The 57,671-nt window shown below is 67.4% G+C and carries 46 protein-coding genes (2 of these 46 only partly in view); 22 read left to right on the top strand and 24 right to left on the bottom strand.

The window, feature by feature from the left end; all coding sequences use genetic code 11:
* A protein-coding gene (locus tag RBT42_RS07325) for a bifunctional diguanylate cyclase/phosphodiesterase (protein ID WP_320363622.1) crosses the window boundary here: on the bottom strand, positions 1–1,819 show its 5' portion. It extends 449 nt beyond the left edge of the window; only the first 1,819 of its 2,268 coding nucleotides appear in the window; its start codon is at positions 1,817–1,819; its stop codon lies beyond the left edge, outside the window.
* Between the two features lie 138 nt (positions 1,820–1,957).
* Positions 1,958–3,436, bottom strand: coding sequence for an anthranilate synthase component I (gene trpE, locus RBT42_RS07330; protein WP_320363623.1), 1,479 nt, complete (start codon positions 3,434–3,436; stop codon positions 1,958–1,960).
* Positions 3,437–3,772: 336 nt separating this feature from the next.
* Here trpE and RBT42_RS07335 point away from each other — a divergent pair, with 336 nt between their 5' ends.
* The gene (locus tag RBT42_RS07335; protein ID WP_320363625.1) at positions 3,773–4,426 is read left to right on the top strand and encodes a chalcone isomerase family protein; all 654 of its coding nucleotides are present in this window, start codon (positions 3,773–3,775) and stop codon (positions 4,424–4,426) included.
* 33 nt (positions 4,427–4,459) lie between these two features.
* Here RBT42_RS07335 and RBT42_RS07340 read toward each other — a convergent pair whose 3' ends face one another.
* From RBT42_RS07340 to RBT42_RS07350, 3 genes are read right to left on the bottom strand one after another with little or no spacing between them, the layout of a single operon-like run.
* The gene (locus RBT42_RS07340; RefSeq protein WP_320363627.1) at positions 4,460–5,170 is read right to left on the bottom strand and encodes an HAD-IA family hydrolase; all 711 of its coding nucleotides are present in this window, start codon (positions 5,168–5,170) and stop codon (positions 4,460–4,462) included.
* The gene (locus tag RBT42_RS07345; protein ID WP_320363628.1) at positions 5,167–5,985 is read right to left on the bottom strand and encodes an OmpA family protein; all 819 of its coding nucleotides are present in this window, start codon (positions 5,983–5,985) and stop codon (positions 5,167–5,169) included. Before RBT42_RS07345 ends, RBT42_RS07340 begins: the two co-directional genes overlap by 4 nt.
* A 47-nt stretch (positions 5,986–6,032) precedes the next feature.
* Entirely contained in the window at positions 6,033–6,836 is an 804-nt protein-coding gene (locus RBT42_RS07350; protein ID WP_320363630.1) for a motility protein A, read from the bottom strand.
* A 103-nt stretch (positions 6,837–6,939) separates the two neighbouring features.
* On the opposite strand from RBT42_RS07350, the gene RBT42_RS07355 reads away from it, so the two are divergent.
* Positions 6,940–7,860 carry an MBL fold metallo-hydrolase gene (locus RBT42_RS07355; RefSeq protein WP_320363632.1) on the top strand — a complete coding sequence of 307 codons (921 nt, stop codon included), beginning with the start codon at positions 6,940–6,942 and terminating at the stop codon, positions 7,858–7,860.
* Between the two features lie 18 nt (positions 7,861–7,878).
* On the opposite strand, the gene RBT42_RS07360 is transcribed toward RBT42_RS07355, so the two are convergent.
* On the bottom strand, positions 7,879–10,848 hold the full coding sequence (locus RBT42_RS07360) for an EAL domain-containing protein (RefSeq protein WP_320363634.1): 2,970 nt from the start codon (positions 10,846–10,848) through the stop codon (positions 7,879–7,881).
* Between the two features lie 112 nt (positions 10,849–10,960).
* On the opposite strand from RBT42_RS07360, the gene RBT42_RS07365 reads away from it, so the two are divergent.
* Both RBT42_RS07365 and yegQ read left to right on the top strand, forming a co-directional pair.
* Positions 10,961–13,123 (top strand): putative bifunctional diguanylate cyclase/phosphodiesterase, encoded by a 2,163-nt coding sequence (locus tag RBT42_RS07365; RefSeq protein ID WP_320363636.1) that lies wholly within the window; start codon positions 10,961–10,963, stop codon positions 13,121–13,123.
* A gap of 60 nt (positions 13,124–13,183) precedes the next feature.
* Positions 13,184–14,557: a tRNA 5-hydroxyuridine modification protein YegQ gene (gene yegQ / locus RBT42_RS07370; protein WP_320363638.1), complete on the top strand. Its 1,374-nt coding sequence runs from the start codon at positions 13,184–13,186 to the stop codon at positions 14,555–14,557.
* A gap of 6 nt (positions 14,558–14,563) precedes the next feature.
* On the opposite strand, the gene RBT42_RS07375 is transcribed toward yegQ, so the two are convergent.
* On the bottom strand, positions 14,564–15,493 hold the full coding sequence (locus RBT42_RS07375) for an alpha/beta hydrolase fold domain-containing protein (RefSeq protein WP_320363640.1): 930 nt from the start codon (positions 15,491–15,493) through the stop codon (positions 14,564–14,566).
* A gap of 193 nt (positions 15,494–15,686) precedes the next feature.
* Between RBT42_RS07375 and RBT42_RS07380 the strand changes: the two genes are divergently transcribed.
* From RBT42_RS07380 to RBT42_RS07390, 3 genes are read left to right on the top strand one after another with little or no spacing between them, the layout of a single operon-like run.
* Positions 15,687–16,601 (top strand): ProQ/FinO family protein, encoded by a 915-nt coding sequence (locus RBT42_RS07380; protein ID WP_320363642.1) that lies wholly within the window; start codon positions 15,687–15,689, stop codon positions 16,599–16,601.
* 11 nt (positions 16,602–16,612) lie between these two features.
* Positions 16,613–17,926, top strand: coding sequence for an SAM-dependent methyltransferase (locus RBT42_RS07385; protein ID WP_320363644.1), 1,314 nt, complete (start codon positions 16,613–16,615; stop codon positions 17,924–17,926).
* 46 nt (positions 17,927–17,972) lie between these two features.
* Positions 17,973–18,518 carry an SET domain-containing protein gene (locus RBT42_RS07390; protein ID WP_320363646.1) on the top strand — a complete coding sequence of 182 codons (546 nt, stop codon included), beginning with the start codon at positions 17,973–17,975 and terminating at the stop codon, positions 18,516–18,518.
* Between the two features lie 53 nt (positions 18,519–18,571).
* Here RBT42_RS07390 and RBT42_RS07395 read toward each other — a convergent pair whose 3' ends face one another.
* Together RBT42_RS07395 and RBT42_RS07400 are read right to left on the bottom strand one after the other, a co-directional pair.
* Positions 18,572–19,600 (bottom strand): PHB depolymerase family esterase, encoded by a 1,029-nt coding sequence (locus tag RBT42_RS07395; protein ID WP_320363648.1) that lies wholly within the window; start codon positions 19,598–19,600, stop codon positions 18,572–18,574.
* Positions 19,601–19,701: 101 nt separating this feature from the next.
* Positions 19,702–19,914: a hypothetical protein gene (locus RBT42_RS07400; protein ID WP_320363649.1), complete on the bottom strand. Its 213-nt coding sequence runs from the start codon at positions 19,912–19,914 to the stop codon at positions 19,702–19,704.
* 928 nt (positions 19,915–20,842) lie between these two features.
* Between RBT42_RS07400 and RBT42_RS07405 the strand changes: the two genes are divergently transcribed.
* Positions 20,843–23,071 (top strand): primosomal protein N', encoded by a 2,229-nt coding sequence (locus tag RBT42_RS07405; protein ID WP_320363651.1) that lies wholly within the window; start codon positions 20,843–20,845, stop codon positions 23,069–23,071.
* A gap of 62 nt (positions 23,072–23,133) precedes the next feature.
* On the opposite strand, the gene RBT42_RS07410 is transcribed toward RBT42_RS07405, so the two are convergent.
* Positions 23,134–23,961, bottom strand: coding sequence for an HDOD domain-containing protein (locus RBT42_RS07410; RefSeq protein ID WP_320363652.1), 828 nt, complete (start codon positions 23,959–23,961; stop codon positions 23,134–23,136).
* Between the two features lie 156 nt (positions 23,962–24,117).
* Between RBT42_RS07410 and RBT42_RS07415 the strand changes: the two genes are divergently transcribed.
* Positions 24,118–24,870, top strand: a complete 753-nt coding sequence (locus tag RBT42_RS07415) for a hypothetical protein (protein ID WP_320363654.1) — start codon at positions 24,118–24,120, stop codon at positions 24,868–24,870.
* Positions 24,871–24,935: 65 nt separating this feature from the next.
* Positions 24,936–25,883, top strand: a complete 948-nt coding sequence (locus RBT42_RS07420; protein ID WP_320363655.1) for an alpha/beta hydrolase — start codon at positions 24,936–24,938, stop codon at positions 25,881–25,883.
* Between the two features lie 27 nt (positions 25,884–25,910).
* Here RBT42_RS07420 and RBT42_RS07425 read toward each other — a convergent pair whose 3' ends face one another.
* Positions 25,911–27,137: a murein transglycosylase A gene (locus RBT42_RS07425; protein WP_320363656.1), complete on the bottom strand. Its 1,227-nt coding sequence runs from the start codon at positions 27,135–27,137 to the stop codon at positions 25,911–25,913.
* Between RBT42_RS07425 and RBT42_RS07430 the strand changes: the two genes are divergently transcribed.
* Positions 27,136–27,303, top strand: coding sequence for a hypothetical protein (locus RBT42_RS07430; RefSeq protein WP_320363658.1), 168 nt, complete (start codon positions 27,136–27,138; stop codon positions 27,301–27,303). The two genes, RBT42_RS07425 and RBT42_RS07430, sit on opposite strands and share 2 nt — an antisense overlap.
* On the opposite strand, the gene RBT42_RS07435 is transcribed toward RBT42_RS07430, so the two are convergent.
* Together RBT42_RS07435 and apaG are read right to left on the bottom strand one after the other, a co-directional pair.
* Positions 27,261–29,384 carry a site-specific recombinase gene (locus tag RBT42_RS07435; RefSeq protein WP_320363660.1) on the bottom strand — a complete coding sequence of 708 codons (2,124 nt, stop codon included), beginning with the start codon at positions 29,382–29,384 and terminating at the stop codon, positions 27,261–27,263. The two genes, RBT42_RS07430 and RBT42_RS07435, sit on opposite strands and share 43 nt — an antisense overlap.
* A gap of 3 nt (positions 29,385–29,387) precedes the next feature.
* Positions 29,388–29,762: a Co2+/Mg2+ efflux protein ApaG gene (apaG, locus tag RBT42_RS07440; protein WP_320363662.1), complete on the bottom strand. Its 375-nt coding sequence runs from the start codon at positions 29,760–29,762 to the stop codon at positions 29,388–29,390.
* 108 nt (positions 29,763–29,870) lie between these two features.
* Between apaG and rpe the strand changes: the two genes are divergently transcribed.
* The 4 genes from rpe (at position 29,871) to RBT42_RS07460 (ending at position 34,062) form a co-directional block, all read left to right on the top strand.
* Positions 29,871–30,554 (top strand): ribulose-phosphate 3-epimerase, encoded by a 684-nt coding sequence (gene rpe / locus RBT42_RS07445; RefSeq protein ID WP_320363664.1) that lies wholly within the window; start codon positions 29,871–29,873, stop codon positions 30,552–30,554.
* A gap of 39 nt (positions 30,555–30,593) precedes the next feature.
* Complete coding sequence (locus tag RBT42_RS07450) at positions 30,594–31,751, top strand: pyridoxal phosphate-dependent aminotransferase (RefSeq protein WP_320363666.1); 1,158 nt, start codon at positions 30,594–30,596, stop codon at positions 31,749–31,751.
* A gap of 200 nt (positions 31,752–31,951) precedes the next feature.
* Positions 31,952–33,433: a PhoX family protein gene (locus tag RBT42_RS07455; protein WP_320363668.1), complete on the top strand. Its 1,482-nt coding sequence runs from the start codon at positions 31,952–31,954 to the stop codon at positions 33,431–33,433.
* Between the two features lie 44 nt (positions 33,434–33,477).
* On the top strand, positions 33,478–34,062 hold the full coding sequence (locus RBT42_RS07460; RefSeq protein ID WP_320363670.1) for a PEP-CTERM sorting domain-containing protein: 585 nt from the start codon (positions 33,478–33,480) through the stop codon (positions 34,060–34,062).
* A gap of 72 nt (positions 34,063–34,134) precedes the next feature.
* On the opposite strand, the gene RBT42_RS07465 is transcribed toward RBT42_RS07460, so the two are convergent.
* On the bottom strand, positions 34,135–35,463 hold the full coding sequence (locus RBT42_RS07465; RefSeq protein WP_320363672.1) for an Hsp70 family protein: 1,329 nt from the start codon (positions 35,461–35,463) through the stop codon (positions 34,135–34,137).
* Positions 35,464–35,656: 193 nt separating this feature from the next.
* Here RBT42_RS07465 and RBT42_RS07470 point away from each other — a divergent pair, with 193 nt between their 5' ends.
* The 4 genes from RBT42_RS07470 (at position 35,657) to upp (ending at position 42,310) form a co-directional block, all read left to right on the top strand.
* Entirely contained in the window at positions 35,657–38,725 is a 3,069-nt protein-coding gene (locus RBT42_RS07470; RefSeq protein WP_320363674.1) for a type VI secretion system Vgr family protein, read from the top strand.
* Positions 38,722–40,341 (top strand): hypothetical protein, encoded by a 1,620-nt coding sequence (locus RBT42_RS07475; protein WP_320363676.1) that lies wholly within the window; start codon positions 38,722–38,724, stop codon positions 40,339–40,341. Before RBT42_RS07470 ends, RBT42_RS07475 begins: the two co-directional genes overlap by 4 nt.
* On the top strand, positions 40,341–41,525 hold the full coding sequence (locus RBT42_RS07480) for an Imm72 family immunity protein (protein ID WP_320363678.1): 1,185 nt from the start codon (positions 40,341–40,343) through the stop codon (positions 41,523–41,525). Before RBT42_RS07475 ends, RBT42_RS07480 begins: the two co-directional genes overlap by 1 nt.
* Positions 41,526–41,680: 155 nt before the next feature.
* Positions 41,681–42,310, top strand: coding sequence for a uracil phosphoribosyltransferase (upp, locus tag RBT42_RS07485; protein WP_320363681.1), 630 nt, complete (start codon positions 41,681–41,683; stop codon positions 42,308–42,310).
* A gap of 122 nt (positions 42,311–42,432) precedes the next feature.
* On the opposite strand, the gene trpB is transcribed toward upp, so the two are convergent.
* Positions 42,433–43,641 (bottom strand): tryptophan synthase subunit beta, encoded by a 1,209-nt coding sequence (gene trpB / locus RBT42_RS07490; RefSeq protein ID WP_320363683.1) that lies wholly within the window; start codon positions 43,639–43,641, stop codon positions 42,433–42,435.
* Positions 43,642–43,813: 172 nt separating this feature from the next.
* On the bottom strand, positions 43,814–44,815 hold the full coding sequence (locus RBT42_RS07495) for an AraC family transcriptional regulator (RefSeq protein WP_320363685.1): 1,002 nt from the start codon (positions 44,813–44,815) through the stop codon (positions 43,814–43,816).
* 176 nt (positions 44,816–44,991) lie between these two features.
* On the opposite strand from RBT42_RS07495, the gene RBT42_RS07500 reads away from it, so the two are divergent.
* From RBT42_RS07500 to RBT42_RS07510, 3 genes are all read left to right on the top strand, one after another.
* A complete protein-coding gene (locus tag RBT42_RS07500) occupies positions 44,992–46,551 on the top strand; it encodes an NAD(P)/FAD-dependent oxidoreductase (protein WP_320363687.1) in 1,560 nt (519 codons plus the stop codon).
* A gap of 114 nt (positions 46,552–46,665) precedes the next feature.
* Entirely contained in the window at positions 46,666–48,576 is a 1,911-nt protein-coding gene (locus tag RBT42_RS07505) for a GspE/PulE family protein (RefSeq protein ID WP_320363689.1), read from the top strand.
* Position 48,577: 1 nt separating this feature from the next.
* Complete coding sequence (locus RBT42_RS07510; RefSeq protein ID WP_320363691.1) at positions 48,578–49,813, top strand: voltage-gated chloride channel family protein; 1,236 nt, start codon at positions 48,578–48,580, stop codon at positions 49,811–49,813.
* Positions 49,814–49,836: 23 nt separating this feature from the next.
* Here the strand turns inward: RBT42_RS07510 and RBT42_RS07515 are convergent, their stop codons facing one another.
* The 8 genes from RBT42_RS07515 to RBT42_RS07550 form a co-directional block, all read right to left on the bottom strand.
* The gene (locus RBT42_RS07515) at positions 49,837–50,694 is read right to left on the bottom strand and encodes a sulfurtransferase (protein ID WP_320363693.1); all 858 of its coding nucleotides are present in this window, start codon (positions 50,692–50,694) and stop codon (positions 49,837–49,839) included.
* A 107-nt stretch (positions 50,695–50,801) separates the two neighbouring features.
* Positions 50,802–51,803: a HEAT repeat domain-containing protein gene (locus RBT42_RS07520; RefSeq protein ID WP_320363695.1), complete on the bottom strand. Its 1,002-nt coding sequence runs from the start codon at positions 51,801–51,803 to the stop codon at positions 50,802–50,804.
* Between the two features lie 17 nt (positions 51,804–51,820).
* Positions 51,821–52,699 (bottom strand): ABC transporter ATP-binding protein, encoded by an 879-nt coding sequence (locus RBT42_RS07525; RefSeq protein WP_320363696.1) that lies wholly within the window; start codon positions 52,697–52,699, stop codon positions 51,821–51,823.
* Positions 52,696–53,490: an ABC transporter permease gene (locus RBT42_RS07530; RefSeq protein ID WP_320363698.1), complete on the bottom strand. Its 795-nt coding sequence runs from the start codon at positions 53,488–53,490 to the stop codon at positions 52,696–52,698. Before RBT42_RS07530 ends, RBT42_RS07525 begins: the two co-directional genes overlap by 4 nt.
* A 2-nt stretch (positions 53,491–53,492) precedes the next feature.
* Positions 53,493–54,917, bottom strand: a complete 1,425-nt coding sequence (locus tag RBT42_RS07535) for an ABC transporter substrate-binding protein (protein WP_320363700.1) — start codon at positions 54,915–54,917, stop codon at positions 53,493–53,495.
* A 43-nt stretch (positions 54,918–54,960) separates the two neighbouring features.
* A complete protein-coding gene (locus tag RBT42_RS07540) occupies positions 54,961–55,206 on the bottom strand; it encodes a ferredoxin family protein (RefSeq protein ID WP_320363702.1) in 246 nt (81 codons plus the stop codon).
* A 19-nt stretch (positions 55,207–55,225) separates the two neighbouring features.
* A complete protein-coding gene (locus tag RBT42_RS07545; protein WP_320363704.1) occupies positions 55,226–56,995 on the bottom strand; it encodes a fumarate reductase/succinate dehydrogenase flavoprotein subunit in 1,770 nt (589 codons plus the stop codon).
* 4 nt (positions 56,996–56,999) lie between these two features.
* Positions 57,000–57,671: the 3' portion of a GntR family transcriptional regulator gene (locus tag RBT42_RS07550; RefSeq protein ID WP_320363706.1), read on the bottom strand. Its footprint extends 84 nt past the window's final position; the window shows 672 of its 756 coding nt (coding positions 85–756); its start codon lies off the right edge, out of view; it ends in the stop codon at positions 57,000–57,002.

Here is a 57,671-nt window from a genome sequence, read left to right on the forward strand (position 1 = left end):
ACTCGGCGTCGAGCAGCTGCAGGGGCGAGACGTTGACGGCCACGGGCACCAGCGGCAGGCCCTGCTCACGCCACTGCGCCATCTGGCGACAGGCCTGGGTGAGGATGAGCGCGCCCAGCGGCACGATGAGGCCGTTGCGCTCGGCCGCGGGGATGAAGTCGAGCGGGCTGATGCGCCCGACGCCGGGACGGTCCCAGCGCACCAGGGCCTCGAAGCCGACGAGGCGGTGGCCGTCGGCGGCCACCTTGGGCTGATAGACCAGGATGAATTCGTCGTTCTCGAAACCGGCACGCAGGGCCTGCTCGGCCTCGAAGAAGGCGGCCAGACCATTGCGCGGCACCTCGGTGGCCCACTGCACCGAGGTGCCGGGCAGGCGCTTGGCGTCGAGCATGGCAGCGTTGGCCGCCTGCAGCAGGGCGTAGGGGCTGGTGGCGGGGCCGGGGTGCAGCGCGCCGCCCATGGACACGTCGAGGAAGAAGCGGTGCGCGCTGAGCGTGAGCGGCTGGGTCAGCAGGGCCTGAATGTCGGCGGTGAGCTGGTGCGCGGCGGCCTCGGTGTCGGGCGCCACCAGCAGGATCGCGAATTCGTCTTCACCCAGGCGCATCAGGTCGGCGCGCTCGCCCAGGGTCTGCAGCAGCTGGGCCGACAGGGCCTTGAGCACCTCGTCGCCCACCGCCGGGCCATGGGCGTCGTTGAAGAGCTTGAAGCGGTCGACGTCCAGCAGGATGAGGGCGAAGGCGGGCTGCTGCGGGTCGTCGAACAGCTCGCGCAGACGCTGCAGCAGGGCGCTGCGGTTGTGCAGGCCGGTGAGCTCGTCGTGGGTGGCGTGCCACATGAGGGCACGCGCCGCCTCGTGCTGGGCGGTGTCGTCGGAGACCACGATCTGCAGGGAGGGCTCGCCATCCCATTCCACATTCCAGGCCTTGTAGCGCAGGTAGAGCTGGCGGCCGTCAAGCGAGGTGCGCTCGCCCTCCCACTCGGCCAGCGGCAGGGAGCCGTTGTGCACCTGTGCAAGCAGTTGCTGGATGGGCTTGCGTGCAGCGAGGGGCGTGGTGAGGTTCAGCCACTCGGGCGAGAACACCCGCGGGGCCTGCTCCACCCGGTTCATGCCGTAAATGCTCTGGAAGGCCGGGTTGATGTAGACGACATGGTCGGCCCGGACCACGGCCACGCCTTGCGGAGACCGGTCGGTGAGCTGGAAGAAGCGGTCGCGCACCCGCCGGCCGGCTTCAGCGGAACGGGTCAGGGCCGCGTACATCAGGGACATGGCCAGCATCAGCCGCAGCACGGTGGCGACAGCCGTCTGGGTCATGGCACCGACATCGCCCGGCTGGATGACGAAGTTGAACTGGTTGATGCCCGCCAGCACCAGCAGGATGCCGGTGAAGCGCTCGCCGGCGCCCTGTTTGCGCAGCCAGCTGGCCACAATGAGGCTGATGGTGATGTTGATGGTGGCCGAGCCCGCCTGGGCCAGCCTCATGTCGTGTCCCATGAGGGCGCCGTGGGCCAGCAGCAGCACCACGAACAGGACCTGCATGTGGCGACGCGACACGTGGCGCCCCGAGAACAGGCCGATGCCCTTGACCATCAGGATCAGGCACAGGGAGGGCACGACCGACAGGCCCATCAGGCCGATGATCTGCCACGTGAGATCGGGCTGACGGGCAGCCAGGTAGGACAGCGGGTAGGCTGTCCAGATCAGGTGGGACAGGCCCAGCAGCGCGGTGAACGATTGTTTGCGGTCGTGACGCCACACCAGCAGCAAAGCCAGGCCGGTGGCCACGGTGACAGCGATGTAGACGAAAAAGACGTGAAGCACGACCGAAGCGGTGCGCGGCCCGACAGGGCCGCCCACAGGGATAGAGATCCCTATCGTGCCAGACGCCGGGGGCCACCGCCCCCCCGACTTTCACTGAGGCCGGATGACCACACAGCGTCCGGAATCAGGACATTGTGCTCACAAACCCTGCTCGACCATCTCGGCCGCACGGATCACGGCGCGGGCTTTGGCCTCGGTTTCCTTCCATTCGAGCTCGGGCACGGAATCGGCGACGACGCCGGCGCCCGCGGCCACGTACAAGGTCTGGTCCTTGACGACGCCGGTGCGGATCGCGATGGCGACGTCCATGTCACCGGCAAAGCTGAGGTAGCCCACGGCGCCGCCGTAGACGCCGCGCTGCACGGGCTCGAGCTCGTCGATGATCTCCATGGCGCGGATCTTGGGGGCACCGCTGAGGGTGCCCGCCGGGAAGCTGGCACGCAGCACGTCCAAGCCGGTCATGCCGTCTTTGAGCGTGCCTTCGACGTTGCTGACGATGTGCATGACGTGCGAGTAGCGCTCGATGCCAAAGGCCTCGGTGACCTTGACCGTGCCGGTTTGGGCGATGCGGCCGATGTCGTTGCGGGCCAGGTCGATCAGCATGACGTGCTCGGCACGCTCTTTCGGATCGGCCAGCAGCTCCGTTTCATTGGCCACGTCCTGCTCGGGCGTGGCGCCGCGCGGGCGGGTGCCGGCGATGGGGCGGATGGTGACGGTCTGGCTGCCGTCCTTGTTCTTTTCCTGGCGCACCAGGATCTCGGGGCTGGAGCCAACGACGTGGTGGTCCCCCATGTCGTAGTAGTACATGTAAGGACTGGGGTTGAGCGAGCGCAGCGCACGGTAGAGCGTCAGTGGCGAGGCGGTGAAGCGCTTTTGCAGGCGCTGGCCGATGACGACCTGCATGCAGTCGCCGGCGGCGATGTACTCCTTGCACTTGAGGACAGCGGCCTCGAAGTCGTCTTTGGCGAAGTGGCGCTCGACCGGGAAGGACTCGGTGGGCATGACCGGCGGCACGGGGACCACGGTTTGCAGGCGGGCTTGCAGCTCGCTCAGGCGGGCCTGGGCGCGGGCATAGGCATCGGGCTGGCTGGGGTCGGCGTAGACGATGAGGAAGAGGCGGTCAGCGAGGTTGTCGATGACGGCGAGTTCTTCGCACTGCAGCAGCAGGATGTCGGGCGTGCCGATGCCGGGGGTCTGCGGGCGCTGGGCCAGACGCGGCTCGATCAGGCGCACGGTGTCGTAGCCGAAGTAGCCGGCGAGGCCGCCGCAAAAGCGCGGCAGGCCCTGGGGCACGGCGACCTTGAAACGCTGCTGGTAGGCAGCGATGAAGTCGAGCGGGTTGCCCTGGCAGGTTTCGACCACCTGGCCGTCGGTGACGACTTCGACCTGTTGATCGGTGGCGCGTACCAGGGTGCGAGCCGGCAGGCCCACGAAGGAGTAGCGCCCGAAGCGCTCGCCGCCCACCACGGATTCGAGCAGGAAGCTCAGGGGCTGGCCCTGGGTGAGCTTGAGGTAGAGCGACAGCGGGGTGTCGAGGTCGGCCAGGGCCTGGGCGACCAGAGGGATGCGGTTGTGGCCTTGGGCCGCCAGGGCGTGGAAGTCGTGTTCGGTCAGCATGGGTGTGATCTCGGTGAGGTCCTCGTCGGCGCGATGCGCGATGGCACGGCGCCGGGGACAGGCAAACAGCGGTCAGCGACACCCACAGACCCGGTCAGGGTAGGGGTGCGCTGCTTCAGTCAGACACAGCGCAGCGACGCCAGGGCCAAGCTCCCCGGTCGTGCGGACCTTTGGTCTGTTTGCGTGAGATGAACATCGGCCCAGTGTAGCAGCGGGGGCACCGAATCGAGGGGGTCGCCCGACCCTCCCCCCTGACTTGCGGCAAGGGCAAACCACCTTTCGCGTGCGCCGGCCTGCGATCGACAATCGCCTTGTCCCGAACTTCGCCATCCCGCCATGTCACTGCCTGCCACTGTTGCTCAACGCCTGGGTGTCACCCTGATGCGGGGCTGCCTGGGCGCCTGCGTGACGATGGCCCTGCTGAGCGCCCCTGCCGCGCAGGCCCAGTCGGCCGAGGTGTTCGGGGTGCACTACGAGCCCACCTTGCGCGTGGAGGGGCGGGAGCTGACGCTCAACGGCACGGGCGTGGCCTACCGCGCACTGGCCAAGCTCTACACCGTGGGCCTGTACCTGCCCACCAAGGCGCACCAGACCTCGGAGGTGCTGGGCCAGAACGGCCCGATGCAGCTGCGCTTTGTGCTGTTGCGCAGCATGCGGGTGGACGAGCTGGGCAAGCTGATCACCCGGGGGATCGAAACCAACTGCAGTCGCCCGGAGTTCTTTCGGCTGATTCCGGCCATCCGCACGATGGGCGAGCAGTTTTCGCGGATGAAGCGGCTGCAGGCGCAGGATGTGGTCACGGTGGCCTACATGCCCGAGCGGGGCACGGTCTTTCTGGTCAACGACGACCCGGTGGGCGCCGCGATCCGCGATCCGCAGTTCTTCCCGGCCATCCTCAAGGTGTGGCTGGGGGATCAGCCGGCCACGACGGACTTGAAGAACGCCCTGCTCGACCACAAGGCCCAGCCGGTGCTCAGCGCGCTGGAGTGAGCCCGCGCGCTGAGCCCTTGACGCGCTGGGGCCTCAGGCCTGCCAGCGGGACCAGGGGATGGTGTCGAGCCGGTCCACATGGGCCAGCGCGGGCACCTCGACAATGGGGTGGCCGTGGTTGTAGCCGTAGGTGACGAGGATGATGGGGCAGCCGGCTGCGCCTGCAGCCTGGGCGTCGTTGCTGGAGTCCCCCACCATGACGGTGTGCGCGGGCGAGGTCCCCAGGGCTTCGCAGGTCTTGAGCAAAGGCAGGGGATCGGGCTTCTTGCGCGCAAAGGCGTCGCCCCCAAACACATGCTGGAAGTGCCCGCGCAGGCCCTTGCGTTCGAGCAGCTGCTCGGCAAACGCCGTGGGCTTGTTGGTGAGGCAGGCCAGGGGCAGGCCGAGGGCGCGCAGTTGCGCCAGGCCCTCGGGCACGCCCGGGTACACGTCGGAGTGCAGGCCGTTGAGGCGGGTGTAGTGGCCCTGGTAGTGCTGCCAGGCTTCGGGCACGGCCGCCGCGGCCTCGGGATCGTCGTCGGGCAGGCCCCAGGCGTGGGCCAGGGTGCGGCGCAGCAGGTCTTCGGTGCCCTTGCCGACGGTGAGCTCGACGAAGGCGCGGTCCACCCGGGCGATCTCGACGGGGTGGCAGCCCAGGTCGGCCAGGGTGTGGTGCAGGACGACGACGAAGTCACCCAGGGTGTCGACCATCGTGCCGTCGAGGTCGATGATGGCGGCGCGGAAGGGGGAGGCGGACAGGGTCATTTCGGAGCAGGGGTCACGGTTTCCAGCACCAGCTCCACGCGCCGGTTGGCGGCGCGGTTCGCTTCGCTGTCGTTGGGCTGCAGCGGCCGGGTGTCGGCAAAGCCGGTGGCGCGGATGCGCTCGGGTGCCACGCCCAGGGCGATGAGCTGGCGCACGACACTGCCGGCGCGGCCACTGGAGAGCTCCCAGTTGGAGGGGTAGCGCGCGTTCTGGATGGGCACGTCGTCGGTGTGCCCTTCGACGACGATGCGCTGATTGGGCATGGCGTTGAGCGCCGGCACCAGGGTGGCGAGCATCTCGGCACCGGGGCCGATCAGGTCGGCCTGGCCGGAGGGAAAGAGCATCTCGCTGCTGATGCGAAAACTCACCACGCCATCGTTGACCACGACTTCCACGCCGTCGCCCAGCTGCTCGAGCGGCAGGCCTGCGAGCGGGTCCTTTTCGCGGGGCTGCACCAGCTGGTTGAGCTGGGGGCGCAGGTTCAGCGGCGCCTGGGCGCGGGGCGCCGCCGGGCCACCCGAGCCGTCGCCCGTGTCGCTGTCCTCGGAGGCGGGTTTGGCAAAGGCCAGCATCACCACCATCATGACCAGCAGCAGGGTCATGACGTCCAGGTAGGTCAGCAGCCAGCTTTCTTCTTCGCCTTGCACCGTGGGCTGGAGGTGCCAGCGTCCGAAGCGGCCACGCGGGCGGACAGGCAAGGCCTTGGCTGCGCCGGGCTGCGCTGGCGGAGCGGGCGGATGCAGCATCTGCGAACCCTCTGCAGCGGGCGCGTCGGGAGACGGCGGAGCGGCCGGCCTCGCAGAAGGCTCGGGCATCTCAGGGCTGTCAGGTACGGGAGGCGTCGTCATCACAGCGCGGTGGTTCAACGCCGGCGAGCCGCCTGGGGAGCGCTGCGGGCGTCCGACAGCTCGTCGTCGATCTGGGCCACGAAGGACTTGAGCGTCTCGCGCATCAGGCCCGGGCTGTGGCCGGCGCTCATCATCGAGATGCCTTCGAGGATCATGTTCATCAGCGCCAGCCGGCGTTCGGTACGGCGCTCCAGGCGCAGGGCCAGCGGCTTGAACACCATGTTGGACAGGATGACGCCGTAGAGCGTGGTCAGCAGCGCGATGCCCAGCTGCGTGCCGATGCCGCGGATGTCGCCGGCGCCCAGCAGGTCCATCAGGTTGATCAGGCCCAGCAGCGTGCCCAGCATGCCGAAGGCCGGCGCATAGGTGGCCATCACCTTGAAGATCTGGGCTTCGGCGGCCTCTTGCTGCTGCAGGCGCAGCATGCGCCAGTGCAGCAGGTCCTGGATGTACTCGTCGGGCGTGCGGTCGATGACCAGTTGCACGCCGGTGCGCAGGAAGGGGTTGGTGACCGTGGTCAGCTCTTTCTCGACGGCCTGCAGCTCGCCACGGATCCACAGGCGCGAGATGTGCACCAGCTCCTCGATGTGCTGGGCGCTATGCAGGCGCTCCTGCTTCAAGGCGGTGGAAGCCAGGCGAAAGCTGCGCAGCACCTCGCCAGGCGGGTAGCTCATGAAGGTGGCGGCCAGCGTGCCGCCCACGACCACGGCCAGGCCGACCGGGTCGACAAAGCGCATGGGGCTGTCGGCACCGAAGACGATGATGATCGCCAGGAAGAGCACCGTGGCGAGGATGCCGATCAAGCCAGAAGGGTTCATGCGGGGAGGCTGCGCGCGCTCGCGCGCCAGGGAAATGGGGACGAATCCGAGTGTAGCGTGCCGGCCTTTGAGGCAGACTGGACGGCAGGAGGTGTGCCCCGAGATGTCCCTAACATGGCCCAGTCCCGCACTGCGGGTGATCGAGCGTGGCTGGCTGTCGTCGAACCAGTTGCTGTGCTGGGACGAGGATGGCGCCACCGTGGTGGACACGGGCTACGTGACCGACGGCGCCGAAACACTGCGCCTGATCGACGCCGCGCTGGCAGGCCGCCCCTTGAGGCGCATCGTCAACACCCACCTGCATTCCGACCACGCGGGCGGCAATGCCCTGCTGCAAGACCGCCATGGCTGCGCGATCTGGATTCCGCCCGGCGAGCACGAGGCCGTGGCCGCGTGGGACGAGGACCGCCTGAGCTACCGCGCCACCAGCCAGCTGTGCCCGCGTTTTCACCCCGACCATGTCTTTCAGCCGCACGACACCCTGCGCCTGGGCGGTGAGGACTGGACGGTCCTGCCCGCCCAGGGTCATGACCACGCGATGGTGATGCTGTGGTGTGACCGCCTGGGCATCCTGGCTTCGGCCGATGCGCTGTGGCAAAAGAGCTTTGGCGTGATCTTTCCGGAACTGGCCGGGGTGTCAGGCTTTGCCGAACAGGCGGCCACGCTCGACCTGATTGCCGACCTGGACCCGGCCTGGGTCATCCCCGGACATGGCGCGCCGTTTCACAAAGTGGCGCCGTCGCTGGCCGCCGCACGCTCACGCCTGCAGTGGCTGCAGGACGAACCGCAGCGCCACACCGAGCACGCGCTCAAGGTGCTGCTCGCCTTCAAGCTGCTGGAAGCCCGCCGGATGACGCTGACCGACCTCACGGGCGTCGTGCAGGCGTCGCGCGACGCCATGGCGGGCCTGCGCGCGCACCTGTCGAACGATGTGGCGGCCCTCGCCGCCGGGCTGGCCGAGCAGTTGGTGCGCTCGGGTGTGGCCACCTGGCAAGACGGGCATCTGCTCGCCCGCACCGGCTGAGCCAAGTCGCTGCCCCACTCAGGCCGCAGGATGGCGGCGCAGGCCGTGCAACTGCGCCATCATCTGGTCGCGCAAGCTCAGCAACTCGTCCAGCCGCGCCAGGGCATCGGCCGTGCGGCCCAGGGCGTGCAGGTCGCACAGCGTCTCGGCCAGGGCATGGATCTCGTGGTGCAGGGCATCGATCTCGGCCCGCTGTGCCGCGGTGGTCAGCGTTTGCCACAGGCCCTGGGCCATCCAGTGCCCCAGATCGCAGTGATGCACGTTCAAGGGGGGTGGGACGTCGCGCTCCTGGCGCAGGAAGCGCTCGATCCCCTGCACCCAGGCGCGGTGCTTGACGATGGCCACCATCAGTGGCACGTCGTCGTGGGCGACCTGGCTGACGGCCTGCCAGCGCGGGTGTGGCTGCCACGCGCGCACCCAGTCCGGCAGGGCGTCGGCGGGCATGGGGCGAGCAATGCCATAGCCCTGGGCCAACTCGCAGCCCAGGTACAAAAGCATCTCGCCATGGTCCACGGTCTCGACGCCCTCGGCAATGACCTGGCGGTGGAAGGCCTTGGCCAGGCCCTGGATGCCTTCCAGGATGGCCAGATCGTCCGGGTCGTCCATCATGTCGCGCACGAAGCTCTGGTCGATCTTGAGCAGATCGACCGGCAGGCGCTTGAGGTAGGTCAGCGAGGAGTAACCGGTGCCGAAGTCATCGAGGGCAAAGCCCACGCCCAGGTCCTTGCAGGATTCGATGACCAGGGAGATGCGGGCCAGGTCACCCAGGGCGCTGGTCTCCAGCACCTCCAACTCCAGATCGCCCGGGCGGGTGTGCGGATGGGCGGCGAGCAAGGTCCGCAGGCGCTCGACGAAGTCACCTTGTTGCAACTGCCGCGCGCCCACGTTGACGCTGACCGGCAGGTCCAGGCCCTGTCGGCGCCAGTCGGCCATCTGCGACAGGGCGGTGTCGATCACCCACTCCCCCACCTCGATGGCCAGCGGGTGGTCCTCGATCACCGGCAGGAAGGCCGCTGGCGACAGCAAGCCACGCTCCGGGTGCTGCCAACGAATCAGCGCCTCGGCGCCGATCACCCGGCCGGTGCGCAGGTTCACCTTGGGCTGGTAATGCAGCACGAGCTCGCGCTGGGCCAGGGCCTGACGGATGTGCTCCAGGCTCTCGTGGTGGCCCCGCACGCTGCGGTCCTGCTCGGCATCGAACAGGTGGAAGCGGTTCTTGCCCAGCAGCTTGGCCTGGTACATGGCCTGGTCGGCCTGGCGCAGCAACTGGTCGGCATCCACCTCTTCCGCCTGTGGAAAGGTGGTCACGCCCACACTGGCCGACACCTGCAGGCTCAAGGCGCCCACCGGCACGGCCTGCGCGGCTGCGGCCAGCACCCGGCTCACGGCCGGCAACCAGCTGTGCGGATCGGGATCATCGTGGCCGTGCAGCACCGCCACAAATTCATCGCCCCCCAGGCGCGCCAAGGTGTCGCCCTCGCGCATCGCGTCGCGCATGCGCACGGCCAGGGCCATCAGCAGCTGGTCGCCCACCTCGTGGCCGTGGCGGTCGTTGACTTCCTTGAAGCCATCCAGATCCAGATAGAGCACGGCCAGGCGTTGCCCGCTGCGACGGACCTGGGCCATGGCCGCATCCAGGCGCTGGCCCAGCAGCACCCGGTTGGGCAGGCCGGTCAGGGCATCGTGCTGGGCGCTGTAGCGCAGTTGCTCCTCGTGGGTCTTGAGCACGGTGATGTCGGAGAACAGCGCCACATACTGCCGCACCCGGCCCTGCGCATCGCGCACGGCACTGATGGTCTTCATCTCGGCGTAGTGCTCGCCGTTCTTGCGCCGGTTCCACACCTCGCCTTGCCAGTGGCCCTTGTGCACCAGGGCGTGCCACATGCCGGTGTAGAAGGCACGGTCCTGGCGGCCGGACTTGAGCAGATTGGGTTTGCGCCCGACCACTTCGCCGCACGGGTAGCCGGTGATGCGCGTGAACGCCTCGTTGACGTCGATGATGGTGCCATCCGGCTCGGTGATCATGATGCCCTCGCGGGCGTGGGTGAACACACTGGCGGCCAGGTGCAGGCGCTCCTCGGCCTCCTTGCGCTCGATGGCAATGCTCACCAGGCGGGCCGTCTGTTCGATGAGCCGAATGTCCTGCTCCTGAGGCGCGTGGGGCTGTCGGTGGTAGATCGCAAAGCTGCCCAGCACCTTGCCCGAGGCCGCACGCACCGGTTGCGACCAGCACGCCCCCAAGCCGGCCAGGGCGGCCAGGCCTTTGTAGTCCTGCCAGTAGGGATGCTGCTGGATGTCGGCGACGATCACGCGTTCGCCGGTGTACATGGCCGTGCCGCACGACCCCGTGCTCGGTCCGATGACCACGCCGTCGATGGCCTGGTTGTAGAAGGCCGGCAGGTTCGGGGCGGCGCCATGACGCACGTGCATGCCGTCCGGGTCGAGCAAGAGGATGCTGCACAAGGCGGAGGCGTCGAGCTGCTCCACGCCCCGCACGATCGCGTCGAGCACGGCCGACAGTTCCTCGCCACCCGCCAGCATCTCCAGCACCCGACTGCGAAACTGCTCGAACTGTTCGGCGTGCTTGCGCCAGTGGATGTCGGTCAGGGTGCCGATCATGCGCCGGGGCCGTCCCTGCGCATCGCGCTCGATCACGGTGCCGCGGCTGAGCACCCAGCGCGCCTGACCATCGCTTTGGCACAGCCGGTACTCGCACTGGTAGTAAGGTGCCGCCTGGGCCAGGTGAACACGCAGGGATGCCTCCACCCGCTCGCGGTCCTCCGGATGGATGTGCGGGACCCAGATCTCGCTGCGCGGGCCACGCAACACCGCCGCCTGTTCCAGCACCTGCAGCCAGTTGGCGCCGCCCCCATGACTCAGGTCGATGGTGTCGGTGTCGATCGCCCAGTCCCACACGCCATCACCCGCACTTTCGGCGGCGTGTTTCCAGTGGGCGTCCTGGGGGACGAGGGGGGAGAAGCTGCGCATGTTCTACATTCTGCAAGCAATGCGCCCCATGTCCACCTCCTTTGTGCGCACCAAATGAGTGCGGCATGCCCCTTGCTGAGTGCAGGCACCCTGGCTTGTTGGCTTTGCAACCGTGTCTTTGCTTGCTTTTCCTGATCGCACCCCTGCCCCCAGCTTGCTGTCCAGCGAGGTGCTGGACCGCGCCCGCGTGCTCGACACCCTGGTCAACAACCTCGACGGCATGGCCTACCGCTGCGGGCATGACGCTCAGTGGACGATGATTTTCGTCAGCGAGGGTTGCGCCACCTTGACCGGCTACACGCCGGCCGAGCTGGTGGCCTCGGCCGGCATCTCGTGGGAGCGCCTCACCCACCCGGATGACCGAGCCCGCGTGCGTGCCGCCATCGACGAGGCCGTGCGCACGGGCCGGCGCTTTGCCCAGCAGTACCGCATCCTGCCGCGCGACGGGGCGCCCAAATGGGTCCAGGAGCGCGGCGTGCCGGTGGCCGACGAGCAGGGCAGCACCGTGATCGAAGGCTTCATCGAAGACATCACCGAGCAGCGCGCCACCCTGGAGGCCTTGCAGCAAGCCGAGCTGCGCTACCGCAGCATCTTCGAGCACGCCTCCGAAGGCATCTTCCAGACCACCCGTGAGGGCCACTACCTGGCCGCCAACCCGGCGCTGGCGCGCCTGTACGGCTACACCACCCCGCAGGAGCTGATCACCGACCTGTCGGACATCGGGCGGCGCCTGTATGTGCTGCCGGGCCGGCGCGAGGCCTTTCGCCGCATGATGGAGACCCACGGCTCGGTGCGCAACTTCGAGTCCGAGGTCTACCGCAGCGACGGCTCGCGCATGTGGATCTCCGAGAACGCCCACATCGTGCGCGGCGCACAGGGCGAGTTCATCTGCTACGAAGGCACGGTGCAGGACATCTCCGAGCGCAAGCACTACCAGGAGCAGCTGGAGCGCCAGGCCAACCACGACCTGCTCACCGGCTTGCCCAACCGGGTGCTGCTGGGCGACCGGCTCTCGCAGGGTCTGGCACGCGCGCAGCGCCTGGGCTATTACCTGGCCGTGGTCTTCATCGACCTGGACCACTTCAAGTTCGTCAACGACAGCCTGGGCCATGCGGCCGGCGATCACCTGCTGCAAGAGGTGGCCCGGCGCCTGAGCGCCTGCCTGCGCCAGTCCGACACGGTGGCGCGTTTGGGCGGTGACGAGTTCGTGCTGGTGCTCAACGACCATTACCACGTCAGCACCATCATCTCGCTGCTCGAGCGCGTGCTGCACCAGATCCACCAGCCCATCTCGCTGTGCGGGCGCAGCCTGCAGGTGGGCGCCAGCCTGGGCGTGGCCCTGTACCCCGATGACAGCGAAGATGCGGCCAGCCTGCTGCGCCACGCCGACATCGCGATGTACGCCGCCAAGGACCGCGGCCGCCACAACTTCCAGTTCTTCACGCGTGACCTCAACCGCATGGCCGAAGAGCGCCTGCATCTGGAAGCGGCCTTGCGCGAAGCGCTGGACAGCGATGCCCTCCATGTGCACTACCAGCCCAAGGTGGACCACCGCCGCCGCATCGTTGGCGTCGAGGCCCTGGCGCGCTGGCACCACCCCACCCTGGGCCCCATCGGCCCGGATCGCTTCATCCCCATCGCCGAAGAGACGGGCCTGATCGCGCCGCTGACCACCGCCATCCTGCGCCAGGCCTTTGCCGCGGCCCGCCGCTGGAACGCCCCCGGCGAGCCGCAGTTGCAGATCGCCGTCAACCTCTCGGCGCGCCTGTTCATGAGCGCCGACATCGTCAGCCATGTGCTGGGGCTGGCGCGCGAGGCAGGCATTGCGCCGCATCTGATCGAGCTGGAGATCACCGAGACCGTGTTCCTGGACCACAGCCAGGGCGCGATCGACAGTCTGCGCGCCTTCAAGCACCACGGCTTCAGCCTGGCCATGGACGACTTTGGCACCGGCTACTCCTCGCTGAGCTACCTGCGCAGCTTCCCGCTGGACATCATCAAGATCGACCGCTCCCTGGTGACCGACATCGAGCGCGAGGAAGAAGGCGCCCTGATCGCGCGCGCCGCCATCTCGCTGGGCCAGAGCCTGCGCAAGCGCGTGGTGGCCGAGGGCGTGGAGAACCAGGCCCAGTTCGATTTCCTGCGCTGCCAGGGCTGCGACGAGTTCCAGGGCTACCTGATCTCGCGCCCGGTCAGCGAGGACCAGCTCAGCGCCATGCTCGCCAGTGGCGGCGTGATCCCACGCTCGGGCCTGCCCGGCGGCACCCATGCCTGAGTGGGGCTGTTGACCGGCCGCTGGCACGCCAACGCGCTTGGTTGGACAATAGCGCCCACCATGCACGCCTCCACCGAACTTCTCCTGCCCGCCGGCTCGCTCGACAAGATGCGCGCCGCCTACGACTTTGGCGCCGATGCCGTCTACGCCGGCCAGCCCCGCTACAGCCTGCGCGCGCGCAACAACGAATTCCGCCTGGAGCAGCTCCAGCAAGGCATCCAGGAGGCGCACGAGCGCGGCAAGAAGCTCTACGTCACGAGCAACCTGATCGCCCACAACGACAAGATCCGCACCTACCTGCGCGACATCGAGCCGATCATCGAGATGAAGCCCGACGGCATCATCATGGCCGACCCCGGCCTGATCATGATGGTGCGCGAGAAGTGGCCCGAGGTGCCGATTCACCTCTCGGTGCAGGCCAACACCACCAACTACGCCACGGTGAAGTTCTGGCAGAAGCTGGGCGTGCAGCGCATCATCCTGTCGCGCGAACTGAGCCTGGACGAGATCGAGAAAATCCGCCAGGAATGCCCGGACATGGAGCTGGAGGTGTTCGTGCACGGCGCGCTGTGCATCGCCTACTCGGGCCGCTGCCTGCTGTCGGGCTACTTCAACCGCCGCGACCCCAACCAGGGCACCTGCACCAACGCCTGCCGCTGGGAGTACAAGACCCACGAAGGCACCCAGGCGTCCGACACCGGCGAAGTCATCCCCATCAAGCTGGAAGGCGACTTCAATTTCGCCCAGGAGCAGGAAATCGCCGAAAAGGCTTTTTCCGCGTGCGGCGACGGCCAGCGCCACCCGGCGGCCGACCAGGTCTACCTGCTGGAAGAATCGGCCCGCCCCGGCGAGCTGATGCCCATCATGGAAGACGAGCACGGCACCTACATCATGAACTCCAAGGATCTGCGCGCCGTCGAACACGTCGAGCGCCTGGTCAAGATCGGCATCGACTCGCTCAAGGTCGAGGGCCGCACCAAGTCGCTGTACTACGTGGCGCGCGTGGCCCAGGTCTATCGCCAGGCCATCGACGATGCCAAGGCGGGTCGTCCCTTCAACCCCGACCTGCTGCTGCAGCTCGAAGGCATGGCCAACCGCGGCTACACCGGCGGCCTGCTGGAGCGCCGTCCGGCCCAGGAGTATCAAAACTACATCACCGGCCACTCGCAGTTCCAGCGCAGCCAGTTCGTCGGCGAGGTCAAGGGCATCGAGGCCGGCTGGGCCGAGGTGGTCGTGAAAAACCGCTTCGACGTGGGCGACACGCTGGAGGTGATCCACCCCTCGGGCAACGTCGAGCTGGTGCTGGCCGAGATGCGCAACCTCGACGGCGAGCCCATCACCGCCGCGCCAGGCAGCCCCTTGCACGTGCGCGTGCCGCTCGACGAGCGCTACCGTGGCGCCCTGCTGGCGCGCCGCCTGCCCCAGGCCGCCTGAAGCCGCTCAAGCCGGGACGCGGATCAGCTCGGCCATGGTCTGGATGGCCGGCCGCGCCTGCGCAATCGGCAGCAGGGGCCAGACGTGGATCATGTCGCGCGCCTCGTGCAGCGTCATCTCCACCCCTTCGGCCTGTGCCCGCGCCAGCAGCCGCCGGCTCGCCGGCCACAGCAGGTCGCGCGTGCCCATGAAGACATTGACGCGCTGCAAGCCCGCCAAGGCGCCGTTGAGCGGGCTGAGGTGAGGCGCCGCGGGATCGTCGCCGCCCGCCCACCATGCCGCGGCGGCGCGCATGCCCGGCAGATCCAGCCAAGGGTCGTGGGGCGCCAGGTGCGGCAGCTCCGGATCGCTCAGCGCCAGGTCCAGCCAAGGCGAGATCAGGATCAGGTCGCGCACCGCCGGCAGCCCGCGCGCCGCGGCGCGTTGCGCGATCACCAGGGCCAGCCCGCCCCCCGACGAGTCCCCCATCCAGACGCAGTGCTCGGCGCCATGCTGCGCCACCTGCTCGGCATACAGCGCATCCAGCATCGCGAACGCCGCGGGGTGGGCGTGCTCGGGCGCCAACGGGTAGAGCGGCACATGCACCGTGCAGCCCACCGCTTCGGCCAGTTGCCCCAGCAGGCGCCAGTGGTAAGGGCTGATCTGGGCCACATGCCCACCGCCATGCACATAGGTGAGCTGGACGGGATGGCGCACGGTGGGCGGGGTCAAGGTCAGGCAGCGCTGGGCGCCGAGGCGGCGCTCGCTCACCCGACAGCGGCGAGCCACGGCGGCCGGCGGATCGACCCGGGTGTGGCGGCGGTCAGCGGCCACGGCCGCGCGCAAGGCCTCGGCGCTGGTGAAACGATGCCGACGCCCCATCAGGCGCAAGGCCAGCAGCACCACGGGCAAGGGCCACGCCCGGGCCGGGAAGGCAGCAAGGTCAGACCAGGACACGGTGAGAGGCAACACGCTCAGCAAGCTCAGGGGCGTCCACTGTGGCACCGCGCCAGGCGGGCGTCCACTGGGATGATCCCCCGCGCCCTGTCCGTGGAGCGACAGGGCGTGGGCAGCCCGTTCGGGGGCCAGGTCTGGCTGAAATCGCCCAGACCGGCGACAATAGACCCTTTCGTCTCACTGCGTCCGCCTCATGTCCTCGACTCCCTCGGCACCTGCCGATTCAGCCGCCGCTCTGGCTGCCACCGAAGCCCAAGCCCCTGCCACCCCCCCGGTTGACACAACCGCGGTGCCAGCTGTGGCAGCGTCGGTGACGTCTGCCGAGCCTGCCTCCGAGGTGGTCGAGGCCGCCGCCGACACCGCCGCGGCGTCCACGACCGAGACCTCTGCGGCCAAGGCTGACACCTCGCCTGCGGCCACCGGCGCGCGTCTGGCCGAGCTGTTCCCTGCCCTCTTCAAGGGCCCGGCCAAGCCGTTCAAGCTGCGCATCCAGGTTGACATCCAGGAGCGTGCACCGGGCGAGTTCAGCAAGCAGGCCCTGTCGGCCTTCTTCCGCCGCCACACAGGCACGACGTCCTACCTGATCGCCGTCTCGCAAGGCACCCAGCGTTTCGACCTGGACGGCCAGCCGGCCGGCGAGCTGAGCGAAGAGCACCGCCAGGTGGCCACCGAGGAGCTGGCGCGCCGCCGCGCCATCACCAAGGCGCGCCGCGAAGAGGCCATCCAGGCCCAGCGCGACGCCCAACGTGAAGCGCGCAAGCAAGAGCGCGCCGCCCAGCAACAGAACCACGAAGCCCAGCAGGAACGCCGCAACCGTGCCCAGCTGCTGCGCGACTTCGAGGGCACCCGCCTGACCGCCGCCAACTTCTGCGCCCTCAAGGGCATTGATCCAGCAGCGCTCGACGGCCTGCTGGCTCAGGCCCGCGAAGAAGCCAAGCAAGACGCCCTGCGTCCGCGCCCGGAAGGCCGCCGCGATCACCGTGATGCCCCGCGTGGCGAGCGCCGTGGTGGTCCCCGTGAAGGTCAGCCCGGCCGTGGCCCGCGCCGTGAAGGTGGGGGTCGCGAAGGCGGCCGTCCGGACAACCGCCCGCCGCGCAAGACCTCGTGAGCGGAGCGCCCATGGCTGCGGACCGCGATGTGACCGAGTTCAACGCGCCGCACCTGGCGCGCTTTGCCGACCTGCTGCGTCAGGCCGAGGCCAGCGGGCGCCTGCAGCAACTGCTGCTGGTGGCCTACCAGGGCGGCGTGGCCGACATCGACGAGTTGGGGACGAACCTGCAGCGCGTGATGGTGCGGTCGGTGCGACTGCGCGATCAGCCGCACCTGAGCTTCCTGCTGCGCTTTCCCACCAAGGACATCACCAAGAACCTGCCGGTGGCCGATGCCCTGGCGCTGCTGGCCATCTGGCTGGAGCAAGGTGCCTTCCGCAACGCCCACCTGCACACACCCACCGAGGAAGTGCAACTGGCCTTCAGCAAGAAGGGCAAGGCCAGCGTGCGCGTGGGCAAGCCGTCGAACACCGAAGCGGCCCGCGCCGTTGAATCGGCGGCGCCCGGCACGCCTGCGGCCGTCGCCGCCCCCGGTGCGCTCGCCCCTGGCCACAACCGCGACAAACACCGCTTCCTCGACCCCTCACGCCCCTTCCTGCACGAGCTGGGCGTGACCGATGCGCAGGGCCATGTCCTGCCCACCATGTCGCGCAAGTGGAAGCAGATCAACAAGTTCATCGAGGTGTTCGCCGCGGCGTTGGCGCGCTCGCCGCTGAGCCAGCCCCCGCGTGACCAGGCGCCCATCCACGTGGTGGACTTCGGCTCGGGCAAGGGCTACCTGACCTTCGCCATCCACGACTGGCTGCGCCACACGATGCACCGCGACGCCCACGTCACGGGGGTGGAACTGCGTGACGAGTTGGTGCAGCTGTGCCAACGTGTCATCGGCAAGCTGCAGCTCGAAGGCATGGACTACGAACAGGGCGATGTGCGCGCCTACCACCCGGCGGCGCTCAATGTCATGATCGCGCTGCACGCCTGCGACGTGGCCACCGACTACGCCATCCACCTCGGGATCCGTGCCGGGGCCGACATCATCATGTGTTCGCCCTGCTGCCACAAGCAGATCCGTCCCCAGCTGCTCAGCCCGAGCCCGCTGCGCCCGATCCTGCAGCACGGCATCCACCTGGGCCAGGAGGCCGAGATGCTCACCGACGGCCTGCGCGCCCTGCTGCTGGAAGCCGCGGGCTACGACACCCAGGTCTTCGAGTTCATCTCGCTGGAGCACACCAACAAGAACAAGATGATCCTGGCGGTCAAGCGCGCCAAGGCCAGCTCGTCGGAAGAGGTGGTGCGCCAGATCCGGGATATCAAGGCTTTCTACGGCATCCAGGAACAGTGCCTTGAGCAGCTGCTCAAGGCCGACGGCCTGCTGCCCGCCTGAGCGCGGTCGCGCGCGTTGCTCCCGCATTCTCGACCGTTCTGCGCCCATGCCCACGCTTCGCCCTGTGACCCCGGCTGCGACCACCGCACCCGCCCCTGCAGTGGGCGCGCCTGCGTCTGTGCCGCCTGAGTCGCTCGCCGGCCCGCCGGGCACCGCGGCCCGCGGCCAGCCGGCCGATCCGCAGAAGTTCAAGGTGACCGTCGGGCCCAGCGCCATCGACGGCCAGGGCGCCTTTGCCGGCGAAGCCATCCCGGCGCGCCGCAAGATCGGGGAGATGCGCGGCGAATTCGTCGACATGGCCGAGGCCCGCCGCCGTGCCCGCCTGGCCGAGCAGACCTCGGGCCGCATCTTCATGGTGGCGATTTCCGACAAGCGCGCGGTGGACGCCACCCACTCCACCGACCCGCTGCGCTTTGCCAACCACTCCTGTCAGCCCAATATGGTGCTCAAGGTGCAACAAGGCCGCGTGGCCTTCTACGCGCTGCGCGACATCGCCGAGGGCGAGGAGCTGACCGCGCGCTACGGCGAGACCCACCACGCCGGGCGGCTCACCTGCCGTTGCGGCGCCCCGGGTTGCCAAGGTCGACTCTGAGCGGGCCGCGGACAATCGGCACACGCAAACCGGCTTGACGCCTGCCTCGGCCTTCAGCGTGGCAGCGTTGCCTGAGACTGGGCCTGGAAAAACGCCCACGCCTGCGCATTGGCCGAGAGGGCCTGCGAAGGCGCTGGCTTGCGGCCCAGACGCTTGCCCGGCGAGCCCGGCCATGCGTGGCCCCCGCTGGCGGTGACGCACAGCCTCACCTCAACCCCGCCCTCGCAGCCCGTGTGACTCTCGCAGTAGGCGCCGGGCACCTCCAGCGTGCGGCGCGCGGTGGGGGTGCAATGCTGACGCATCACCCAACGTGAGATCGTCGTCGGCACCGACACGAAGTCCATCACCTTGCTGGCGTCCCGGAAGGCATCGGGGCCGGCGCCGCCGTCAAAGCGCACATGGGTGTCATCGCGGGCATGGATGTGCAGGATGCCCAGGGGCTGGGTGGGCTGACATCGGGGCAGCGCCTCGGTGCCCGCGACGGCGGCAATGGCGCGGAAGGCGTCCGACATCTCGCAGGCCAGCCGGTAGCTCATCATGGCCCCGTTGGACATGCCCATGGCAAAGGTGCGCTGGGGCGTGATCGGAATGTGCTGCCCGAGTTGATGCAACAGCGCGCGCACGAAGCCCACGTCATCGACCTGCCGGTCGCGGGCATCGCCGCAGCAGTCGCCGGCGTTCCAGGTGGCCAGCTTGCCGCGCGGAAACCGGCTGTAGCCGCTGGGGAACACGATGACAAAGTTTCCCCGGTCGGCCAGGGAGATGAGGCCGTAGCGTGCGTCATCGGCCATGTAGGCCGCATCGCCTGCCCCCCCGTGGAAAGCCAGCACCACGGCCGTGGACACACCGGACCGAAAGCCCGGCGGCAGGTGGACCAGGGCGTGGCGCGTGAGCCCATCGTGGCGCACCTCGACACGGTGGGTGCCTGGCGTGGCCCAGCTTGGCACGGCGGCCGGGCGCTCGCGCTGCGCCTGCAGGCGGGCACGCCAGCCCGGGGCCTCGTCGGACGCTGCGGCGCCAGTGCCGAGGCCCAAGGCTCCGATGAAAGCCAGCAACAGGGGGGTCACCATCGAGCGTCGCATGGGCCATGTCCGGGTTGTCGCGCGCCCGCAGCCATGCAGGCACAAAAAAGCCTCCCGAAGGAGGCTGGCATTCGCAGATGCGAAGGACCGAAAGGGCTTGATCAGCCCAGAGCGGCCAGCTCTTCGTTGACCTTGGCCAGCAGCTCTTCGGTAATCAGACCGCCGGAGAACTTGGCGACCATCGACAGCGCGAAACCCTTGCCCATCGCGATTTGCGGGTGGGTGGAGATGCCAGGCAGGTGCTTTTCCAAGATGGCCTTGGTGGTTTCGTTGTCCAGCAGGTCGCCAAGTTTGGATTCGATCGAGAAGCTCATTGCGTGTCTCACAAAGAAGAAGGTGATGAAGGGTCGCCCCAGATGGGTCAAAAGGCGACCAGAACGGGCACATTGACAAGCATACATCCTCTGGAAGGCTCTTGACGTATAGGTAAGGTTTACCCCTCCCCCCTGAATTGCGGTGCCCCACCCGGCGTTAGCACAAAACCGCCGCCCTTCTTGCCCCGAATCGGGGCAATTTCTGTGTTAGCCGACGGCAGTTATCCCCACAAATGTGCGAGCGAGTGACGTACGGGCCTCCGTGCGTCAAGGATCGTTCAACATCACGCGATTTCGTCGTAAGTGATTGATTCATATTGACAATCAGGCGTTGATGCAAGTTGAAGCATCCTGACCGAAGGATCGATCTGACAAGCACTTAGCGCAACTGTGCATGGTTTGCCCACAAAGTTATCCACAGATTTTGTGGGCAAGTTGCCGGCGTATATGAATCAATGACTTACACCCATCTTGTCGAGTGGCACTTTGCGTGTTTTCGGCAAGTGAGGATGCCTGTGCGTCACCCTGTCCGAATAGCTCAACACGCTGCCGCGGAGGCCCATGACGCCGAGCGGCCGAGGCACGACCGGCAACTGGGACAATCCCCGGGTTTTGCACAAATCGGACAAAGTTATCCCCATCTCGACGCCCGCTTGGAGGCAGACATCCGGACCGCCCCTTCAGGGGGTGAAAAAAATGCGACACGCCGCTAAGTCATTGATTCTGAAAGGCAAGCACCGTTGATGTGCATCAGGGGACGCATGGGCGTCACGCCCCGTTCTGAGGCGTCCCAGACTGTGGTATGTCTGAATTCCCCACAAAGTTATCCACAACTTGAGGGCGCACCCACAGACCCTCTTGAAGAATCAAGCACTTGCAGCGGCAAGCTCATGCATCTGTCAAAATCTCAGACACCTTGACGTCACCCATGCCCGCCTCCGACCTGCCTGAACCTCCGCCACTGTGCCGCCTGGGCGTGGTCGTGGAGGCCCCCCAACACGCGGGGCTGTGGGGGCCGCTGGACTATCTGTGTGACCGCCCCTTGCCGGCCGGTACCCTGGTGCGTGTGCCCTTCGGGCGGCGGGTGGTGACCGGCGTGGTGTGGTGGGGGGGCGACGAGGCCGCCCCGGATGCCACGGTAGACCCGGCCCAGCTCAAAGAGGTGGCCGAGGTGCTCGATGGCTTGCCGCCCCTGCCGGCGGCATGGCGACAACTGGTGCGCTTTGCGGCCGCCTATTACCAACGCAGCCTGGGTGAGATGGCGCTGATGGTGCTGCCGCCCGAACTGCGCCAGCTCGATGCGACCCAGTGGGCGCGGCGCCTCAAGCGTCTGGACAAGGCGGTGACGCCCCCGCCGGCCAAGCCCAAGCGAGGCCGCGCCAAGGCGACGACCAGCCAGGGTGAGCCGAGCGCCGCAGCGGTCGTGGCGGATGAAGCCTCGTCGCCTGTGCTGGAGCGCGCGTCCGGGCCCGCCTCCTTGTCGGCGCCCGCTTTGCCCACCTTGACCGCCGAGCAGGAGGTCGTGCTCGCGCGCCTGGCCGAAGGCGGCGACCAGCCCTATCTGCTGTGGGGCAGCACCGGCAGCGGCAAAACCGAGGTCTACCTGCGCCAGGCGCAACGGGCATTGGATGCTGGTCAGCAGGTGCTGATGATGGTGCCCGAGATCAACCTCACGCCGCAGCTGGAAACGCGCGTGGCCGAGCGCTTCGCGGGCCGGCGCATTGTCTCCCTGCACAGCGGCCTGACACCGGCCCAGCGCCTGCGCAACTGGTTGATGGCGCACACGGGCCATGCGGACCTGATCCTGGGCACGCGCCTGTCGGTGTTCACGCCGCTGCCGCGTCTGGGCCTCATCGTCGTCGACGAAGAACACGACCCCAGCTACAAGCAGCAGGACGGTGCCCGCTACTCCGCCCGCGACCTGGCCATCTACCGTGCCAAGCAAGAGCGGGTGCCCATCATCCTGGGCTCGGCCACGCCCAGCCTGGAGAGCTGGTACAACGCCCTGCCGGTGGCCGAAGGCGGCGCCGGCCGCTACGTGCGCCTGGCCATGCCCTCGCGCATCGGTGCGGGCGACATGCCGCAGGTGCGCCTGCTCGACCAGTCGCGCCTGCTGCGCCCCACCATGGGCCAGGACCAGCCGCCCTTCGCGCGCGAGCTGCTGGCGGCCATCACCCAGCGCATCGAACGCGGCGAGCAAAGCCTGGTGCTGCTCAACCGCCGCGGCTACGCGCCGGTGCTCCATTGCAGCGACTGCGGCTGGAAGAGCGGCTGCCCGCATTGCAGCGCCTGGCGCGTGTTCCACAAGGCCGACCGCACCCTGCGCTGCCACCACTGCGGCTTTTCCGAACGGGTGCCGCGCGCCTGCCCGGACTGCGGCAACCAAGACATCGCGCCCGTGGGCCGCGGCACCGAGCGGCTGGAAGAGCAACTGGCCGAGGCCCTGCCCGGCGCCCGCGTCGGCCGCATCGACGCCGACGTGACCCGTCACAAAGGGGCGCTCGAAGAGCAGCTGGCCAGCGTGCATGCCGGCGAGGTGGACGTGCTGGTGGGCACACAGATGGTGGCCAAGGGGCACGACTTCCGGCGCATCACCCTGGTGGCGGCGATCAACCCCGATGCCGCCCTGTTTGCCAGCGATTTCCGCGCGGCCGAGCGCCAGTTTGCGCTGCTGCTGCAGGCCGCGGGCCGGGCCGGGCGCGATGCGGGCGTGGCAGGACACAGTGAGATGTGGGTGCAGACCTGGCACCCCACCCATCCGCTCTACCAGGCGCTGCGCCGCTACGACTTTGCCGACTTTGCCGCGCAGCAGCTCAAGGAGCGCGAGATGGCGGGCCTGCCGCCCTATGCCCACCTGGCCATGCTGCGTGCCGAGGGCAAGACGCAGGAAGCGGCCCAGACGTTTCTGGAAGCGGCGGCGCAGGCCGTGATGGCCGAAGCCCAGGCCGCAGGCATCACCCTGTATCCGGCCGTGCCCACGCCCGTACAGCGGGTGGCCAATGTCGAGCGGGCGCAATTGATGATCGAAAGCGCCCAGCGTGTGCCGCTGCAGCGCTTTTTGTCGGCGGCCCAAACCACCTGGTTCACGCTGGCCCAGCAACACCGCCGCAGCGGCTTGATCCGCTGGGCGGTGGACGTCGATCCGCTGTCGATCTGACGGGGGCACCGGTCCGCATCGCAGCGGCCCAGCCGCTTCAGGCGTTCAGGCGCCTCCGGGGCTCACCCGATCAGCGCTTCCAGCCCTTCGCACAGCTCGGCCAACGACGGCATCTCCTTGAGCAGCACCGCGGGGGCCAGGCCCAAGGCTGCGCAGACCTCGGTCGGCACCTGGGCGGCCATCGCGTCGGCATTGAGCTGGTGAAGCTCGGCGCGGGCGCGCCAGGCGGCCAGGTGCAGCACGCCGGCCACCGGGTCGAACTTGGGCTGGGCCAGCGGCGCCGGGAAGTGGCTGATCGCTTCGACAAACGAGCGCGGGAAGCGCCACTGGCGCGCCAGCTCCGAGCCCACGGTCGCGAACTGGTAGCCGAAGGTGCGCTCCTCCAACGCCAGACGGTCGTCGTCCATCGGGGACGACTGCTGGTCGAGCTGCAGCATGGCGGCGGGCATGCCGGCATGCATCACCAGCTCACCGATGGCGTGCATCAGACCCACGGTGAAGGCCTGGTCGCGGTTGACCTGCACCTGCTGCGCCACCCAGCCCGACACGGCCGCCGCGTGCATGCTGTAGCGCCAGAACTGGTTCAGGTCCAGCCCCGGCATGGACTTGTAGCCCCCGGTCAGCCCCGAGCTGATCACCAGGGTGCGCACCGTCACGAACCCCAGCATCGCGATCGACTCGGGCACCGTGCCGATGGTGCGCGACACATGGTAGTAAGCCGAATTGGCCAGACGCAACAAGCGCGCCGACAGCACCGGATCGGCCGCCAGCTTGCGGGCGATCTCTTCGATCGAGATGTCGTCGTTGTTGAAGCTGTCGATCAGTTCGTGAACGATCTTGGGGACGGCAGGCAGGGCCTGAGGTTGTTTGAACAGTTCGTCGAGCTGCATGAAAGTGGGCGTCCGGAGCGCGGACGCAGTAAGGTATCGGGAGCGCCAGAGCCGCTGTCGTGTCACGCGGTGGCCCATGATGTGAACATCGGTGTGGCGACGCTCACATTGGAGCACGGGCCACGCCGCTTCGCGCATCGCACAGGAGTCCGGATCATGCTTGATTTCCCGTATTTTCCATCTCGCCCCCGTTCAGGGGGGCGGCGCCAACTGAGCTGGGCGCTGGGCGTCAGCCTGCTGGGCCTGGCTCTGCCCGGCCAAGCCCAGGGCATCGACCCGAACCTGCCCCTGCGCAACCTGATCGTCGAGTGGCGCATCGAAGGGCAGGGGCAGGTCCGCGACAGTGGCGCCGGCGTGCGCCAGGGCCGCGTCATCATCGACAGCCAACGTGGCGTGCTGGCCCAGGGCGATGTGCGCCTGGGCACCTGGCAGACCGAGTCCCAGAGCCGTTCGGTGCAGCAGGTGCAGGTGCTCAATGGTGGCCGTGCGCGCCTGTTCGTGGGCCGCAGCCAGCCTTACACGGTGTGGCAGTGGGCGTATGCGCCGGCCCAGGCACCGCGTCATCGGCCGCCTCACCCTGGCGGCCAGTTGCCACCGGTGCAGGTCTGGGGGCAGACCGAGTGGCTGGACCTGGGCCAGGGCCTGAATGTGCGCCCGCGCTGGCCAGGTGGCCAGGCCCCGGTGACCGTCGAGCTCGAAGCCAGCGCCAGCCAGCAAAGCGCCTACGAGCCCGACGGCCAGATCCGCCACAGCGAGGTGGCCAGCACGGTGTCGGTGCCTCTGGGAGAATGGACCGTGGTGGCCCGCAGTGGCCGTCGTGCGCAGGCCACGCGCAGCGGCACGTTGTCCACCGACACGATCGACGACACCCAGTCCGAACAGCTGGCCATCCGCATCAGCGCGCCGTGAGCGCGCGCGACGTCCACGCAACGCATCGACCCCACAAGCCGAGCTCATCGGCAGGAGACCCCGACATGGCTGACGACAAGCCCTTGCCCTTTGCCGCCCACACCCAGGCCCTGATGGACAACATCCGCCGCGCGGGTTTCCCGCCGATCAGCCAGCAACCGGTGGAGATGGCGCGCAAGGCCTATGCCGCCGGCGTGGGCGCGATGGCGCACCCGCCCGTGCCCTTGCCCCGGGTGGAGCCCTTCACGATTCCCGGTCCGGCGGGTGACATCCCGGCGCGCCTGTGGGCCAGCACGCACGACAAGGACCTGCCGGTGTTCCTGTACCTGCATGGCGGCGGCTTTGTCGTGGGCGGCATCGACACCTGCGAGGCGATGTGCAGCCAGGTGGCCCACCAGAGCGGTGCGGCCGTGGTAGCCATTGACTACCGCCTGGCGCCCGAACACAAGTACCCCGCCGGCCTGGAAGACTGCATGGCGGCGCTGCGCTGGCTGGTCGAGCACGGTCACACCAAGCACCTCGATGCCAGCCGCATGGCGGTGGGCGGGGACAGCGCAGGCGGCACGCTGGCGGCCATCCTCGCGGTGCTGGCACGCGATGCCGACATCCCACTCAAGCTGCAGGCGCTGTTCTACCCGTCCGTGCAGGTGGGCGTGCGCACCGAATCCTTCATGACCTACGGGCGCGCCACGTTTTTGAATGCCGAACTGATGAAGTGGTTTGAAAGCCATGCCCAGGGCGGCCACCTCAGCGAGCGCTGGCACCGCGAACCCTTGCACGCGCCCGACCACCGCGGCGTGGCCCCCGCGTGGATCGGGCTGGCGCAGTGCGACCCGCTGACCGACGACGGCTATCTGTACGCCGACAAGCTGCGCGCCGCCGGTGTGCCGGTGGAGCTGCGCGTGTGGCCCGGCGTGATCCACGACTTCATCAACATGGGCCGTTTCCTGCCCGAGGCCGCCCAGGCGCACACGGCCCTGGCCGAGGCGCTCAAGCTGGCCTTTGCCGCCTGAATGGCCGCTTGAACGCTGCGGCCTGATTCAGGGCGCGGGCCCGGCGCCTTGCGGCCACAGCACCCACAGCGCCAGGTTCTGTTTGGTGCGGCCGGCCAGGGCCAGGGCCTCGTCGCCCCAGCCCCAGAAGTAGTCGGCCCGCACGGCGCCCAGGATGGCGCCGCCGGTGTCCTGCGCCATCACCAGTTTCTGCAAGGGCGCCGCAGCGCTGGCGTTGCCGTTGGCCGACCAGACGGGCGGCACCGTGCTGTCCAGCCACACCGGCGTGCCCAGCGGCACGCTGTCGCGGTCCACGGCGATCGAACGCCCGGGCGTCAGCGGCACGCCTTGGGCGCCACTCGGACCCACATTCGGGTCGGGCAAGGGCTCTTCACGGAAGAAGACCACGCGCGGGTTGGCGTGCATCATCTCGTCGACCCGGGCCGGGTTGGCCGTGGCCCAGTTGCGGATGGCCGGCCAGGACGCCTGCTCCAGCGTGAACGCCCCCTGGTCCACCAGCCAGCGGGCCACCGACACATAGGGCTGATCGTTGTGGCCGCCAAAGGCCAGGCGCACCACCTTGGGCTGGCCCTGCGCATCACGTTCGTCTTGCAGGCGGATGCGGCCCGAGCCCTGCACCTGGATCAGCAGCACGTCCAGCGGATCGGCCAGGTAGACCAGTTCGCGGCCGGCCAGCGCGGCGCGGCCTTCCGGCGTGCGCTCCAGCTCGTTGCGGCTCAGGAAAGGCTTGCGCGTGCCCAGGCCTTGCGGCGCCCGGTGCAGTGGGTAGCGAAAGCGCGCATCGGGGGCACGCCGGCCGTCCAGCAGCGGCTCGAAGTAGCCCGTCAGCAGGCCCGAGGCGCGCCCGTCCGGGCTGCTGACCCGCCAGGGCTGCAAGCGGCTTTGCACCCACTGGCGCACGAAGCCGTCCTGCACCTGGGTGCCCCATTGGGGCCCGAGCTTGCGCACCTCGGCACACACGGGGGCCCAGGCGGCCGCAGGCTTCACACAGCCGCGCCACAGCGCCGGCCACCACTCCTGCACCGGATCCTGCTCCCAACCCGGCAGATCGGCCCAGCTCGCAGCCGTCCAGATGGACTTGGGCCGCTGCCAGGTCACCGGTGGTGTCCCCGGCGCGCCGGCAACCACCCCGGGCGACGTCACCGGGGCGGGGGTTTCGCGGGGCGTGGGCGACAACAGGCTGCAGCCCATCAGGCTGCCTACAATCAGGGCGGGAATGGCCCACCGCAACTTGGATAACGGACGAACGATCATGTGGTTGATTGTGCTGGAAGCCGCTGCAGCCCTGGCCGTGCTGGTGGGCCTGGTCTGGTGGACGATGTTTTCAGGGCGCCGCCGAGGCGAGTTGTCCCATGAGGAGACCGATCAGGACGCCGATCAGGACGAGGACCGCGGCGGCAACAAGAAGCTCAAGGGCTGACGCCACATGCGCCGGCGGATGGCCTGCCACAGGCGGGCCCGGTCGACCAGACGCACGCCGCGCGACCGCACCGCCACCCGCAGCGCCAGCGCGAAACTCACGCCCACATTGAGCATGCCCGTCAGCGGCACGGCGGCCACGCACCACCACAGTTGCGGGTTGTGGATGACGTCCCAGCCCAGGGTCGCGGCCGCAGCGGCCGTCTGACCCGCCGACAGCGTGACGTGGCGGATGTCCAGCGGCAGCCCCAGGAAGCTGGCCACCACCGGCACCACGCCCAGCATGAAGCCCAGCGAGATGTTGGCCGCCAGGCCCGAGATGTTCTCGCGCCACCACACCGCCCAGCGGGCCGCACGGTGCGCCCCCAGGCGCGCGCGGATGCGCGGGTTCCAGCGCATGGCGCTGTCGAGCCGGTGCAGCACGAACCAGTTCTCCACCCAGCCCGCGATGATGCTGGACGAGAACAGCAGCACCCCGGTGAAGGCCGCATACCAGAGCGAGGGGCCCAGCAGGGTCATGTTGTGGAACACATGGTGGGCCTCTTCCTTGCTGAGCAGCGGGGCCCCCAGGGCCCACCACGCCGCCAGCTGGACCAGCAGCACCAAGGGCGCCACCACCATCAGGTTGCCCACGATGCCCGCCACCTGCGAGCGGATCAGGTGGGCCACCTCGTCCACAAAGCTCTCGACGCCGGCCTCGCTGCGCGTGTCCTCCAGCTTCGCGGCCATGGCCGGTGCCGTCATGGCGGGCTGCTTGGTCGCCACCGTGAAGTGCAGCCACTGCACCACCACGAAACTGGTCGCGTAGTTGAAGCCCGCCGCCATGCCGCTCCAGAAGGGCGACAGCCCCAGGCCCAGCATCACGAACTTCATGAAGGTGGTCACGGCCATCACCGCGCCCCCGCCAGCGGCGCTGCGCAGCATCTGGCGGTACTCGGCGCGCGTGCGGGTGATGTAGTGCTCGCCGGTCTCGGCACTGCGCTCGGCCACCTTGCGCGCCAGCATCGAGTAATGCTGGGTGAACAGGGCGCGCACGCTGCGGCGCTCCTCGCTCACCTGCAGCAGCTCGATCAAAAAGCGGCGCAGCACCGGGCCGGGCTTGGGGCTCAACACGGCTTCGAGCAAGCGCTCCATGCGGCGGCAGCGCTCGCACAGTTGGTCGATCTGAAAGACCAGGTCCATCGAAATGCCGTGCTCTTCCAGGTGGCCGTGCAGGCCACGCGCCGCGCTGGCACAGGTGTCGAGGAGGGCGCGCAGGTACTGGGCCTCGTGCAGCAGGGCCGCCGAGGGCGGTGCATCGGGCCCGGCTTCCTCGGCGTGGGCCAGGGCCAGCTCGTGCACCCGCTCGGTCGTTTGCGACAGGTGGCGGAAGGCATGCCGAGCGGTGGCCTCGTTAGAGCGGCCTTCGGCCTGTGCCATCTTGGTGTCAAAGTCCACGTCCACCCGCACGCCCATGCGCGAGCGAAACGCCGGCGAAAAGCCCGCCGCGCGGATCTGCGTGGCCAGGTAGAGCATGGCGTCGTGGAAGGGCTCGCGCCAGCCCAGCGGACAGGCGGCACCGTTACAGCGCGCCGGGTCCAGCTCGCGCATCGCGTCGGCCCACACCTCGCCGATGGCGTTGAGCGTGCGCTCGTCCAGATCGGCCAGCCATTGCGCGTCGGCCGGGTCGTCGAACAGCAGGTTGAACAGCGTGCCCAGGTCGTCGGTGTCCGGGCTCAGGGGCAGCATGCGGCGGCGCAGGCGCTCGCCCAGCTCATTCAAGAAAGAGGTGCGCGGCGAAAAGCCGAAGTCGGCCAACAGCGCGGCCACGTCGCCATCGCGCCAGATGCTGGCCAGCATGCTGACCACGCGGGCGCGGCGTGCCAGGTCGTGCTGGAGCTCGGCCACCAGGGCACGGGTGCCCGGCACAGGCCCGGCCCGGCGCACCCATCCGAGCACGCGGATCAGCCACAGGTGCCGCACGGCCTGGGGTGCTTCAGGATCTGCCCCGTCCAGCAAGGCCAACAGTTCAATGTCTTGTCCGGGGCGGGACCACCAGGGGACCCGTCGCCACCATTGCGTGATGCGGGAAAGCCTCTTCATCGATCAGTGCAGGGATTGCTGGCGCGCCAGCGTGAAGGCCGGGATGGGCGCCTCGAACGCCTCGGCGGCGTCGGTCATGCAGAAGTAGGTGCCCTCCATCACGCCGTGGGGCGTGTTCAGGCGGGTCCAGCTCGTGTACTCGAAGCGCTCGCCGGGTTTGAGCAGGGGTTGATTCCCGACCACGCCCAGGCCGCGCACCTCCTCGACATGGCCGGTGGCATCGGTGATGACCCAGTGGCGGCCGATCAACTGTGCCGGCACCTCGCCACTGTTGACGATGGTCACCGTATAGGCAAAGGCGTACTCGTGTCGCACGGGATTGCTCTGGTCTTCCAGGTACTGGGGGACCACGGCACAGGTGAATTGGGCTTTGCTCATGCGGCCCATTCTAGGCAATCCCTTTTCGGGGACTCTGTGACATACCCTGGCAAACCCTGGGGCTGTCTTTTTACAATGGCATACCCATCCACCGAAAGGCCCTGTTCCATGTCGCGCACCTTCCGCATCGCTCCCAGCATCCTGTCTGCCGATTTCGCCCGCCTGGGCGAAGAGGTGCGCAACGTCATCGACGCGGGGGCCGACTGGATCCACTTCGACGTGATGGACAACCATTACGTGCCCAACCTGACTTTCGGGCCGATGGTGTGCGAAGCGCTGCGCAAGCACGCCGTCAAGGCCGACGGCACCGCCGTGCCCATCGACGTGCACCTGATGGTGCAACCCGTGGACGCCCTGGCCCAGGCCTTCGCCAAGTCGGGCGCCGACATCGTCACCTTCCACCCCGATGCCTCCACCCACGTGGACCGCACCTTGCAGCTCATCAAGGCCGAGGGTTGCCAGGCCGGCCTGGTGTTCAACCCCGCCGCCTCGGTCGAGGTGCTGGAGTACGTGATCGACAAGGTGGACGTGGTGCTGCTGATGAGCGTCAACCCCGGCTTCGGTGGCCAGAGCTTCATCGACAGCACGCTGCGCAAGGCCGAGAAGGTGCGCAAAATCATCGACGCGTCGGGCCGCGACATCCGCCTAGAGATCGACGGCGGCGTGAAGGTTGACAACATCCGCCGCATCGCCGACGCGGGTGCCGACACCTTCGTGGCCGGCAGCGCCATCTTTGGCAAGCCGGACTACAAGGCGGTGATCGACGCGATGCGCGCTGAGCTGGCGAAGTAAGCCTTCGGTCGGGGTGGCGCTCACGCTATCCTTGCCGCCATGCCCAGCTACCCCCGCCCCCTCACCTCCCGACTGCCCCAGGTCGGCACCACCATCTTCTCGGTGATGTCGGCCTTGGCCGCCGAGCACGGCGCCCTCAACCTGTCGCAAGGTTTCCCCGACTTCGACGCACCCGCCGAGCTGCTGGCCCTGCTCGACCAGTACGCTCGCGGCGGCCACAACCAGTACGCGCCGATGACCGGCGTGCCGGTGCTGCGCGAGGCGATTGCCGCCAAGGTGAGCGCGTTGTATGGCGCGTCCTACGATGTGGACGCCGAAATCACCGTCACCGCCGGGGCCACGCAGGCGATCTTCACCGCCGTGGCCGCCCTGGTTCACCCCGGCGACGAGGTCATCGTTTTCACCCCGGTGTACGACAGCTACGCCCCTTCGGTCGAGTTGCAAGGTGGCAAGGTCGTCTACGCCCACCTGACCCTGCCCGACTACCGCCCCGACTGGGACGAGGTGGCCCGCCTGATCACGCCGCGCACGCGCCTGATCATCCTCAACAGCCCGCACAACCCCACCGGCACGGTGTGGACGGCCGAGGACATGGCCCGCCTGGAGGCCCTGGTGAAGAACACCGACATCGTGCTGCTCAGCGACGAGGTCTACGAACACATGGTGTTCGACGGCGCCCGCCACGAAAGCGTGCTGCGCTACCCCGGCCTGGCCGAGCGCGCCTTCGTCGTCTCCAGCTTCGGCAAGACCTATCACATCACCGGCTGGAAGGTGGCCTACTGCCTGGCCCCGCGCGAGCTGATGGCCGAGTTCCGCAAGGCCCACCAGTTCATCGTCTTCACCGTGCACGCGCCTTCGCAGTACGCCTTGGCCGATTTCATGAAGCGACCCGGCTGGTACGAGCAGCTCAAGGCCCTGTACCAGGGCAAGCGCGACATCTTCCGCCAGGCACTGGCCGGCTCACGTTTTGAGCTGATGCCCTGCCAGGGCACCTACTTCCAATGCGTCAAATACGGGGCCATCAGCGACGAGGGCGACCGCGCCTTTGTCGAGCGCCTCACGCGCGAGCACGGCGTGGCTGCCATCCCCGTGTCGGCCTTCTACCCCGATGGCGAAGACCATGGCGTGATCCGCTTCTGCTTTGCCAAGTCGGCCGCGACGCTGGCGCAGGCGCTGGAGCGCTTGATCAAGTTATGAAGAACCCCCCTCTTTGAGGGGAAATGAAGGCCGATGGGCGCACGCACGTGTACTGACATGTGTCCGACACCTTCGAAAAATAGATTGAACCCAACGACTTCGTTGGTCTGACGGTCGTCTCCCTGGTCACCTCTGCACCCACCGTGTTCCAAACGGGCGGGCGGGTTGGCTGCGTCCTTCTGTTTTTCGAGTGAGTTCCCATGACAGACATCAATCAAAAGCGTCGCAATCTCATCAAGGGGTTCGGCACGCTGCCCTTCGTGGGCGCCTTGACGGCTCTTCACGCGCGTGAAGCCCTGGCAGCCGGCACCACCGAGCGCGTGAGCAGCCCCTATGGCGCCATCGCACCGGTCAACGATCTGACAACCGGTTTGCCGCTGCTGCAATTGCCCGCCGGTTTCACCTACAAGAGCTACGGCTGGACCGGCGACCTGATGGCCAACGGCCTGCCCACGCCGGGCGCCCACGACGGCATGGGCGTGGTGCGCACCCGCAAGCTGGGTCGCAGCACCGAAATCGTGCTGGTGCGCAACCACGAACTGGGCACAGGCAGCGATGCCAGCTTCTTCGGCGCACCGGCGGTGTATGACAACACGCCCAGCAGCGCCGGTGGCAGCAGCTACTCGGCGGGCGGCACCACCAACCTGACGTTCCGCGACGGCAACTGGATCAAGACCGAGCCCAGCCTCGGTGGCACCCGCACCAACTGCGCCGGCGGCCCGACCCCCTGGGGCACCTGGCTGACCTGCGAAGAAGTGGGTTCCGACTCGGTGTCGGCGGGCGGCTTCAAGCACGGCTATGTGTTCGAAGTGACGGCCGACCCCTTGCAGACCTCGGCGCAGCCCATCGTGGGCATGGGCCGCTTTGCGCACGAGGCCGCGGGCATCGACCCCACGACCGGCCATGTCTACCTGTCGGAGGATTCCGGCGGCAAGTCGGGTCTGTATCGCTATGTGCCGGTCAACACCTCCGGGACACCCGGCTCCTTGGCACAAGGCGGCGTCTTGCAGATGGCCAAGGTGGTGGGCCAGAACAACGTGAGCGTGATCGGCGCCCAACTCGGTGACAGCCATGCCCTCGAATGGGTCACCGTGGCCAACCCCGACCAGAACCGCGGCAACGCCACCGGTCTGAACGGCCAGGTCATCTCCAACGCCTCGGGCCCCTTTGTGCAAGGCTGGCAACAAGGCGCCCTGCGCATGAACCGCGGTGAAGGCATCTGGTACTTCGGCGGCAAGATGTATGTGATGGACACCTCCGGTGGCCCGGTGGCACAAGGCACCATCTGGGAGATCGACCTGGCCAGCCAGGTCATGACCTGCATCTACGCCTCGCCGAGCACCAGCGTCGGCACCATGGGCGACAACATCACGGTCAGCCCGCGCGGCGGCCTGCTGATTTGCGAAGACGGCTCGAACATCACCGACGAGTTCGGCACCGGGCTGCGCCTGATGTCCCTGCATGACGACGGCAAGGTGTCGATCTTCGCCAAGAACAACATCAATGTCACCTCCGCCCAATTGACAGCTGTGGGCAAGAAGGCCTCGCTGGCGGGTGACCGGCGCGGCAACGAATTCTGTGGCGCATGTTTCGATCCCTCGGGCCGCTACCTGTTCGTCAACATCCAGACGCCGGGCATCACCTTTGCCATCACCGGCCCATGGACCAAGGGTTCGCTGTGAGCGCGCACTTGTCACACCCACCCCGCATCTCATCAGGAGTTTTCATGAAACTGCACCACATCGTTCTGGCGGCCTTGATGGCCACCGGCATCACCCAGGCTCACGCGGCGATCTTCCAGGGCGCAACCGGCTCGCCTGCCAATGTTGTGACCGACTACAGCACCGAATCGCTGATCTCTTTCGACCTGGATCTGGCCGAGCTGTCCACGGTCACGTTGAACTACAGCGTTGACGCCTCCGATCTGGCCAACGGGTCGCTCTCCCTGAACGGCCTGATTCGCAACCTGTCGGGACTGGGCCTGGACGGCATGACCTTCCAACTGTCGGGGACGAACTTTGGCATCCACGGCACGTTCGGGACCGATGGCTTCGCGCAGATCGCCGATGCGGGTTACGCACAGCAAGAAGGCTGGGTGCACTTCTCGCCCAGCCTCACCAGCGAGTTCTATCTGGGCAATCCGCTGGGTACGCTTGATGCGCAGGACTGGGGCGTGAGCCTTCAGGGCTTGGCCATCGGATCGCAGATCGCGCTGACCGTCTCGGCCGTGCCCGAGCCCAGCACCCAGGCACTGCTGCTGGCTGGTCTGGGCATGATGGTACTGGCACGCCGGCGCCAACAAGCGCGCTGATCGGCGTGGTGACGTGTGATGGCCGGAGAGAGAACGCTCAGGCCGGTCACACGTCAGGTGGAAGATGCCGGATCACGCTGAAAACAAGCGGGCTGCATGCAGCCCCAAGCCGGTCGCCACCGAGGCGAGTCGATCACCACGCACCGCCCGAGCCGCCGGGAAGGCCGCGCCGATCTGATCGGTCAGCAGCTTCAAACCGGTGGAGCCCCCGGTGAAATACAGCGCGCTGATGTCGCTGGCCGGGATGCCGGCCTGGGCCACCGTTTCGTGCGCGCAGGCCACGATGCGGGCCAGGTCGTCACGCAAGGCGGCCTCGGCCTGGGCGCCCGTCAAGGGGCTGTGCAGGCCGGCTTCGATCAGGGCCAGGTCGATGTCGGTGTCGCCGCCTTCGGCCACCGCAATCTTGGCGGCTTCGGCACGCCCCACCAGAGCGTGGCCCAGGCGCTCGCGCACCACCTTCATCAGACGCTGGTGGTGCACAGGGTTGCCGTAGAAGTCGACCATGCTGCGCAACTCGGCCATGCGCTGCGGCTGATACACGGTGTTGATCAGATGCCAGGTCGTCAGATCAAAGTACACGCGGCTGGGCACCGGGCGCGGCGGCTGCCCGCCGATGCTCGGCCCGAAGGCGCCGTAGCCCATTGGCGGCATCACGCTCGCCAGTGACACGCGGCGGTCAAAGTCGGTGCCGGCGATGTGCACGCCGTGGTTGGCCAGGATGTCGTCGCGGCGATCCAGCCGCGTGGCCCGCTGCGGCCCCACCCGCACCACCGAAAAGTCCGAGGTGCCGCCGCCGATGTCGGCCACCAGCACCAGTTCTTCCTTTTGCGCGTGCTGTTCGTAGTCGAACGCCGCCGCAATCGGCTCAAACTGGAAGGCCACGTCGGTGAAGCCCACCGCGCGGGCCGCCGCTTCCAGCGAAGCCTGTGCGGCCGCATCCCGCTCGGCATCGTCGTCCACAAAGAACACCGGGCGCCCCATCACCACCTGGCTCAAAGGCTGGCCACCGGCCTGTTCGGCCAGGCTGCGCAGGTGGCGCAGGTAGCCGGTGATGATGTCGAGGTACTTCACGCCCAGGCCGTTGCCCACCTCGGTGGTCTGGTCCACCAGGGCGGTGCCCAGGATGCTCTTCATCGAGCGCATCAGGCGCCCCTCATAGCCTTCGATGTAGGCCTGAACGGCCGCACGACCGAAGGTGCGCGGCAGGCTGTCGTCAAAGTGGGTGCCACGCCAGGTGCCCGGGGGCAGGTCATCCGCGTCGGTGCAATAGAACACCGCCGTCGGCATCGTCAGGTGTTCACCTTCCAGCGGCACCAGGCACATCCCCGGCCCCTCGGTCGGCGCCCGCGGAATGGCGATGGCCGAGTTGGAGGTGCCGAAGTCGATGGCGCAGTAAGACATGGTGCAGGCCCGAGCGGGCAAAGAAACAGAGCAAGGCGGGCGATTGTAGGCGCCCTCGTCCTGGCGCGTTTGGCCGACGGGGAACGCCCCAGTACGTAACGCTTGATTGCAATTTCCCCCCGCAGGCGGGGGAAGGGTCGCACAACACCCCTCGGACAATGTCCGGATACGACAAATTGCAGGTGAGTGATCCATGAGTTTCCCGTCCCTCGGTGAGGTGGGGGCGCGCGTTGGCGCGTCCCTGCAGTCGCTGGCAACGGCCGCGTCCGCAGCTGCATCGGCCCAGGCGGCAGAGCTGGGCGCGTCCTTGACCTCGCGTCTGCAGGCCGCACTCACCCTGGGGCAGGCCACCCGCCTGCTGCAGATCGAAACCGCCTTGCCATCGGCATCTTTGGTGGTCGAGCGCTGTCGCATCACCGAGGCCGTGCACGCCACCGAGCCGCTGTGGGCCGAGGTCGATTGCGTCAGCACCCATGCCTTGCTCGAACTCAAGGCCCTCAATGGCGAGCAGGTCACCCTGCGCCTGATGCTGGCCGATGGCAGCTGGCGCGCCTGGCATGGCTATGTGGTCAAGGCCGCACAGCTGGGCGCCGATGGTGGCCTGGCCCGCTACCGCCTCACCCTGGCGGCATGGACGCACTGGCTCACGCTGCGCCGCGACACCCGCATCTTTCAAGACCAGACCGCCGCCGACATCGTGAGCAGCGTGCTGTCGGCCTACCCGCAGGCGAACTTCAAGCTGGATGTGACCGCGCCCGGCCCGGTGCGCGCCATCACCACCCAGTACCGGGAAACCGACTGGGATTTTGTGCAGCGCCTGATGACCGAAGAAGGCTGGAGCTGGCGCCTGTCCCACAGCTGTGATACCAAGGAAGCGGTGGCCGGTGCCCGCGCCGCCCGCCACACGCTGATGGTGTTTGACACCCAGGCTGAAGTGCCCGACCTGGGCCCGCTGCGCTTCAGCCGCCCCGACATGCGCGGCGCCGGGGTGCTGGGCACGGGCCTGTTCGACACCGGTCTGGCGCAAGACACCGTGACCGCCTGGCAGGTGGGCCAGCAGCTCACGCCCAACGCCGTGACCCTGGCCGCCTGGGATGAACGCCAGCTGGCCGGTGTGGCCGCCGATGCGCGCAGCGTGGCCGACCACGGTGAGGTGCCCGTGCTGGAAGACTACCGGGGCCACGGCGAGCGCCGCCATGCCGACGGTCGTGTGGACACCGCCCAGTCAGGCAGCCGCAGCGTGGCCGAGGCGCGTGCCGAAGCCCGCCTGGCCGCCCACACCCTGAAGCACCGCTTTGCCGAAGGCCGCAGTGCCGTGCGCGCGCTGCACGAAGGTGCCCACTTTGCCCTGACCGAACACAGCCTCTACGGCCCCGATGCGCTGGCATCCGCCAACCGTTTTGTGGTGCTGCGTGTGACCCACGAGGCCGCCAACAACCTGGGCACCCAAGCCGCCCAGATCCTGCTTGCCACCGACATCGAGCAGGGCAGCTACCGCAACCATTTCCAGGCGGTGCCGGCCACCGCCCGCCTGGTCCCTCCGCCTGTTGACCGCCCCACGGCCCCCGGCCTGCAAACCGCCACCGTGGTGGCCGCTGAAGGCGAGCCGCTGACCACCGACCGCGACGGCCGCATCCGCATCCAGTTTGGCTGGCAGCGTGGGGCCACGCCCCTGCCTGGTGGGTTGAGTGCGCCGACCACGCCCACCGGCGCAGACACCGGCCATGCACCCGGCAACGCGCGCAGCGGCGCCTGGGTGCGCGTGGCGCAAAGCGTGGCCGGCCCCAACTGGGGCGCCGTGTTCACGCCGCGTGCCGGCACCGAGGTGCTGGTGGACTTTGTGGATGGCGACATCGACCGCCCCATCGTGGTCGGCCAGTTGCACAACGGCCAGCACGACCTGCCCTGGCCGGCGGGCGTGGACGCCGCCGCCAACCACCCCGGCACCGTCTCAGGCTGGCACAGCCCGCACCTGGATGGCCAAGGTGCCAACCAATGGCTGATCGACGACGCCACCGGCCAACTGCGCATGCGCCTGGCCAGCCACAGCGCCGCCACCGGCTGGAACGAGTTGAGCCTGGGTCACCTGATTCAGCACAGCGGGCACGGTGGCCAGGGCCACGCTCACCGAGGTCAGTGGCTGGGATCGGGCTTTTATGGCGCCACCGACGGCTGGGCCGTGTTGCGTGCCGCCCAAGGCCTGTTGCTGACCACCAGTAGCCGACCGGCCCAGGGCGCCAGCGTGGCCAGCACCCAGATGGACGCCGCCGAAGCCGTGGCGCAACTCAAAGCCGCACGCCAACTGGGCGAAGCCCTGAGCCAGAGCGCCCGCCAGCAAGGCGCCCACGGCCTGAGCAGCCACGACGGCGCGCAAGCCTGGCAACACCATACCGAGCAGATGGACCCGCAGGCGCAAGGCCGCTACAACGGCAGCGTGGGTGGACAGGAGGCCAAGAAGGCCCAGGGCCGCACCCTCACCGATCCGGTCGAACGCTTTGCCCAACCCCTGCTGCACCTGGACACCCCGGTGAGCGCCAGCTTCGTCACGCCCACCAGCATTCATCTGTTCAGCGGCCAAGACACGTCGTTGAGCGCCCAGGGCGATGTGCACAGCACCAGCGCGCACAGCTTCAGCGCCGTCAGCGGGCAGACCACCAGCCTGTACACGCACGCAGGCGGCATCAAGGCCATCACGGCCAATGCGGGCCTGAGCCTGCGCGCCCACACCGATGCGCAGCAGATCTGGAGCGAGAAGGACCTGACGGTGCAGAGCACCACGGATGAGATTCGGATTCAGGCGAGCAAGAGCATCACGCTGACGGCGGGGCAAAGCCAGATCGTCATCGAGGGCGGCAACATCACCTTCACCTGCCCGGGGACGTGGACGGTGAAGGGGGCGGGGCATGATTGGAGTGGCGGAGGGAGTCGGGCAGCGCAGCTCACCGGTTTGCCAGATGGAGGTGTCCGCCTGGATCCTGGCACCATCCAGATACAGCATCGCTATCACGACGACGAAGCACTCACGGGTACGCCGTTCGAAGCTGTGTTGAGCGATGGCTCGGTCAAGCGAGGAACCCTCAACGGCTCAGGAGAAGCAGAACTCACAGGCGTTCCGATTGGGGCGATCGCAAGCATCCGATTCGGTCAAATGCCCGGGGCCTACACCCCCAAGGATCAGCGCGTGATGCCGGCGCACAAACCATCACCTGCGGCGTCAGACATCGACGCACTCCTCGACAAGTACATCGGAGGACAGGCATGAGTACGCCTGGAGCATTGCAAGCCAGTGAATTCAAACACGTGGCAACGGAGGTGGCCGGGTGGCTCTGGGGCACCGTACAGGGTGCCTGGAACGAAAAACAGACGGTCAGCCAGATCATCACCGATGCGGTGATCGGCATGATCCCTCTGGTCGGACAAGCCACGGCGGCTCGCGACATCATTGCTGTAGGCTCAGGGCTTGCGGACAGCCCTGAAAAGCGTGAAAGCGTGTGGCAGTGGGTCTTGTTTGTGGTCTTGCTGCTGTCCTTGATTCCGGTGATGGGCGGGGTGCTCAAAGGGGTGGGTCGCCTCACCATTCGCGCCGCTCAAGAAGCCGCAGATAACGCCCCCAAACTGGCAGCGTTGGCTGATGACATCGTGGCATTGCTCAACCGACTTGGGCACAAGGACGCGCTCAAATGGCTGCGCGCATTGGACTTTTCAACGTATCAAGCTCAGTTAATCGAACGGTGCCACGCTTTGTGCGACGTGGTGATCTTGTCCATCCATCGATACATCCTGCGCTTTCAGAAGGTGCTGCCGCAGAGCTTCTCAGCCCGCATGCAAGCCGTAGCCAACGGATTTGAGCAGGTGAAAGCCGCTGCGGACAAGATGATCCCCAAGGCAATCAAGGAGCTCAACGCACAACTGAAGAAAATTCAGGCGCACTTGGTTGCAGGCGGTGTACCAGCCCCCGATCGCGCCGTGATTTTCGAAGCGCAGACAGGACGCAAGGTTGTGACCTACGCTGAGGAGGCTCGGCTGATCGAATCAGGATCGAAGAAATCGCTGATTCGTGCAGGCAAATACCCGCAAAACATGGCATCCACTCATGAGAGTGCCAGAGCCGAGATTGCCAAAGTCTACAAACACAAGCCGGGCTTCCCGGATTTGCTCGCTCGCACCGAAAAGGTGAACATCAAAGGCCAGGAAGTTGGCTATTACCCTGCTATCGCGGCGTCGAGCGGCACGATCAAGAATGTGGACCTGGGCGAAGAAGGGGTGACGCTGTTTCGAGCTTTTGGCCCGGGTGGCTCAACACATGGCGTCGAGGTCGGAAGTAGTTCGGCCGGCGGCTTCTGGTGGGGCGTCGGCGACGCGCCCAAGACCGCCGAAGAGTGGCGTCAGAAGTCTGCCGTTCTCGACGAATGGAATCGCAACGGCATGGTGGCGATCATGCGAATCCCGCCTGGCGGCAAGGTCAAGGTGCCTGCCTGTGTCAGCACCATCAGCGAGCAATACGGAAAGAAGGTGGCGGGCCAGTACCTGGAGGGCGGAGGAAAGCAGGCGGGCATTGACTTCTCCCTGGCCCCGAGCATGGCCGATGTGTCAGACCGAATAAACAAACTGGTCAAGATGGGGGGCGGCAAACTCAAGCTCCCTAATGGCGTCGAGATTGAGGTTCGACACAGCGGCTGGAAAGGCATCAATGGCAAGGTCGGCTACGGGACTGACGTCATTCCCGGGGCTGGTATGGTGGAGCGACTCGGCGTGACCGAGATGCAAAGCAAAGTCGGGCAAACGGGTGTGCAACAGGGCGCACAGCAAGCGGCCGGACAAACGGGCGGTGCTGTCGCGAAGGATCAGCGCGCAACACCCCATCGAGAGAAGAAGTAATGGCCATGTTCGATTTTCTAAAGCCAAAGTGGTCCGCCAACAAAATGACACCCGAAGACCGGGCCCGTCAGTTCTGGTTATTGCAGCGCCAAACCAGTTACTCCGCCTGGGAGCGTTGTCGGCATGCCTATGCTGCGTTTGTCGAACTCCTTGAGCAGCAGTGCAAAGAGGAGCCGATCGGACGACTAGGGCCTCAAGCACTCGCCAGATACAAAGTCAAAGTAGAGCAATGGGTGCAAGAGGGAAGCTTTCCTCCGACAGCTTTGCATCACCTTGAAAACGACCACGTCACCAAGTGGACACACGCGACCTATGCCAGCGCCCTTCGTGGCCTTGCTCTCTATGACCAAGGCCTGGCCCGCCTAAAGCAGGGGGATCGCTCGGTGTTCCTGCACAACAGCCAGGGCGTCTTGGAGGATGCGGCCAACGCGGCACACCATGAGTACCAGGCCTATTACCTGGGGGGGCCACGGGGCGACAACAGCTTGGTCTTTTATGGCAAGTACGTGCCCGCCATGAAAGCGGCGTTGCAGTGGGGATGCGAGCAGATCGGATTTGCAGCCGATGGCCTGCAATCTGCGATGGCCAACATGTCAGCCCCGGCCGTGTGGGAAGACACGCGGGACGTTTACGACCCTAGCGAGAGGCGCAAAAAGAAGGTCCTTGGCAGCAGTGACCGCTGGAAACAGCAGACGTCCCACTTGCAGGCCCTGCCGCGAGTGCCTCAGCTTGCAGAGGATGTTGTTGTCCGTACTGGCGAGCCCTGCCCTGTCTTTGGCATCTATGAGGCACAGGTCAAGGATGGCCTGATGGTCTACATGTGCCAGGGAGAGGAGGCGTTTCGATATGGCGAGCCTTGCTGGCACCCTGGTGGCGGACAGGCGATCATCTGGAAGTTGCTATGGGAAGATCAACGCTACCTGGATGGCATGATCCCTCCAGAAGAGGCCGATTACTTTCCAGATGCTGTCACGCCGCCAGACTTCTCCCGCTTTGTGGGCGAAGAACTGGAAAACGACTGGCGCTCGGACCAACTGGTCGTCGCACGAACCGGCGAACCGGCCCCCTACACGGGTCGCTGGGCTGCCCAGGATGATCTCAACGGGCAGGTGTTCTGGCGCAAAGGTGACCCGCTGCCATCCCACAAGGGGCAACCCACTGATTGGGTCTATTCGGGCGTTTGATCTGGCTGAGGCCTTCTAGGCTTGGAAACGGTGGGCCGCACATGGCGTTGTCATGAGTGTGAGCGCCCCCGGCACGCCTCCTGCTTCATCTCGCTGCACCCCACCGGCACCTCCCCTACGATGGACGCCGCCCCCCGCAACCCGATGAGCCCCTCATGAGCACCCTCCACGTCATCACCCATCCCCTGGTTCAGCACAAGCTCACGCTGATGCGTCAGAAGGACGCGAGCACCAACAGTTTTCGCCGCCTGCTCGATGAACTGAGCACCTTGATGGCCTACGAGGTCACGCGGGACATGCCGCTGCAGGATGTCCAGATCGAGACGCCGTTGGAGACGATGACGGGCCAGGTGATCGACGGCAAGAAGCTGGTGCTGGTGTCGATCTTGCGCGCGGGCGACGGTTTCCTCGACGGCATGCTGCGCGTGGTCCCTGGCGCACGCGTGGGCCACATTGGCCTGTACCGCGATCCGGCCACGCTGCAGCCGGTCGAGTACTACTTCAAGATGCCGTCGGAGATGAGCGAGCGCGATGTCGTCGTGGTGGACCCGATGCTGGCCACGGGCAATTCGGCCGCGGCGGCGGTGGCGCGCATCAAGCAGCTGAAGCCGAAGTCGATCAAGTTCGTGTGCCTGCTGGCGGCGCCCGAGGGCGTGGCCGTGATGCAGGCCGCGCACCCGGATGTGGACATCTACACCGCAGCGGTGGACCGCTGCCTCAACGACCACGGCTATATCCTGCCTGGCCTGGGCGATGCGGGCGATCGCATTTTCGGCACCAAGTAAGCCACCCGCGCGACCCCAAGAAAAAGGCTGCGTCCCCGCGAAGGGCGCAGCCTCATGTTGGGTGGCCGGGTCACCGACGGCGCGTCGCTTCACCGCGCACGCCGGTCACCGGCCAGTGGGGCTCACAGCCCCAGCTTTTGCGCCACGTAGTCGGCGTCCTTGTCGCCACGGCCCGAGAGGTTGATCAGGATGTGCTGATCCTTGGGCAGGGTGGGTGCCACGCGCATGGCCCAGGCCACGGCGTGGGCACTCTCCAGCGCAGGGATGATGCCTTCCACACGCGACAGGGTCATGAAGGCGTTCAGGCACTCTTCGTCGGTGGCGGTCTGGTAGTCCACGCGGCCGATGTCTTTCAGGTAGCTGTGCTGAGGGCCGACGCCGGGGTAGTCCAGACCCGAGGCAATCGAGTGCACGGCCGAGGGCGTGCCGTCTTCGTTTTCCAGCACGTAGCAGGCCATGCCGTGCAGCGCACCGGGCTTGCCCTTGCTCAGGGTGGCGGAGTGGCGGCCGGGCTTGTCCAGGCCTTCGCCCGAAGGCTCGACGCCGACCAGGTGCACGCCTTCGTCGCCCAGGAAAGCGGTGAAGATGCCCATGGCGTTGGAGCCACCGCCCACGCAGGCAGCCACGTGATCGGGCAGGCGGCCGTGCTTGGCCAGGAACTGCTCGCGCGCTTCCTTGCCGATGATGGACTGGAAGTCACGCACCATTTTCGGGAAGGGGTGCGGGCCGACGACCGAGCCGATGGCGTAGATGAAGTTGGTGGGGTCCTTCAGGTATTCCTCGAAGGCGCTGTCCACGGCTTCCTTGAGGGTGGCGGCGCCGCGGGTGACGGGCACCAGCTTGCAACCCAGGATCTTCATCTTGGTGACGTTGGGGTGCTCTTTCTCGATGTCGACCTGACCCATGTGGATCTCGCAGGGGATGCCGACCAGGGCGCAGGCGGTGGCCAGGGCCACGCCGTGCTGACCGGCGCCGGTTTCGGCGATCACCTTGCTCTTGCCCATGAACTTGGCCAGCAGGGCTTCGCCCAGGCAGTGGTTGATCTTGTGGGCGCCGGTGTGGTTGAGGTCTTCGCGCTTGAGGTGGATCTGCGCGCCGCCCAGTTGCTCGGACAGGCGGCGGGCGTGGAAGATGGGGCTGGGGCGGCCCACGTAGTCGGCGAACAGCGAGGCCAGCTCTTCCTGGAAATCGGCGCGCTGGCGGATTTCTTCGTAGGCGACGTTGATGTCGTCCATGGCCTGCTTCAGGTGCGGGGGCACCAGTTGGCCACCGTAGGGACCGAAGTAGCCTTCGGCGTTGGGCATGGGGGCGAAGGAGGTGGGCGTGCTCATGGGTGACAGGGCCTGATCAGGCGGTAAGGTGGTTCAAGGTCGGTCCAGCGAGTGCGGTGACCCGCAGGCCAAAGGTGTGAGGATAGCGCGGCCTGCCCCGCTTGCGCAGGGATGGCTGCCCGCTTTGCTCGGGTTCCGCGCCACCGTTGTGCCGCCCGTTCAACCGCCCCGCTCAGCGCCCTCGGAACGCGGATGGGCTCATGCCCGCCCAGCGCTGGAACGCGTGGATGAAGGCGGCCGATTCGGCGTAACCCAGCTGCTGGGCGATGGCCTCGATGGGCAGGGTGGTGTGGCGCAGCAGGTGCTGGGCCTTGGTGTAGCGGGCCTCGGCCAGCAGGTCGCGAAAGCTCTGGCCCTCTTCGCTCAGGGCGCGGCGCAGGCTGCGCTCGGACAGGCCCAGGGCGCGGGCCACCTCTTCGGCGCCGGGGTAGCTGCCGCTGAACAGACCCAGGTGGGTGAGCACGCGTTCGGCCAGGGTCTCGGTGCTGGTGGCCTGGGCCACCAACTGCTGGTCGCACATCGCCCGGTACATGGCGTGGGCGTTGGGGTCGGCCGAGGGCAGGCGCAGCTGCAGGTGCTCGTTGCGCAACCAGAAGCGCGCCTCGGTCTCGCCAAAGCGCACGGGGCAGCCGAAGTAGGCCTCGTAGTCGGCGGCCTCGGGCGGGCGCGGGTAGGGCATGTCGATGCGCTCGGCGTGGATGTCCACCCCCATGGTGACCTGCATGTCGCGCACCAGCTTGTAGGTGCCCGAGACCTCGCCATCGACCCGGAAGCGGAAGGCGCGTGGGGTCATGGGCATGGGGGCGAGGGCCAGGGCGCTGAGCTTGTCGCCGGGCTCGAAGCGCAGGGTGCCGAACAGGTAGGTGAGGTCCTGGTAGCGGATGCCGACCTGGAAGGCCTCGTAGGCCGTGGCGCAGGTCATCAGCAGCATGATGAGCGGGCCGTAGCCGGCCAGGCCGTAAAAGCCCCCGAGACGCAGCCCCACCAGCGGGTCTTGGATGGTGTCGGCGAGGTCGGCGTAGATGCGCATCTCACGCGAGCGCTCGATGCGGGTGCTGGGGTCGAGCTGGGCCAGGCTCAGGCCGTGGCGGGCAAGCACGGGCTCGGGATCCTCGCCCATCTGCTTGAGGCCCTGCACCATGTAGATCAGGCCGAGGATGGATCGCGTGCTCATCAGACTGTCAATTCAGGGGGGAGGGTTGACCCGTAAATGGCCGCTTGGCCGCCCGGTTTTGGCCGAAACGATCAATTATTGGTCAAATCTAGCATGGCCCAGATCAAGTCTGGCTCGCACCATGACAGCACTTTCCCTGTTTCGATTTCTGTTCACAGATTCCACCGAGGTGCCGCATGACCCATCCGATCACCCCCACCCAGAACGTTCACCAGGTTGAGGTGGCCATTGCGGGCGCCGGCTTCGGTGGCCTGTGCATGGCCATCAAGCTGCAGGAGGCGGGCATCACCGATTTCGTGATCCTGGAAAAGGGCGACGAGGTGGGCGGCACCTGGCGCGACAACCAGTACCCCGGCGCGGCCTGCGATGTGCAGTCGCACATGTACTCGTACTCGTTTGCGACCAGCCCGAAGTGGACCAAGCGCTATGCGCCCTGGAGCGAGATCCAGCAGTACATCCTGGACGTGACCGAGCAGTACCGCCTGCGCCCGAAGGTGCGCTTCCACCAGGAGGTGGTGAGCGCGGTGTTCAACGAGGGCACGGGGCGCTGGACGGTGAAGACGGCGGGCGGTGACACCTATCTGTGCCGCCACTGGATTCTGGCGTCGGGGCCTCTGCACGTGCCGTCCATCCCGAAGATCAGGGGCCTGGACAAGTTCCAGGGCAAGGTGATGCACTCGGCCCAGTGGGACCACGGCTACGACCTGCGCGACAAGCGGGTGGCGTCGATCGGCACTGGCGGCTCGGCCATTCAATACGTGCCCGAGATCGCGCCGAAGGTGAAGCAGCTGCACGTGTTCCAGCGCACGGCCGCCTGGGTGATCCCGCGCGACGAGCGCCAGTACTCGGCCTTCAGCAAGAAGATGTTCGCCGCCCTGCCGGTGACGCGCACGCTGCACCGCTGGCGTTGCTACTGGACCAACGAGTCGCGCGTGTGGCCCATCTTCAACCCCAAGCTGGCCAAGGTGGGTGAGTTCTTCCTGAAGAAGTTCATCAGCTGGCAGGTGAAGGACCCCGAGCTGGTCAAGAAGCTCACGCCCGACTACACCCTGGGCTGCAAGCGCATCCTGATTTCGAACAAGTGGTTCCCCACCTTCAACCGCCCCAATGTGGAGCTGGTGACGGACGACATCCGCGAGTTCACGGCCACCGGCATCATCACCAAAGACGGCCGGGCGCGCCCGCTGGACTGCGTGATCCTGGGCACCGGTTTCATCGTCGATCCGCGCATCTACATGAAGAACTTCGAGCTGCGCGGCTTGAACGGCCACACCATCCAGGAGGACTGGAAGGTGAGCCCGACGGCCTACCTGGGCATCACGGCGACCAACTACCCCAACATGTACCAGCTGGTGGGCCCGCACACGGGGCTGGGCCACAACTCCATCATCTTCATGATCGAGGCACAAGCCGACTACATCGTCAACTGCGTGAAGCTGGTGCAGGCCAAGGGCGGCGGATACCTGGACGTCAAGGAAGAGGCGCAGAACCGCTTCCTGGGCGAGATGACCAAGGCCCTCAAGGGCACGGTGTGGGACTCCGGCTGCAAGAGCTGGTACCAGACCGCCGAGGGCATCAACTTCGCGATCTGGCCCAAGTCCACCTGGCGTTACTGGCTGGCCACGCGCAAGGTCAACGAGGCCGATTACCGCTTTGTGAAATGCGCAGGCACGTCGGCCACAGGCGCCACCCGCCTGTCCGGCGGCCCGGCGATGACGCCTAAGGCAGCACGTTGACCATGCCCTGGGGGGTAGATGCCCAAATCGTAACGTTGCGTGTCAAATTTTGTGAGGCGGCAGGCGTGACCAAGGGGCGAGATTCCGCACAATAGACCGTGTATGGAGTCGCCCATGGAAAACAACACGGTTCAGTCCCCCTCGCCCGCGTGCATGCCACCCCGCATGGACGGCTTGGTGTTGCGCACCCCTGCGGCGGTGTGGGAGGCCATCCGAGGGGAGCACCCCATGGCTCCGCGTCATCGCCTGGGCGAGACCCTGGTGGTGCACGGCCTCAGCGAGCCGTCGGACATCGAACGCGCCCTGACCTTGCAACGCAAGGGGCAGCCTCGCCCGCTGGGCCAGATCCTGCTGACCGAAGGCATGGTCGTGGAAGACGACCTGAAGATCGCGCTGGCGGCGATGGCCGGCATGCCGGTGGTGGACTGTCTGGCCGTGCCGCCGCAAGACGACGCCGTGATGCTGGTGCCGCAGGGTACCGCCGAGCGCGCCCGCGTGTTGCCGCTGCTGCGCGAGGGCAGCACCCTGGTGGTCGCCATGGAGGACCCGTGGCACCGCCCTACGCTCGATGAGTTGCGCTTTCTGAGCAACCTGCACATCGAAGCGGTGATGGCGCTGCCGGGCACGCTGGCCCAGGCGCAGACCAACGCCTACGAAGCCGTGCAAGGCCGGGTGCGTGCCCTGCATGCGAACACCGACGTGCACGAGCTGGCCGCTGAACTGGCGGTCGAGCTGGGGCCCAATCACAACGATGCGGTCAAGGAGGTCATCACCGAGTCCAGCAGCACCTTGGTGCGCCTGGTCAACACGATGATCGAGGACGCGATCAAGCGCAATGCGTCCGACATTCATATCGAGGCCAGCTCGCCGCACAGCAAGGTGCTGATCCGCTTCCGGGTGGACGGGGCCTTGACGGTCTACCTCGAGCTGCCCTCGGAGTACCGCCCGGCCCTGGTGGCGCGCCTGAAGATCATGTCTGACCTGGACATTTCCGAGCGCCGCAAGCCGCAGGACGGCAAGATCGACTTCTCTCGCTTTGGCGACGCCAAGGTCGAGCTGCGCATCGTGACCGTGCCGACCACGCATGGCGTGGAAGACGTGGTGCTGCGTCTGCTCAGCGGAGCCAAGCCGCTGCCCATCGAGCAGATCGGGCTGAGCGAGGGCAACCTGGAGACCATGCGCCAGATCATCGCCAAGCCCTATGGCCTGGTGCTGGTCTGCGGCCCCACGGGTTGCGGCAAGACCACGTCCTTGCACTCGGTGCTGCGGGAACTCAACCAGGGTGACCGCAAGATCTGGACGGCGGAGGACCCGATCGAAATCTCGCAACAGGGCCTGTGTCAGGTGCAGATCAATGCCCGCATCGGCTGGACCTTTGCGGCGGCGATGCGCACCTTCCTGCGGGCCGACCCCGATGTGATCATGATCGGTGAAATGCGGGACGAGGAGACGGCGAACATCGCCATCGAGGCCTCGCTGACCGGTCACCTGGTGTTCTCGACCCTGCACACGAACTCGGCGGCCGAAAGCATCGCGCGTTTGCTGGAAATCGGGCTGGACCCGTTCAACTTCTCGGACTCGCTGCTGGCGGTGCTGGCGCAGCGTCTGGTGCGCAAGGTGTGCCCGGAGTGCGGTGTCACGGCCGAGGCCACGCAAACCGAACTGGACGTGATGCTCCACGAGTACCTGCACAGCGCCCGCGATGACAAAGCGGGCAGCCGCGAGGCCTTGCTGTCAAGCTGGCGCCAGCAGTATGGCGACGCGCAGGGGCGCATTCAGCTGCGCCACCGTGGGCCGGGTTGCCCGACCTGCAACCAGCGCGGGTACAAGGGCCGCATGGGCATCCACGAGTTGCTGGTGTCGGATGACGCCATCCGCTTGCTGATCCGCCAGCGCTGCTCGGCGGCGGACATCTTGCAGGCCAGCTTGAAAGGCGGAATGCGCACACTGCGTCAGGACGGCATCGACAAGGTGCTGCAGGGCCACACGGACGTCAAGGAAGTGCTGGCCGCCAGCAACAACTGAGATGGGGACCCTGCGCGCCACCTCCGTCGTGCGAGTGACGCGCCATGCGCTGAAGTGGCTCGCGCTGGGTGTGGGCGTGGCGCTGCTGGCCGGCACGGCCTCGGCCTGGTTCCTGCTGGCACTGGCCTGGGCCACCGAGACGCGCGAGGCACACCGCTGGCTGTTGGCACTGCTGCCCGTGGCGGGCTTCGTGGTGGGCTGGGTGTACCTGCGGGTGGGCCAGCCGGTGGAGGCCGGCAACAACCTCTTGATCGACGAGGTGCACGACCCGCGTCAGGTGGTGCCGGTACGCATGGCGCCGCTGATCTTTTTGAGCACGGTGGTGTCGCACCTGTTTGGCGCCTCGGTGGGGCGCGAGGGCACGGCGGTGCAGATGGGCGGGGCGTTGGCCGACCAGTTCACGCATGTGTTCCGTTTGCGACCGGACGATCGGCGCATCCTGCTGATGGCGGGCATCAGCGCGGGCTTTGCCTCGGTGTTTGGCACGCCACTGGCCGGCGCGGTGTTCGGGCTGGAGGTGCTGGCCATCGGGCGTTTGCGCCATGAAGCGCTGTGGCCGTGTGTGGTGGCCGCCGTGGTGGCCGACCAGGTGTGCGCGCTGTGGGGCGTGCACCATGGGGTGTACAGCGCGGGCGTGTTGCCAGCACTGTCGATGGGCACCTTGGGCGCGGCGGTCGTGGTGGGGCTGCTGTGCGGCCTGGTGGGCATGGCGTTTGCGCGCGGCACGCATGGTCTGTCGGCGTTCATGAAGCAGCGCGTGCCCTATGCACCGCTGCGACCCTTGCTGGGCGGCATCGTGCTGGCCGGCGTGATCTGGGCGACGGATGCGTGGCGCTATGCGGGCCTGAGCCTGCCGGGGCTGGCCCAGGCCTTCACCGAACCGCTGCCGTGGTGGGACTTTGCGCTCAAAGGGCTGTTCACCAGTTTTTCACTGGGGGTGGGCTTCAAGGGGGGCGAGGTGACGCCGCTGTTCTACATGGGCGCGACGCTGGGCAATGCCCTGGCGCCGCTGTTGCAGCAGCCCTTCCCCTGGCTGGCCGCACTGGGCTTTGTGGCGGTGTTTGCCGGTGCGGCCAACACGCCGCTGGCCTGCGTTTTCATGGCCATGGAGGTGTTCGGCGTGAGCATCGGCGCGCATGCGGCGCTGGCGTGTGCCATGGCTTACCTGGCGTCCGGGCATGCCGGCATCTACAAGGCGCAGCGGGTGGAAGGCTCGAAGTACCGCTGGCGGCGCTGAGCGTGAAGCTCGTGTTGTGAGCCTCAGCCCTTGGTGACAGGGCGTGACGGGTCACGGCACCACTCGCTCCAGCTGCCGGCAAACAAACGGGTGGGCGGGAAGCCCGCCACTTCCATTGCCAGCAGGTTGGGCACGGCGCTGACGCCGCTGCCGCACTGGTGCACGACGCTGGCCGGATCGCGGCCGGCCAGCAGTGCGTCGAACTCGGCGCGCAGCGTGGCGGCGGACTTGAAGCGGCCCTGTTCGTCGAGGTTGAGGCTGAAAGGGCGGTTCAAGGCGCCGGGGATGTGGCCGGCGACCGGGTCCAGCGGTTCGACCTCACCGCGATAGCGCGGGGTGGCGCGCGCGTCGATGAGGGTCTGATCGGGTTGGTCCAGATGGGCGAGGACCTCGTCGGCGGTGACCAGCGTGCGCAGAGGCGGCTGCAAGGTCCAGTGGGAGGGCGTGCGCGGCACGGCCGGGCCGCTTTCCACGGCACCGCCAGCCGCGGTCCAGGCGCTCAGACCGCCATCGAGCACGGCCACGGCTTCGTGGCCCGCCCATTTCAGCATCCACCACAGGCGGCCGCAGAAGTTCAGGCCGTTGCGGTCGTAGACGACCACCTGGGTGTCGGTGTGCAGGCCGATCTGGCGCAGCCACTGCGCGAACACCTCGCGGCGCGGCAAGGGGTGGCGTCCGCCCGAGGCGGCATCGGCCGCACCGTGCGCGCTCAGATCGTGGTCCAGGTCGGCGTGGACCGCACCGGGAAGGTGAGCGTCAAGGAACTGCTGCCGAGCGGCGGCGGGGTTCATCAGATCGGCGCTGCAATCGACGATCAGCAAGGCGACACCGGCTTGCTGCAGCGCTTGCAGTTGGGCGCAAGAGATCAGGGTGGTGAACATGGCGGCAGAGGCAGTCTGAGTTCCACCCATTGTCGATCAAGCGGGAGCGCGCTGCGCGCACGCGGCCGAGTCGCGTTGCCGCGCTCGGCCTGCGCCACCAGCCTGATTCAGGCGGCCGCACGCTGCTGGATGAGCGTGATCGCCAGACGCGCCGTCTTGCGCACCTCCGGGTCCGCGTCCTGAGCCGCGATGGCCAGCGCGGGCAAGGCCGAGGCATGGCCGATCTCGCCCAGGGCCACACTGGCTTCCTTGCGCAGGTTGGCGATGTCGTGCTGCAAGGCGTGGCTGATCAGGGCATCCACGGCCTGGGCGTCTTTCAGCCGCCCCAGGGCCCGCGAGGCCAGCTGGCGCACCTGCCAGTAGGCGTCTTGCAGGCTCTGGATCAGGGGCGTCACCGCCTCGGGCAATTTGAGCTTGCCGAGCGTGGCCGCAGCCTCTTCGCGCACGCGCCAAACCGGGTCCTGCAGGGCGCCCAGCAGGGCCGGCTGCACCTGCGCATCGTGGCCCTGCCCCAGGCCCAGCGCGCCCACTGCGGCGCGACGCACCTCAGGATCAGCGTCGTGGGCGGCCAGGTGAGTGAGCACCGGCAGCGCGGACGCATCCTTGAGCCAGCCCAGCACGCCCACGGCGGCCAGGCGCACGGCCGTATCGGGGGCGTCGGTGGCACGCAAGGCGGCGTGCAGGCTGCCCGGCAGACGCAGCTCCTTGATGGCGTGCAGCAGGCTCGCCAGCACGAAGCCCTGGGCCCCGTCCAGCGCGGGCAACAGCAGCGTGCCGCTCTCGGTCTGCTTGATCTCGGCCAAGCTGTAGGCGGCGGCCTCGCGCACAGCCGCTTCAGCGTCGTGCAAGGCATCCACCAGGGCGTTCAGGACGATCGGCTGCTCCCAGTACGCCAGGCGAGCGGCCACATCGGCGCGGATGGCCGGGTCCGGGTCACGCAAGGCCCAGGCCAGCCAGGGCGCGTGGGCTTCGTCTTCCAGCTCGGCCAGCTCGATCAGGGCGAGGCGGCGCACGGTGGCGTCGTCCGAGGTCAGGCGTGGGTGCAGCGCTTGCAGGTCATCGTCGGCGGTCGACACCTCGGGCGGCGGCAGGGCAAACAGGGTGCTCATGGGGGAAGGTGCTTTCTTCAGAATTCGGAGGAGCGGATGCCGCGGCGGTTCAAACCCGTCACGGGGTTGAGGCGCTCCAGCGGCAAGGTGGTGGTCGGGTCGCGCAGCAGGTCCAGGCAGTGGCGCTTGAGGCGCGCAAAGGGCACGCTGGTCAGCCACTCGGACTGACGTGGGCGCTCGGCCTCGACATGGATCTCTTCGATGATGCGACCAGGGCGCGGGCTCATCACCAGGATGCGGTCGGCCATGAACAGGGCTTCGTCGATGTCGTGGGTCACAAAGACGATGGTGGTCTTCAGGTGGCCCCACAGGCTCAGCAGCAGCTCCTGCATCTTCAGGCGGGTCAGTGCATCGAGCGCGCCAAAGGGCTCGTCCATCAGCAGCACGCGTGGCTGGTTGATCAGCACCCGTGCGATCTCGACGCGCTGCTGCATGCCGCCTGACAGGGCGTGCGGATAGCGCTGCTCGAAGCCTTGCAGGCCCACTTCTTTCAGCAACGCCTGCGCCTGTTGCAGCCGCTCGGTGCGAGAGACGCCACGCATCTTCAGCCCATAGGCCACGTTGTCCTGCACGCTCAGCCACGGGAACAGCGTGTGGTGCTGAAAGACCAGACCGCGTTGCGGATCGGGCCCGTCGATGCGCTGGCCATCGAGCCGCGCCTCGCCATGAGTGGGGCGCAGGTGGCCGGCCAGCGCGCCCAGCAAGGTCGACTTGCCGCAGCCCGAGGGCCCCAGCAGGCAGACGAACTCACCGGGCTCGATCGTGAGCGAGACCTCGTCGAGCGCCACGAAGCGCTGCGCGCCTTCGCCCAGGTGGATGGACACCTGATCGATGTCGAGGCGGCCGGTACCGGCGTGCGTGGTGACCGGGGGAACGCTTTTGAGAACGGCACTCATGCCTGACCTCCTTGTGAACGATGCCAGGGCATCAGACGTTGGCCGCCCCAGTGGATCAGCGCGCTGCTGCCCATGCCCAGCAGGCCGATCACCAGCATGCCGACGATGATGTTGGCGTAGGCCTGCACGGTGTAAGACTCCCAGGTGTAGTAGCCGATGCCGTACTGGCCCGAGATCATCTCGGCCGTGACCAGGCAGAACCAGCAGGTGCCCATGCCGATCGACAGACCCGTGACGATGCTGGGTGCGGCCGAGGGCAGGATGACCTGACCGAACAGACGCCAGCGGCTGGTGCCCAGGCTGCGCGCCGAGGCCACCAGGCGCGGGTCCACGCCATTGACCCCGTGAATGGTGTTGAGCAGGATGGGGAACAGCGCGCCCACGAAGGTGATGAAGACCATGCTGCCTTCCGACGAGGGGAACATCAGGATGGCCAGCGGGATCCAGGCGACGGCCGGAATGGGCCGTGCCACTTCCAGTGGGGGCAGCAGGGCCAGGCGCACCCAGCGCGAACGACCGATCAGCAGGCCCAGAACCACGCCGAGCGCCGCTGCCGACACGAAGCCCGAGGCCACGCGCAGCAGGCTGCTCGACAGGTGCTGGCTCAGCTTGGGCGACTCGACGAGCTCCCAGGCCGCGGCCCACACTTCGGACGGTGGCGGCACGTTCGCGAAGGTGACCAGGCCCAGGTGGGTCCGCTGGGTGGACAGCACGTGCCACACCAGCACGCACGCCACCAGCGAGATCGCCTGGGCGCCCCAGCGCCAGACTTGGCTTGGTGTGGCGCTCATGCTCAGCGTCCTGTCACACCGGCACGCAGGCCGGCCAGGTCAAACACCTTGCCCTTGTTGGCCCCGGCATAGGCCACGGCCGCGTCCTTTTGCAGGAAGGCGCTCACCTGCCCCTTGGCATCGGTGGCGTACCAGGCCAGGTTGCCCAGCAGCTTGATGCGGTGGATCAGGTCATGCACGTAGACGGCGCGGGCGCTCTTGCCGGCCTTCTCCAGCTGGGCCAGGTCCTTCAGGGCGTTCTCGATCGAAGCGTAGTGGCGCACCTTGCCTTCGCCCTTGACCCAGATGCCGGCCAGGCGCTGCGTGTCGGTGATGGCCTTGCCCGTGAGCGCGTCGTTGGCCTTCAAAGGGGCCTTGGCCGAGTTCTTCAACTGCGCGTCGTAGTTCAGACCCGACTGCTGATAGGCCGTGCGGATGAAGCGCTCGTCGATCAGCGCGTTGGCGTTCAGCGTCGTATCGGTGCGGCGCAGCAGGCGCAGGGTCTCGATGGCGGTCTGCAGGGCCTGACGGTACTCGGGCTTGAAGCTGTGGTCGCGCGTCTGCAAGCCCAGCGGGCCGTGGAAGAGGTAGTTCACCGGGGCTTCGATGCCGGTGTGCTTCTCGATCAGCTCGCTGTACTTTTCGGACTCGGCGGCGATCAGGCGGTCGGCCTCGATGGACGCACGCAGGAAGGCCGTGACCACCTCGGGGTACTTCTGGGCAAACGCGGTGTTGACCAGCGTGCCGTGGAAGGTGGGCGACTTGGCCTGGGCGCCGTCGTAGATTTTGCGGGCGAAGCCGCGGAAGGGGAAGGCTTCGGCAAAAGGCACGAAGTCGGCGTGGGCCTCGATCTTGTTGGCCTGCAGCGCGGGGCCGGCCACTTCCGGTGCCTGGGTGATGATGTTCACGTCCTTGGCCGGGTCCAACCCCTGCGCCTTCAGCGCGCGCAGCAGCATGCCGTGGGCGGCCGAGGCAAACGGCACCGAGATCGTGCGGCCGCGCAGTTCGGCCAGCGAGGTCACCGGCGAGTCCTTGGGCACGACGATGCCATTGCCGCTGCCCAGCGTGCTGCCCGACAGCACCGTGATGAACACGCTCTTCTTGCCGGCCTTCTCAAAGGCGGCGCCATTGGCCGCGCCGGGGAACTCGGCCATCGAGCCGATGTCCAGCTTATCGGCCAGCATCTCGTTGGTCAGCGGTGCGCCCGAGGTGAAGTTCTTCCACTGCACGTCGTAGGTGACGCCCTTGTACTTGCCGTCCTTGGGCAGGTACTTGTCGAGCAGCTTGAGCTCACGGATCAACAGGCCGCCGGTGGCGCAGTTGATGGTCGTGTCCTGGGTGCCGATGGCCAGGCGGATGGTTTCAGCCTGGGCGGCCAGGGCTGTGGCCGTGGCGGCAAATGCGAAGGCAGCGGTGCGCAGGGCGCGCGAGAAAGAAGGCAAAGACATGTGACAACTCCTGATGTTGGGATGGGTGTGCGCTGAGCGGGCGTCAGCGCACGAGGTAAGGGATCTCGACCTTGATGGCCTGGGTGGGGCAGTCCTTCTGGCAGGGCAAGCAGTACCAGCACTCGTCGTGCCGCATGTGGGCCTTGCCGGTTTCTGGATTGATGGCGAGCACGTCCATCGGGCAGACGTCGATGCAGACGGTGCAGCCCTTGTGGGCGATGCACTTGTCCAGGTCCACGGTGACGGCGGCTTCGCTGTACTGGGCGATGGCGGCGGGGGCGAAAGGCATGGGGAACTTCCTTCAAAGATCAGGCGGCGGCCGGCGCGGGCTGGGCCGCATCGGCGCTCAGGTTCTGAGCCTGTCCGCGCGGGATGCGCAGGCGGTCGTAGGCGGTCTTCTCGACGTCGTCGATCGGCACGATGTAGGGTTCGATCTCGCGCTTGGCGTGGGCCATGCGGCCCTGTTCGTCCTTGTAGAGATGGGCGTGGCAGAACCAGTCGGCGTCGTTGCGCTCGGGGTAGTCCACGCGCAGGTGGTACAGGCCCCAGCGGCTTTCGGTGCGGAACAGCGAGGCGCGGGCCGCCATCTCGGCGCAGTCGCGGATCACCGACACCTCGGCCGCGCGCATCAGCTCATGCGGGTTGCGGGCGTGCAGGTGGCCGATGTCTTCGCCGATCTCTTCGAAGCGCTTGAGGCCGATCTCGTACTTGCGCGTGACCTTGGGCGGCTGCAGGTAGTCGTTGACGAAGCGGCGCAGCTTGTACTCGACCTGCAGCGGTGGCAGGCCGTGGTCGCGCTGCAGCGGTGCATAGACGCGGCGCTTCTCGGCTTCGATCTGCTCGGCGTCCACCGCGCTGAAGTCCAGCTGGCTGGCGCGCTCGGCGGCGTTGACACCGGCAAACCAGCCATAGGTGAAGGCACCCAGCATGTAGTTGTGGGGCACGGCGGCCATGTCACCCACGGCATACAGGCCCGGCACCGTCGTCTCGGCCTTGGCGTTGACCGCCACGCCCGAGGCGCTGTGGCCGCTGCAAAAGCCGATCTCCGAAATGTGCATCTCGACCATGTCCTTGCGGTAGTCGGTGCCCCGGCCGGCGTGGAACTGCCCACGGCTGGGGCGCTCGTTGCCGTGCAGGATGGTCTCGATGGTCTGGATGGTTTCCTCCGCCAGGTGGTCGAGCTTGAGGAAGACCGGGCCCTTGCCGCCTTGCAGCTCCTGGTAGAACTCCAGCATCATCTGGCCGCTCCAGTAGTCGCACTCGATGAAGCGCTCGCCCTCACCGTTGGCCGTGTAGCCGCCCAGCGGGCCGGTCACGTAGGCGCAGGCCGGGCCGTTGTAGTCCTTGATCAGCGGGTTGATCTGGTAGCACTCCAGGTTGGCCAGCTCGGCGCCTGCGTGATAGGCCATCACATAGCCATCGCCCGCATTGGTCGGGTTCTCGTAGGTGCCCATCAGGTAGCCGGACGAGGGCAGCCCCAGGCGCCCGGCCGCGCCGCAGGCCAGGATGACGGCCTTGGCGCGCACCACATGGAAGTCGGCCGTGCGGCTGTCAAAGCCCATCACACCGTTGACGCTGCCATCGGCGGCCTTGAGCAGGCGGGTGGCGATGATGCGGTTGGTGATCTCGACACGGGCGCGCTTGAGCTGGCGGTATAGCACCTTCTTGACGTCGTGCCCCTCGGGCATCGGCAACACATAGGTGCCCAGGTGGTGCACCTTCTTCATCGCGTAGTCGCCGGTGGCGTCTTTCTCGAACTTCACACCCCAGCGGTCGAGCTGCTCGATGGTGCTGAAGCTGTGCTGCGCATAGGCGTACACGGTGGACTGGTTGACGATGCCGTCGTTGGCGATCGTGATCTCCTTGGTGTACTGCTCGGGCGTGGCGTAGCCCGGCACGACGGCGTTGTTCAGCCCGTCCATGCCCATGGAGATGCAGCCGCTGCGCTTGACGTGCGCCTTGTCCAGCAGCAGCACACGCAGCTTGGGGTTGGCCTCCTTGGCCTTGATCGCGGCCATGGGGCCGGCCGTGCCGCCCCCCACCACGACGATGTCGTATTCATGTTCAATGGTTTGCATGGGTTCACTCCTGGGGCCGATGGCGATCGACCCGAAAGCGGTACTGAAAGGTGTCACCGCGGAAATACAGAAACTCGAAGTCCACCGGCGTGCCGTGGATGTCATGGGTCAGGCGTTCGATGCGCAGCACCGGCTCACCCGGGGCGATGCCCAGGGCCGAGGCGGTGTCGGCATCGGCGGGCACCGCGTCCAGCGCCAGGTCGGCGTGGCCCAGCGGCACGCCGCAGTCGTTCTCCAGAATCAAGAAGATGTCGCGGCCGATCAGGTCGGCCTGCGCGAGCTGGCGGCCCTGCGTGGTGCGCACCCAGGTCCATTCCAGGGAGACTGGCTCGCGGTTGAGCAGGCGCACGCGCTGGATCTGCGTCACAGGCTCATCCACTGAGACACCGAGGCGCTGGGCCACCTGGGCACTGGCCGGCACCTCGCGCAGCTCTTGCAACCGGTTGAGCACCTCGTAGCCCAGAGTGGCCATCTGTTCGCCAAAGCCCTGCAGGGTGCTGACGTTCTGAAAGGCCTTGGGGCGGGCCACGAAGCTGCCCTTGCCCTGGCGAGTGAAGATCAGGCCCTCTTGCTGCAAGGCCGACAGGGCCTGGCGCACGGTGATGCGGCTGGCGCCATACAGCTGGCCGAGCTCACTTTCGGACGGCACACGGCTGCCGGGGGCATGGTGTCCACT

The sequence above is a fragment of the Aquabacterium sp. genome, assembly GCF_034003525.1.
Classification (GTDB): domain Bacteria; phylum Pseudomonadota; class Gammaproteobacteria; order Burkholderiales; family Burkholderiaceae_C; genus Aquabacterium.

Bases quoted from the DNA above. Each gene is read 5' to 3' on its own strand.
- RBT42_RS07340 (WP_320363627.1), bottom strand. From the start codon at position 5,170: ATGACCCTGTCCGCCTCCCCCTTCCGCGCCGCCATCATCGACCTCGAC.
- RBT42_RS07360 (WP_320363634.1), bottom strand. From the start codon at position 10,848: ATGCGCAGCTTCTCCCCCCTCGTCCCCCAGGACGCCCACTGGAAACAC.
- rpe (WP_320363664.1), top strand. From the start codon at position 29,871: ATGTCGCGCACCTTCCGCATCGCTCCCAGCATCCTGTCTGCCGATTTC.
- RBT42_RS07460 (WP_320363670.1), top strand. From the start codon at position 33,478: ATGAAACTGCACCACATCGTTCTGGCGGCCTTGATGGCCACCGGCATC.
- RBT42_RS07385 (WP_320363644.1), top strand. From the start codon at position 16,613: ATGGCTGCGGACCGCGATGTGACCGAGTTCAACGCGCCGCACCTGGCG.
- RBT42_RS07520 (WP_320363695.1), bottom strand. From the start codon at position 51,803: ATGAGCACCCTGTTTGCCCTGCCGCCGCCCGAGGTGTCGACCGCCGAC.
- RBT42_RS07515 (WP_320363693.1), bottom strand. From the start codon at position 50,694: ATGTTCACCACCCTGATCTCTTGCGCCCAACTGCAAGCGCTGCAGCAA.
- RBT42_RS07345 (WP_320363628.1), bottom strand. From the start codon at position 5,985: ATGCCCGAGCCTTCTGCGAGGCCGGCCGCTCCGCCGTCTCCCGACGCG.
- RBT42_RS07475 (WP_320363676.1), top strand. From the start codon at position 38,722: ATGAGTACGCCTGGAGCATTGCAAGCCAGTGAATTCAAACACGTGGCA.
- apaG (WP_320363662.1), bottom strand. From the start codon at position 29,762: ATGAGCAAAGCCCAATTCACCTGTGCCGTGGTCCCCCAGTACCTGGAA.
- RBT42_RS07480 (WP_320363678.1), top strand. From the start codon at position 40,341: ATGGCCATGTTCGATTTTCTAAAGCCAAAGTGGTCCGCCAACAAAATG.
- RBT42_RS07510 (WP_320363691.1), top strand. From the start codon at position 48,578: ATGGGGACCCTGCGCGCCACCTCCGTCGTGCGAGTGACGCGCCATGCG.
- RBT42_RS07395 (WP_320363648.1), bottom strand. From the start codon at position 19,600: ATGCGACGCTCGATGGTGACCCCCCTGTTGCTGGCTTTCATCGGAGCC.
- RBT42_RS07535 (WP_320363700.1), bottom strand. From the start codon at position 54,917: ATGTCTTTGCCTTCTTTCTCGCGCGCCCTGCGCACCGCTGCCTTCGCA.
- RBT42_RS07355 (WP_320363632.1), top strand. From the start codon at position 6,940: ATGTCCCTAACATGGCCCAGTCCCGCACTGCGGGTGATCGAGCGTGGC.
- RBT42_RS07495 (WP_320363685.1), bottom strand. From the start codon at position 44,815: ATGAGCACGCGATCCATCCTCGGCCTGATCTACATGGTGCAGGGCCTC.
- RBT42_RS07390 (WP_320363646.1), top strand. From the start codon at position 17,973: ATGCCCACGCTTCGCCCTGTGACCCCGGCTGCGACCACCGCACCCGCC.
- RBT42_RS07420 (WP_320363655.1), top strand. From the start codon at position 24,936: ATGGCTGACGACAAGCCCTTGCCCTTTGCCGCCCACACCCAGGCCCTG.
- RBT42_RS07540 (WP_320363702.1), bottom strand. From the start codon at position 55,206: ATGCCTTTCGCCCCCGCCGCCATCGCCCAGTACAGCGAAGCCGCCGTC.
- trpE (WP_320363623.1), bottom strand. From the start codon at position 3,436: ATGCTGACCGAACACGACTTCCACGCCCTGGCGGCCCAAGGCCACAAC.
- trpB (WP_320363683.1), bottom strand. From the start codon at position 43,641: ATGAGCACGCCCACCTCCTTCGCCCCCATGCCCAACGCCGAAGGCTAC.
- RBT42_RS07425 (WP_320363656.1), bottom strand. From the start codon at position 27,137: ATGATCGTTCGTCCGTTATCCAAGTTGCGGTGGGCCATTCCCGCCCTG.
- RBT42_RS07350 (WP_320363630.1), bottom strand. From the start codon at position 6,836: ATGAACCCTTCTGGCTTGATCGGCATCCTCGCCACGGTGCTCTTCCTG.
- RBT42_RS07415 (WP_320363654.1), top strand. From the start codon at position 24,118: ATGCTTGATTTCCCGTATTTTCCATCTCGCCCCCGTTCAGGGGGGCGG.
- RBT42_RS07500 (WP_320363687.1), top strand. From the start codon at position 44,992: ATGACCCATCCGATCACCCCCACCCAGAACGTTCACCAGGTTGAGGTG.
- RBT42_RS07450 (WP_320363666.1), top strand. From the start codon at position 30,594: ATGCCCAGCTACCCCCGCCCCCTCACCTCCCGACTGCCCCAGGTCGGC.
- RBT42_RS07435 (WP_320363660.1), bottom strand. From the start codon at position 29,384: ATGAAGAGGCTTTCCCGCATCACGCAATGGTGGCGACGGGTCCCCTGG.
- RBT42_RS07525 (WP_320363696.1), bottom strand. From the start codon at position 52,699: ATGAGTGCCGTTCTCAAAAGCGTTCCCCCGGTCACCACGCACGCCGGT.
- RBT42_RS07455 (WP_320363668.1), top strand. From the start codon at position 31,952: ATGACAGACATCAATCAAAAGCGTCGCAATCTCATCAAGGGGTTCGGC.
- RBT42_RS07410 (WP_320363652.1), bottom strand. From the start codon at position 23,961: ATGCAGCTCGACGAACTGTTCAAACAACCTCAGGCCCTGCCTGCCGTC.
- RBT42_RS07545 (WP_320363704.1), bottom strand. From the start codon at position 56,995: ATGCAAACCATTGAACATGAATACGACATCGTCGTGGTGGGGGGCGGC.
- upp (WP_320363681.1), top strand. From the start codon at position 41,681: ATGAGCACCCTCCACGTCATCACCCATCCCCTGGTTCAGCACAAGCTC.
- yegQ (WP_320363638.1), top strand. From the start codon at position 13,184: ATGCACGCCTCCACCGAACTTCTCCTGCCCGCCGGCTCGCTCGACAAG.
- RBT42_RS07430 (WP_320363658.1), top strand. From the start codon at position 27,136: ATGTGGTTGATTGTGCTGGAAGCCGCTGCAGCCCTGGCCGTGCTGGTG.
- RBT42_RS07530 (WP_320363698.1), bottom strand. From the start codon at position 53,490: ATGAGCGCCACACCAAGCCAAGTCTGGCGCTGGGGCGCCCAGGCGATC.
- RBT42_RS07405 (WP_320363651.1), top strand. From the start codon at position 20,843: ATGCCCGCCTCCGACCTGCCTGAACCTCCGCCACTGTGCCGCCTGGGC.
- RBT42_RS07380 (WP_320363642.1), top strand. From the start codon at position 15,687: ATGTCCTCGACTCCCTCGGCACCTGCCGATTCAGCCGCCGCTCTGGCT.
- RBT42_RS07505 (WP_320363689.1), top strand. From the start codon at position 46,666: ATGGAAAACAACACGGTTCAGTCCCCCTCGCCCGCGTGCATGCCACCC.
- RBT42_RS07465 (WP_320363672.1), bottom strand. From the start codon at position 35,463: ATGTCTTACTGCGCCATCGACTTCGGCACCTCCAACTCGGCCATCGCC.
- RBT42_RS07400 (WP_320363649.1), bottom strand. From the start codon at position 19,914: ATGAGCTTCTCGATCGAATCCAAACTTGGCGACCTGCTGGACAACGAA.
- RBT42_RS07470 (WP_320363674.1), top strand. From the start codon at position 35,657: ATGAGTTTCCCGTCCCTCGGTGAGGTGGGGGCGCGCGTTGGCGCGTCC.
- RBT42_RS07335 (WP_320363625.1), top strand. From the start codon at position 3,773: ATGTCACTGCCTGCCACTGTTGCTCAACGCCTGGGTGTCACCCTGATG.